Consider the following 43,161-nt stretch of genomic DNA (forward strand, 5'->3'; position numbering starts at 1 on the left):
CCTCCGTCACCCCCGCCATTGCCCTTGGCCCGCTGGACGGCCGCTACCGCGGCGTCACGGCACCGCTGGTGGACTACCTGTCCGAAGCGGCCCTGAACCGCGACCGCACGCACGTCGAGGTGGAGTGGCTGATCCACCTCACCTCCAACTCTGTACTTCCGGGCACCTCCCCGCTGAGCGAAGCGCAGCAGGCACAGCTGCGTGACATTGTCACCGGCTTCGACGGCGGCTCCATCGCGGAGCTGGCCGAGATCGAACAGGTCACCGTCCACGATGTGAAGGCCGTGGAGTACTACATCGGCCGCCGGCTCCCCGCGATCGGCATTGAGAACCTGACCGCGCTGGTGCATTTCGGCTGCACTTCCGAGGACGTGAACAACCTCTCCTACGCCCTGGGCGTCAAGGGCGCGGTGGAGAACGTGTGGCTTCCGGCTGCCCATGACCTGGTGGACAGGATCACCGTCATGGCTGAAGAGACCCGGGCCGTGCCGATGCTCTCACGCACCCACGGCCAGCCGGCCACGCCCACCACCCTCGGCAAGGAACTGGCGGTCACCGCCCACCGCCTCACCCGCCAGCTGCGCCGGATCGAAAAGACCGAGTACCTGGGCAAGATCAACGGCGCCACCGGCACCTACGCAGCCCACTACGCTTCTGTGCCCGCCGCCGATTGGGAGCAGGTGGCCCGCAGCTTCGTGGAGGGTCTGGGCCTGACCTGGAATCCCCTGACCACGCAGATTGAATCCCACGACTGGCAGGCCGAGCTCTACGCGGACATCGCCCGCTTCAACCGGATCCTGCACAACTTCTGCACGGATGTGTGGAGCTACATCTCCATTGGCTACTTCAAGCAGATCCCGGTGGCCGGCGCCACGGGTTCCTCCACCATGCCGCACAAGGTGAACCCGATCCGCTTCGAGAACGCCGAGGCCAATCTGGAGATCTCCAACGGCCTGCTGGACACTCTGGCCTCCACTCTGGTGACGTCCCGCTGGCAGCGCGACCTCACGGATTCCTCCTCCCAGCGCAACATCGGCGTGGCGTTTGGCCACTCCGTGCTGGCCATCTCCAACGTGGCCAAGGGCCTGGAACGGCTGGATGTGGCCGACGACGTCCTCGCTGCCGACCTGGACACCAACTGGGAAGTGCTCGGCGAAGCGATCCAGATGGTGATGCGCGCCGAGGCCATCGCGGGTGCACCCGGCATGGAGAACCCGTATGAGCGCCTCAAGGAACTGACCCGCGGCCACCGCGTGGACGCGGAACGGATGCGCGAATTCGTCACCGGCCTGGGACTGCCGGCCGAGGCCGAGGCCCGTCTCCTGGACCTCACCCCCGGCAAGTACATCGGCATCGCCGATGCCCTGGTGGACCACGTCACCAAGTAGTCCACAGCGTACGACGACGGCGGGAGGCCGGGTTGCAGAACCCGGCCTCCCGCCGTCGTTGTTTAACGGCCCTGAAGCCGTGCACTACCTGTGGTGCCGGATCAGAAAATTCTGACCTATTACGTCCGTCCGCTAACGGACAGGCAAGACGCGATGCTACGTTTGGCCGCAGTGACATTCTTATATTCTCTGTGATCCAGAGTCGATGCAGCAGTTCCCGCGCGCTTCCCTTGGGAGCGGTGGTGGTTCAGTGTGCCCTTCAGGGGGACTCTCTCACGAGTTCCCCTGACACCCGGTCCCTCACCGAACTCATTCAGAGAAGAACACATGCCCTGTATATCGAACGACTCCACAGCGTCCTCCGTACCCGTCCTTGATCGGCAATCCCTGCGCCCTGATTGCGGTAACTGCTTCGCACTTTGCTGCACGGCCCTGGGGTTTTCCCGCAGCTCGGACTTCGCCATCGACAAGCCGGCAGGGACTCCCTGTCAAAACCTGAACTCCGACTTTTCCTGCACCATCCACGACAGCCTGCGTCCGCGGGGCTTCCGTGGATGCACCGTCTTTGACTGCTTCGGTGCCGGCCAGAGTGTCTCCCAGGATCTCTTTCAAGGACTCAGCTGGAAAGCGGATCCGGGAACAGCGAAGGATATGTTTCCGGCGTTCAAAGTTGTCCGGCAACTTCACGAGATGCTCTGGTTCCTGGCAGAAGCCGCCGGCAAAACCTTCGATCCGGACACCTCACAACAGATCAACGAACTCAGAAGGGCGATCGAGGATGCGATGGGAGACCTGCAGCAGGTCCTGGCCCTTGACGTTGGCGCCATGCATGGCCGGGTCCGGTCCGTGTTGATGGAAGTCAGCGAAGAAGTGAGATCCGCATATCTTGCCGCCGGTGATGATCATCTGGATGCTGAGCTTGTCCCGGGAGCGGATCTCATGGGCAGGAAGATGAAATCCCGGTCGCTGTGCGGCGCAGATCTTCGAGGCGCTTATCTCATTGCTGCGGACCTGCGGGGCTGCAACCTTTCAGGCGCTAACCTCCTTGGTGCTGATCTCCGAGACGCCCGTCTTGGAGGGGCCGACCTCTCCAAAACCCTCTACCTAACCCAGGCCCAACTGAACGCCGCCCACGGCGATGCACTCACGCTTCTACCCTCCGAACTCGACTATCCTGCCCACTGGCTCAACAGCTAAGGACGGCAGATAAGTATTCACCGGCAGGCAACTCCACTCGGCAGTTGCCTGCCGGGCAGCACCGGGAACCATCGACGGAAGGAGTTCGGTAGCCGGCAGGCTAACCCGCCAATGTGTTCGCTGAGCCTAAAGCGACACGCGCACCGCACATTCTTATCGGCCGGTTCTCTGCCGCTGCCGCGGCAGGGGCGTCAACATCGCCCAGAATCTTCTTCATAGACGGCTCGTAATAGAAACCCTAAGTCCCTTGATGACCGGCAGGGCGCGAAACTGCCTGCTTGCCCCTCTCGCCACAGCCCAGAGGGGACACCGCGGGCAGATTATCGATAGCGCCAGACTAGGAGGTTGGTAATCCTATGGACGATGCAGATAGATCAGTCCCTTTAGCTGGTCCCCACTGTGGAACCACCTGCGGACAGCGACCGCCGGCTGAGAATCCGGGCCAGTACATGGCCGGCGGCATACATGTTCCGGCGCAACTTTTCCGTATTGCACGTCCAGTTGGTTCACAAGCGTTTGCAAACCCAAGCCCAAGCTCTCAGGGTGGACGACACTGAGCATAACGAGGCAAGAGGAAAATACGTCCATCAAATCGAGTTATGGTTAGCTAATATCGCTGGGCCAAGTCTCAGACAAGGTTTTCGCGTAATCGTGAGATATATATTGAGCAAGCACCACGACTGCTGGCGTCGCTCCGCACGCCGAGTAAGAACCGAATTCTCGAGAGGTCCTCCGAAATGGTAAAACACTTTCTTACCGGCACAGTCACGGTGTCACTGCTGGTACTGACATCAGCCTGTGGAAATCCGCCTGACCCAGCCAATATGCTAAGCACACCTTCGTCGTCAAAAGATTTCAAGGACAAGGGCTACGAAGGCGTAATCGATGACCTAACAAGGGCCGGCTTCACTAATGTAGAGCCGAAGCCATTGGACGACTTGATCACTGGTTGGATAACCAAAGAGGATTCGGTGGAAACGATCTCCATTAACGGGGACTCCCTTTTCACTACAGACGACAGCTTTCCCAAAGATGCGGAAATACTTGTTTCGTATCACTCGTTCAAAGTAGATCCTGATGAGCCTTCGGAGTCTGCGACTGCGGCTGCCTCCGAAACGAGTTCCGTTTCTGCCGAGCCGTCCTCGAGCCAAGACGCAAAAGAAGAATATCTAACAATAGCGAATAACAGAGATCTTGCATCACTTCTATCTACTCGGGATCCCTTCGAGCTGGGCAAAGATTTTGTCGAAAAATATGAGGGCAGAACCATTGAATTCGATGGATATATAGCCCATATGGCGAATCACGGCACATACAAGACAAGATATGACATCTTGATCTATTCCGGTGATTTCAACGATTCTCATGGTCCATCCTTTCAGTTAAACGACGTCAACATAGTCTCTGACCTAAATCTCACCGGCCCAAAGATCCCTGACACTCTCCGTGAAGGCGACAACATCCACATCATTGCGAAAGTCGCCGGCTACAACGCAGGTGGAGACCTACTACTCCTTGACCCGATTACCACCGAAATACGCTGACCGTCTCCTTGACGAGTATCGAAAACGCTTCAAGACGCAGACTGCGAGCTTCGGCCCGCTTCCCGCCAGAATCTGGACCTAGTATTTTGTTGCCTGTGCACAGACACCCCGCAATCGTCGTTCTGTGTGGGCTTCTATGACTGTCCCGTAACCCGATCTATTATCGGGAGGGATGATTGCCTTCGCAGGTGTTCCAGGTGCCAGCCAAGCAACGACGGCGACGGCGGATGTATACAAGCAGTGACTCCCGATGCTTCGTCGAGCGGAATCTGGCGGACACACAACGGGACCATGGGTTTCTCGAACTCGACTCCCATCATGGTCGTTCATGGCGTTCCTGTTGTCAGAGAATCCTCTATTAGCGCCCGACGGGTCTCCGATACTCACTAATGAATGCCCCGAACAAAAGGAGGACGCGCTAGTGGAAGACTTTCCTCCGGCCGCATTCGTACGGCAACGCAGGATGAAGCGTGTTGCGCGATGCTTTTTCGCCGTCGGAGTCTTAACGGTCTCCCTACCCCTGATTGCCGGGCTCTTTAATCAAAATATAGCTTTGCCAATCGGGGTGATTGTTGCAGATCTGATGATGATAGGAGTCGTCATTCAAGCCCGGTCCGACCCGATCTTTGCTCGGAGGTCGGTAGATCAAGAAGATCCCGCATGACGATCACTGGATGCTGGCAGCTATCACCACAATAGGATCGGCTTACAGCTTCCAATTTCTTAGTTGAGAAGAATGATTGCTATAAATGCAAAGGCGATGACGAGCAGTACACCGAAGATTACCCAGGACCGCTTAGGGACAGAAAAATCCGCGAAGGCGCCCTAGCGAATTGCCTTAACTCCGGGGACGATAATGGCTAGACAACTCCCGACTACGAAAACAAGTGCAATCCACGCCAGCCAAACGTCCAATTTCTAAGCCTTTTCTCTAAAAATGATTTCGTAATCATCGAACCATAGGCCGACCCTCCAAGCTATGTGGCGAAATTGTGGTGACAGGCCGTCCGCAAGCCGGTCCCTCAGCGCGATGCGCGGCTACCGCTTCTCCTCCGCAGACATGGCGATGTCGTTGTTGACGCCGCAAACTTGCGCATGCCCCGCCCGCAAGGATGCGGTGAAGTGGGCCGAACGCTACAGCAGGGTGCATGCAATTACACGTCAGCTCTGACGCCGGGGCGTGCATTAATACGAGGTGCTCGTTGAAGAAGGTCCCCGCTGAGAACACAAGCCCCCGGCCTCTTCGACGGGAACTCAGTTGGTATCCCGTTGCGGTCACTGACACGAGCGGAGCAATAGCGCGTGAACGAATACGCCGGGAGCCTCAACCTGTCAACGCACCGCGGTCAATTCATGATTGACGGGCAGGAGGAATTTTTGTTGCAGGAATGTTCATCACAGGACATGGATTCGGGAAACTAATTCGCAATATTCCGCCCGCGGATTCATTCCTGCGGCTCCTCCCGCAGCGTACGACGGTCCGGGGCCGTTATGGTGGGCGCATGACTGGATTCCCTCAGCTGCTCCACACCGTTTTGGACACACACGATGTGCGGGGACTGGCAGAGTTCTACCGCCAGCTCCTCGGGCTGCAGTACCGCACGGGAGATGAACCCTCACAGCAGGGGACGGCCGATGACGTCGATTGGCTCGTGCTCACCGACACGCAGGGCAGCCGCAAACTCGCCTTTCAGCAGGCAGAACATCTTCAGCGGACCACCTGGCCCCGGCCGGATGTGCCGATGCAGATGCACCTGGACCTCACCGTTCCGGACCGTAGGGCACTTGAAGGGCAGCATGCCAGGGCATTGGCTCTGGGAGCTGAACTTCTTTTGGACCGCACAGACAATCCCGATGAGCCGTTATACGTTTACGCTGATCCGGCCGGGCACCCGTTCTGCATCTTCGTGGCCTAACAGGACTCAGGAATCCGCATTTGGGCGGCGGACCGTTCAAAGGCAGACTGGGCTCCATGGAATTCACGGCAAAGATTCAGAGGTACCTTGGCGTGCAGCCGGTAAAGGTCCTCGACCAGTATGAGAAGGCTTCCCGCGCAGCCTATTTGACGTGCGTGAGATGCGGAGCCTTTGTCTCAGCTGAACACCAGATGCTGCACAACAACTGGCACGCGGCCCACGGCGGGTAAGGATTACCCCTACCCGCCGGGGGATCCGGTTCTTAGTCCGCAGCAGCCAGCTGGCCGCAGGCGCCGTCGATTTCCTTGCCGCGGGTGTCCCGCAGCGTGGTGGGGATGCCGGCGTCAATCAGGTGGTTGATGAACTCGCGGGTCACGTGCGGTTCCGGCGAGGTCCAGATGGAACCCGGGGTGGGGTTCAGCGGAATGGGATTCACATGCACCCAGCCGCGGCCGCGGGCATTGAGCTTCTTGGCCAGCAGGTCGGCGCGCCAGGGGTGGTCATTCATGTCCTTGATCAGCGCATATTCGATCGACACGCGGCGGCCCGTGACGCGGTAGTAGTTGTACGCGGCGTCCAGGGCCTCGTCCACCTTCCAGCGGCTGTTGACCGGGATCAGCTCGTCACGCAGCTCATCGTCCGGAGCGTGCAGACTCAGCGCAAACGTGACGGGGATGTTTTCCGCGGCCAGCTTGTTGATGGCCGGAACCAGGCCCACGGTGGAGACCGTGATGTTGCGGGCGCTCATGCCCAGGCCCTCCGGGACCTCGGCGGCCATCCGGTGCACGGCGTTCATCACGCGCTTGTAGTTGGCCAGCGGCTCACCCATGCCCATGAAGACAATGTTGGTGACGCGCTCGGCGTCGTGCCCGCCGTCGCGGCGCTTGCCGCCGAGGCCGCCTTCCTTGATCACGCGGTTGGCCTGGACAATCTGGTCCAGGATTTCCGCGGTGGACATGTTCCGGGTCAGGCCGGCCTGGCCCGTGGCGCAGAACGGGCAGTTCATGCCGCAGCCGCACTGGCTGGATACGCACAGCGTGATCCGGCCGGGGTAACGCATGAGGACCGATTCCACGAGGGAGCCGTCGAAGAGCCGCCACAGGAATTTGATGGTGTCACCGTTGTCCGTGGTCAGGCGTTTGACCTCGGTGAGCAGCGTCGGGAACATTTCCTTCACCAGGTCATCGCGGCGCTCCTTGGGGAGGTCGCTCATGGCTTCGGGGTCCGTGGTGTAGTGCTGGAAATAGTGCACCGAGAGCTGCTTGGCGCGGAACGCCGGAAGGCCCAGCTCCTTGAGCTTGGCCTGGCGCTCGGGCAGGGTCAGATCAGCCAGGTGCACCGGAGGCTGTGACACCCGCGGGGACTTGAACTGAAGCAGCGGGCGGCCGTCGGGTTCCTTGGCCTGTTCCCAGCCCTCGGTGGCGGGCCGCACCTGCGTTTTCCGCGCCTGCAGCTGGGCCTTGGAAGTGCCAACCGGCCTGGACGGGTTTGCGGGGGAAGTATCGAGGGAAGTCATCTCTTCCATTTTTGCATGCATCCGGTTTCTCTGCTTCTCTTAGCCAACTTGCCATGCAGCTGAAACACCGCTGAAACGGCACGCCCCTAGATTGAAGGAAAATCCGTGTTTCGGAGCACCTTCCGCAGGAGGCCCTATGCTTGCCGACCACCCGCCGCACCTCACCATCAGGGAAGTGCCCTGGAGCAATCCTGTGGGCGCCGATCTGCGCGCCGCCCAGCAGGCCGAACTGAACAGCCGCTTTGGAACCTCAACGCCGGAACCGGCGCCGCCCACCGCGGAGGACATGACAGTTTTTCTCGTCGCGTACGAGAAGAGCTCCGGCCAGCCCCTTGGCTGCGGCGGCCTGCGGCGGCTGGATGACTTCACGGCTGAAATCAAACGGATCTATGTTCTTCCCTACGCCCGCGGCTCCGGGATCGCCACTGCCGTGCTGGCAGCGCTGGAATACCGGGCCCGGGCCGCCGGATATGCAGTCATCACTGCCGAATCCGGGTCTGCCCAGCCCGACGGACAGCGTTTCTATCAGCACGGCGGCTACACAGTGGTGCCGAACTTCGGCCCCTACGCCGAGGTGCCGGACTCGGTGTGCTTTGCGAAGACCATCGGCCCCGGCATCCAGACGCAGATGCCTCCGGCTTCCGCTCCCTGGGGCAGACTCGGCTGAAGCACGACCGGCCGGCCGACAGGGCAAGCGTCAGTAGTCGATGCGGTCCTCCGCCGCGGTCCAGGCTTCAAACGGAGCGGTTGCGGGAACATCCTCAACCGCCACCTGCGTCACCTGAAGCGAGCGCTCCTCAACCGGAGTCTCAAAGTACTCGTAGAACACCGCGTCATCGAAGCCGGCGCGGGCCGCGTCATGCCGGTCCGCGGCGAAAACAACCCGGTCCAGCCGTGCCCACAGTGAGGAAGCCAGGCACATGGGGCAGGGTTCACAGCTGGTGTAAAGCACCGCACCGCTGAGGTCATGCGTCCCGGTGCCGGCGCCCGCCGCTCGGATGGCCGTCACTTCGGCGTGCGCGGTGGGATCGTGGTTCGCGGTCACCCGGTTGACGCCCTCAAAAACCGAACCGTCGGCCGTGACGACGACGGCGCCGAACGGGCCGCCGCCGGCGGCAACGTTTTCAGTGGCCAGGTTGATGGCACGGGCAAGATACTCGGCGTCACTGATGGTCATGGACATCTCCTTGAGTGGGGACGGCGGCAACAGCTGCCGGATCTGCCAGGTAGATAGCACCATGCGGTGCCCGCCTTCGGCAGCACAAGGCTAACATCGGGACCCGGCAAACACGCTGCAGCGTGTTACGGCTCTGGACGGGGCAGCGCAGCTGTGACAGCGTTCTTAGTTGGGGGACGGGTTCTTTGGGGGACGGACCGCAGCACCGTCGAAAGGACATGGCCGTGGATCGCATGATTTTCCCCAACCTCCCCGTTGCTGACCTTCGCGCAGCCACTGACTTCTATTTGGGCCTGGGATTCAAGCAGAGCCCTCAATTCAGCAATGAGGGCTGTGCGGCGGTGGTCATTTCAGACACGATTGTCCTCATGCTGCTGCAGCAGGATTTCTTCGCGGGGTTCCTTCCCGAGGGAGACTCCCCGCATCTGCGGGCAGCGGGCAAGGAAGTGCTGAACTGCCTGAGCTGCGGCAGCCGTGAAGAGGTGGACACCTTCCTGGCGAACTGCGCAGAGAACGGCGGAGCCGTGTTTCAACCCGCCCGTGAGCAGATGCCCGGCATGTATTCCGGTGCTGCCACTGACCCGGACGGGCACGTCTGGGAGTTCATGTGGATGGATCCGTCCATCCCCGAATAGAGCCTGGGAGGGCTGCGTTTGTATCCCGTCATCTATCCGCGCCTCCCGGTGAACGATCTGGACCGGTCCACCGGCTTCTACATAGGTTTGGGGTTTTCCCTCAACGAAAAGCTCAGCACCCTTGACCTTTCCGCCGTTGACATCTCCGCCGCCATTGTCCTGCTGCTTCAGCCAAGGCCTGTCACCCAGAAAACCCGGACGGCCCTGGCTTTTCCCACCCGCAGCGAGGTTGATGAGATTCTCGCCGCCTGCGTGCCGGGCGGCGGCAGGGTCATGCGGCGTGCCAAGCTCCGGGACAAGGGTGTCTATCTGGGAACGGCTGCAGATCCGGACGGGCACCTCTGGGATTTCTTTTGCCGCGGCCCCCAGCCGTGGGAGGGTAACCTGTAGCCCCGGGCGGAGGCAGGACCACCCATGAGAAGAACGGCACGCACATGGCTATGTCACCTAAAACGGCCGCGGCAACCGGCTCACCATCCCCGCACGCGGCCGACCGCCAGGATGTCATCCGGGTTTCCGGCGCACGGGAGAACAACCTGCGTCAGGTCAGCGTTGAGATTCCCAAACGCCGTCTCACCGCCTTTACCGGGGTCTCCGGTTCCGGCAAGAGCTCGCTGGTTTTTGGCACCATTGCGGCGGAGTCGCAGCGGCTCATCAACGAAACCTACAGTGCCTTCCTGCAGGGCTTCATGCCCAGCCTGGCCCGGCCCGATGTTGATCTGCTGGAAGGGCTGACCACCGCCATCATCGTGGACCAGGAGCGGATGGGCGCCAATCCGCGCTCCACCGTGGGTACCGCCACGGACGCCAATGCCATGCTCCGGATCATCTTCAGCCGGCTCGGCCAGCCGCAGATCGGCTCCCCCAACGCCTATTCCTTCAATGTCCCCTCTGTGAAGGCCAGCGGAGCCATCACCGTGGAACGCGGCGGCCGGACCAAAGCCGAGAAGGCCACGTTCAACCGGCTCGGCGGCATGTGCCCGCGGTGCGAGGGCATGGGATCCGTGAAGGACTTTGACCTGACCGCGCTCTACGATGACAGCAAATCCCTGAACGAGGGAGCGCTCACCATCCCCGGCTACAGCATGGACGGCTGGTACGGCCGCATCTACAGCAGCACCGGCTTCTTTGATCCGGACAAACCGATTGCCAAGTTCACGAAACGCGAACTGCACGACCTGCTCTACAAGGAACCCACCAAGATCAAGGTGGAGGGCATCAACCTGACCTATGAGGGGTTGATCCCGAAAATCTCCAAGTCCATGCTGTCCAAGGATCCGGAGGCGATGCAGCCGCACATCCGCGCCTTTGTGGACCGTGCCATCACGTTCACCACCTGCCCCGAGTGCGGCGGCACCCGGCTCAGCGCAGAAGCCCGTTCCTCCAAAATCGACGGCAAGAACATCGCCGACGCGTGCGCCCTGCAAATCTCCGACCTGGCGGAATGGATCCGCACCCTCAGGGAACCGTCAGTCGCGCCGCTGCTAACGGGCCTGCAGCACCTGCTGGACTCCTTTGCTGAAATCGGCCTGGGCTACCTCAGCCTGGACCGCCCCTCGGGAACGCTGTCAGGCGGCGAGTCCCAGCGCACTAAGATGATCCGGCACCTCGGCTCCTCGCTGACGGACGTTACCTATGTTTTTGACGAACCCACCATCGGCCTGCACCCGCATGACATCGAGCGGATGAACCGCCTGCTGCTGCAGCTGCGGGACAAGGGCAACACCGTGCTGGTGGTGGAGCACAAACCCGAAACCATCGCCGTCGCGGATCATGTCATTGATCTGGGTCCCGGGGCCGGGAGCGACGGCGGGACAGTGTGCTTCGAGGGCACCGTGGAAGACCTGCGCCGCAGCGGTACGGTCACCGGACAACATCTCGATGACCGGGCCCGGCTGAAGGACAGCGTCCGCACCCCCGACGGCGCACTGGAGGTCCGCGGTGCCGGCACGAACAACCTCCGGGATGTCGACGTCGATATCCCCCTGGGCGTGTTCTGCGTGCTCACCGGGGTGGCCGGCTCAGGCAAGAGTTCGCTCATCTCCGGGTCAGTGGCGCGCAGGGACGGCGTCGTCGTCATAGACCAGGGAGCCATCAAAGGGTCCCGGCGCAGCAACCCCGCCACCTACACGGGGCTGCTGGAACCCATCCGCAAGGCCTTTGCAAAAGCCAACGGCGTCAAACCCGCCCTGTTTAGTTCCAATTCCGCGGGTGCCTGCCCGGTCTGCAACGGGGCCGGCGTGATCTTCACCGATCTGGGAGTGATGGCCACGGTGGAGTCCACGTGTGAAGAATGCGGCGGCAAGCGGTTTCAGGCGGCCGTGCTGGAATACACCCTGGGCGGCAGGAACATTTCCGAAGTGCTTGGCATGTCCGTGACCGACGCCGGGGCCTTCTTCGGCAGCGGCGGCGAAGCCGCAACCCCGGCAGCCCACAGGGTCCTGGTCCGGCTCGCCGACGTCGGCCTGGGCTACCTCCACCTCGGCCAGCCGCTCACCACACTCTCCGGCGGGGAGCGGCAGCGGTTGAAGCTGGCCGCCCAGATGGCGGAAAAGGGCACCGTCTACGTTCTGGACGAGCCCACCACAGGCCTGCACCTGGCGGACGTGGAACAGCTGCTGGGGCTGCTGGACCGGCTCGTTGATTCCGGCAAATCCCTGATAGTCATTGAGCATCACCAGGCGGTGATGGCGCACGCAGACTGGATCATCGATCTGGGTCCGGGCGCCGGGCACGACGGCGGCCGCATAGTCTTCGAGGGCACACCGGCGGACCTGGTGGCCGGCAAATCCACGCTCACCGGTCAGCATTTAGCCGCTTACGTGGGCGCCTGAGCCGGTTTATCCGGCCGGCTGCACGCAGATGGTGTCCATGATGACGGTCACCGCGCCGTCGCCTTCTGTTGCCGTGAGCGTGACCTGGATGCCCCCGGTCTCCTGCAGGGAAGCGGCGTGCGTTCCGCCGCACGGAATGGAAACGGTGCCCTCGGGCAGGTCAACGCTCCAGCGCCGCATATCGGTGAGACCGTCCCCGTCGCACTCGATCCGTACCGCGGCTCCGGTGGCGGTCCAGTCCGCCAGGATGGCATTGATGCCGGCTTCCGCAGCGGGCAGGTCCGCGAGCAGGGCGTCCGGAACAAAGCCCTTGCGGCGCAGTGACTTGCCCAGCCGGTAAACATCGGTGGAGCCGTGCTCGGTGATGGTGGACGTCTCGATGGCCAGGGCGTCAAAGTTCGGGTTGCCGGCGGCATCCGTGAGAACGTCCTTTTTCCAGGCTCCGGCCAGCTGCCGGTTCAGTGCCAGCGATGCCAGATGGCAGGCCGTGTGGCCGGCGGAGAGGGCGCTCCGGTATGCCGCGTCCACCTCGATCCGCACGGAGTCCCCAACATTTACGGCAGCGCCGGCCGGGAGCAGGTGGGCCACGGTGAAGGCCCACCCTTCGGTGCCCTTCTTGACCGGAATGGCCGCGCCCAGGAACAGGCCGGTTCCGTCGGTGGCGGCCACTACGGCGTCGCGGACCTCATGGGAGGTCCCGTCGGCCGTGGTCAGCACAGCACGGTCCGCGCCCTGGTCCGGCCACCCGGCATCCACCGGATGCACGGCGGTGGTGTCCAGCAGGACCACGCGGGCGCCGTCGGCGTCTGCAACGTGCAGGACGGTGCCGGAGGAGTCCACGGCGCCGGAGGGATAGGTGACAGTTGTATCTATGGTAGGCAGGCTCACAGCCCCACCCTACAGAGGAAACTTTGCCGGTTTGAGCGTGACGGCAGTCACTGGATTCTTCATCCCGGCCCACATGGGGGTAGAGTTCTAAGTACGACGCGGGGTGGAGCAGTTCGGTAGCTCGCTGGGCTCATAACCCAGAGGTCGCAAGTTCAAATCTTGCCCCCGCAACCAAGAAGATGGTCCCCACCGGTGAAAACCGGTGGGGACCATTCTGTTTAAGCGGCGGTGGACAGTTGTCCCCGCCACATGTCCTCCGGTAGGTTTCACCACCAAAGAAACTCTACTCAAGGGCGGTGTGTAGTTGGATTCTGAAATAACGCTGCAGGTGGACGGCAGCGAACGGACCCTGACCGTGGACACCCGCACCACAGTGCTGGACGCACTGCGGGACCGGCTCGGAGTGACGTCCCCCAAGAAGGGCTGTGACCACGGGCAGTGCGGTGCCTGCACCGTGCTGCTGGACGGGCGGCGGGCGAATTCCTGCCTGACCCTCGCGGTGGCGCACGACGGCGCTGAAGTCATCACTGCGGAAGGGCTCGCCGATGTGGTTCCGGACGGGCACCTGCATCCGGTGCAGCAGGCTTTCCTGGAACAGGACGGCTTCCAGTGCGGCTACTGCACTCCGGGGCAGATCTGCTCCGCCGCCGGCATGATCGAAGAAGCCGCGGCCGGGCATCCCTCCACCGCAACCGATCCGGCGGCCGAGGGCGGGATCAGCCTCACCGATGATGAGATCCGCGAGCGCATGAGCGGAAACCTGTGCCGCTGCGGCGCGTACGTAAACATTGTGGCGGCAGTGCACCAGGCGGCCGAGACGGCCGCATCCCTGCGCAAGGGGCTGCCCGATCCGGCTGAAGCTGCGGTGCCGGACTCCCCCACCGCAGCCTCAATGCCCGCCCATCCGGAGGACCGGCCATGATCCCCTTCGATTATCGGCGGGCCGAGGACGCCGCGTCCGCCGTTGCCCTGGTTTCAGCCCGTCCCGATGCGGCGTTCCTGGCCGGCGGCACCAACCTTGTGGACCGGATGAAGCTCGGGATTGCTTCACCCACCCTGCTGGTGGACGTCAGCCGGCTGCCGCTGGACACCGTGGATGTGCTCGACGACGGCCGGGTGCGGATCGGCACCAACGTCCGCAACGCTGATCTGGCCGCCAATGCCCACATCCGCCGCCGCTATCCGGCTTTGTCCGCGGCACTGCTCTCCGGCGCCTCCGGGCAGCTGCGGAACCTGGCCACCACCGGCGGCAACCTCCTGCAGCGCACACGCTGCGTGTATTTTCAGGACCCCACTACGCCGTGCAACAAGCGCGAGCCCGGATCCGGCTGCTCCGCCGTCGACGGCTACACCCGCTACCACGCCATCCTCGGCGCATCCGGGGACTGCGTGGCAACACACCCCTCGGACATGGCCGTGGCCCTGGCCGCACTGGACGCCGCCGTGGTGGTCCTCGGCCCGGCCGGCGAACGGGTCATCCCGGTCAGCGACTTCCACCGGCTCCCCGGGAACGAGCCGCACCGGGACACCGTCCTGGAACACGGTGAGCTCATCACCGCCGTCGAACTTCCGCCCGCACCCGCGCGGTCCGCGTACCGGAAGGTGCGGGACCGCGCGTCGTACGCCTTTGCGCTGGTCTCAGTGGCGGCGGCCCTGGAACTGGAGGACGACGCCGCCAACCCGCCGGTAATCCGTGACGTGCGCATCGCCCTGGGCGGGGTGGCGCACAAGCCATGGCGCGCACTGCAGGCTGAAGCCGCGCTGCGCGGAGCGGAGGCCACCGAGGAGAATTTCCGGGCCGCGGCCGATGCAGAGCTGGCGGCCGCTGAACCGCTGCGGGAGAACGGCTTCAAGATTCCAATGGTCCGCAACACGCTGGCCGCGGTGCTCCGGGAGCTGGCCGGGATTCCTGTCCCGGACGCCGGCGCCGCAGGAACGAACCATCCCGAAGGCCATGCCGGTCCCGGGAACACCGGCTGGGAGGAACTGGACTCATGAGCAACCTGCTGCCCGGGAGGGCCATCGGCACGCCGTATGAACGCCTGGACGGTGAACTGAAGGTCAGAGGAACCGCCCCGTACGCGTATGAGCAGCCGGTCCAGAACCCGCTGTATCTCCACCCCGTGCTCTCCACCATTGCCCGGGGCACTGTGAAGCGGGTCGAAAGTGCCGCGGCTGAAGCCGTCAGCGGAGTCTTCACGGTCCTCACGTCGGAGACAACGCCCCGTCTGGAAGACCCGTCCGACCGCGAACTGGCAGTCCTGCAGGACAACAGCATTGGTTACCGTGGTCAGATTGTGGCCGCGGTCCTTGCCGAAACCCCCGAGATTGCCCGGGAAGCCGCTGCGGCCGTCACCGTCACGTACACGGAGGAGCCGTTCTCAGCCCAGCTTCGCGCAGACGGGCCGGAGCTGTATGCGCCGGAGGAACTCAATGCCGGAACCCCTACGGACAGCAGCGAGGGGGACGTGGATACAGCCTTTGCCACTGCCGCGCTGAAGGTTGAACAGACCTATTCCACTCCGGCAGAACACAACAACCCGCTGGAACCGCACGCCACGGTGGCACAGTGGGACGGGTCCGTGCTGACCCTGTGGGACTCCACCCAGGGCGTGCATGCCGTGAAGGGCACGCTGGCGCAGGTGCTCGGGCTGGAGGAAGAGCAGGTTCATGTCATTGCCCCGCACGTGGGCGGCGGGTTCGGCTCCAAGGGGATGCCGCACGTCCATGTGGTGATGGCCGCGCTGGCGGCGCAGGTGACCGGGGGCCGGCCGGTGAAGTTTCCGGTCACCCGCCGGCAGATGTACACGCTGACCAGCCACCGCACCCCCACCCTCCAGCGCATCAGACTCGGCGCCGCCGACGACGGCCGGCTCACCGCCATGTCCCTGGACATCGTGGAACACACCTCCCGGATCAAAGAGTTCGCCGAGCAAACCCCGGCGCCGTTCCGGATGATGTACGCGTCCCCCAACCGGAGCACCACCACCCGGGTGGCACCGCTGGACATACCGGTTCCGTCGTGGATGCGGGCACCCGGTGAGTGTCCGGGCATGTTCGGCCCCGAAGTTGCCATGGATGAACTCGCCGCCGCGGCCGGGCTGGATCCCATTGAGCTGCGGCGCCGGAATGAACCGGGCGTGGACCCGGAGACCGGCAACCCGTGGTCCAGCCGGCATTTGCTGGAGTGCTTTGACCTCGGCGCCGAATGCTTCGGCTGGGACCGGCGGGTGACCCGGCCGCGCTCCGTGCAGGAGGACGGCTGGCTGGTGGGTCTGGGGACGGCCAGTGCCGTCTACCCGTTCATGCGCCAGCCCGCCAATACGGCGCGGATCCGCTATGAGCAGGACGGCATTTACTCGGTGCAGATTGGCGCCGCGGACATTGGCACCGGCGCGTGGACGGCCCTGACGCAGATCGCGGCCGACGCCCTGGAGGCACCGATTGACCGGATCCGGCTGGGGATCGGAGACACGAAGTTCCCGGCAGCGTCGGTGGCGGGCGGATCCTCAGGTACGGCGAGCTGGGGCGGAACGATCATTGCCGCCGCGCGTGCGTTCCGGGCGGACCACGGAGAGCATCCCTCCCCCGGCGCACAGACCGAGGCCAGGGCACCGCAGGACCCCGAGGCGGAGAACCTGGCCCTGTACTCCTTCGGCGCCCATTTCGCTGAAGTCCGAATCTCTGCGGACACCGGGGAAATCCGGGTAGCGCGCATGCTGGGGGTGTTTTCCGCCGGCCGGATTATCAATCCGCGCACGGCACGGTCGCAGTTCCTGGGCGGCATGACCATGGGCCTGGGCATGGCACTGCATGAGCAGAGTGTGCTGGACCCCCGGTTCGGCATCTTCGTGAACCATGACCTGGCCGAGTACCACATTCCCACCAATGCCGATGTGCTGGACATGGAAGCCCTGTGGATTGAAGACCGGGACGAGCACGCCGGCCCGCTGGGCGCCCGCGGCATCGGTGAAATCGGAATTGTGGGCAGCGCTGCCGCCATCGCCAACGCCGCGTACAACGCCTCCGGGATCCGGGTTCGGGATTTGCCGCTGACGCCGGACAAATTCCTGACGTAACCGGGCCGTCACCGAGGGTGCCGGGAAGCGCCGGCACCCTAGACTGGCGGCATGACTGCCGTGCGCCCCGCTTCCTCCATCCTCACGGGCCGGTTTGTCCGGCTAGAACCACTCACGGAGGACCTGCTCCCGGACCTGCACCGTGCCATCGCCGTGCCCGAGGTGTTTGCCGGCGGCTACGGCGGCGGGCCGGCGGGGCTCCACTCGGACCGCGGCGGGTTCATCGGGTGGGCGCGGACATACTACCGGTGGAACGAACTTCCCTTTGCCGTCCGGGAGTTCCGCGACGGCGCCCCCGGTTCAGTGGTGGGCACCAGCACCCTGGCGGATCTGGACCTGCACCAGGAGACGGTGCAGCTGGGCTGGACTGCCTACAGTCCCGCTGTCTGGGGAACTGCAGTCAATGCCGAGACCAAGCTTTTGCTGCTGGAACATGCCTTCAACGCGGGATTTGGCCGGGTCAGCATTCAGGCAGATGCCCTCAACGTCCGCTCCAGGGCTGCCGTCGAAAAGCTCGGCGGAACGTTCGAAGGTATCCTGCGCCGGGAGAAGCTGCGTGCGGACGGCAGCTGGCGGGACACTGCGGTGTACTCGATACTTGCTCCGGAATGGCCTGCAGTGCGGGCCGGTCTGGAGGACAGGATTGACCGTTTCTCCGGCCGGGCTCAGACTCCGGTTTAGGCCCCGCTCAAGCGGACTCCGGGGTATCCGGTCCGGGGCCACCACGGAGGCAGCAGGTACACCAGCGAACCCAGCCAGCCGTCGACGTCGTTGTCCCCGGAGGTTACCCACTGCTCAATCCATGCCGCATAGGCGCCGCCCAGGTACGCAGCCGTTGCTTCAAGATTGGGGGTCGGCACCACGCCATGCGCCTTCCAGACGTGCAGTGACAGGAGAAAGCGCTGGGCCAGCCCGCCGGCCATGACGCCCAGGAAGGTTTCGGTATGGAACAGCGCCCGGTAAACCCGGTCCTCCGCCCTGGTGTGCTGGAGGATCCGGCGCACGGAATCAATGTAGAGCATGTTGATTTCCTCCACCGTCCGCCCCGTGCCGCGCTGATCCACATCCACGGTGCCCAGCCGGTCTACGACGCCGGCATACACCGATGCCGCAAAATCGAAGATATTGCGGTAATGACCGTAAAACGTGGTGCGGTGCACCCCGGCCCGGCGGCACAGTGCCGCCACGCTGATGTCCGCGAGTTCGTGATCACGCAGCAGGTCCCACAAACCGGCTTCCAGGGCTTCCCGGGTGCGGACCGTCCGGGGCTCATCGTGAGAAGAACGCCGCTGGGGCTTGGGGTCTTCCGGTTCAGGCATGGAACTTATCTTCTCAGATACACGGAAGGGCCCCGCCGAAGCGAAGCCCTTCCGTGCCGCGGCGCTGGGGGACGCCGCAAGTCTATGTAGTTGCCGTTAGTGGTTGGCCAGGCCGGCCGTTTCGCCGCCGTCCACCACAAATTCGGCGCCGGTGGAGAAGGAGGAATCGTCACTGGCCAGGAACAGGATCATGTTGGAGACTTCCTCGGCCTCGCCCATGCGGTGCAGCGCAACGTGGTTCATGGGGTTGTCCATGCCTTCGGTCATAGGCGTCTTGATGACGCCGGGGTGCACCGAGTTGACGCGGATGCCGTACTTGCCCAGATCCAGGGCCACCGACTTCGTGAGGCCGCGCACTGCGTACTTGGTGGCCGTGTAGCCGGGAAGCTCCACAAAGCCCTGCAGGCCCGCGGTGGAGGAAATGTTGATGATGGAACCGCCCTTGGACTCCTTCAGCGCCGGGATGGCCGCCTTGATGCCCAGGAACACACCGGTGAGGTTGATGTTGATGATGGCGTTCCACTGATCCAGCGTGAAGTCCTCGATGTGGCCGAAGTTGGCAATGCCGGCGTTGTTGACCAGTACGTCCAGTCCGCCGAACTCGGTGACAGCTGTCTGGACGGCAGCTTCCCAGTCCTCGGGCTTCGTGACATCCAAGTGGACGTATCGGGCATTTTCGCCAAGCTGTTCGGCGGTCTTCTGCCCTTCGTCATCGAGAATGTCGCCGATGACAACCCGGGCACCCTCGTCCACCAGCCGCTTGGCGTGGGCAGCGCCCATGCCCCGTGCACCGCCGCTGACCAACGCCACTTTTCCGCTGACGCGTTCCATTACAAATCTCCTTAGGTGTGAACACGATGTTCTTTGCTATTCAACACCTGTCGAAAAGATTCTATTCCCTCGCAGACACTGATGCAGCACAGGCCGCCCGGGCGGCGTGTCGGCCTAATTTCCGCCTGTTGGATGCGGGTGTGCCCTACCCGGCTTCCGCAGCCGGCCGCAGCCCGTGCCGGGGCGGCAGCGGGATGATCGCCGACGTCCGGTACCGGTATTGCGCATAGTCGGGATACCGGGACCGCGAGATGCTCTCCGTGAACACGGTGGAACCCATGAAGAGCAGGGTGAGCAGTACCGCGCCAACGATCGTCCAGTGCAGCCATATCCCCGTCGCCGCCACGGTGAAGCCGTAGAACAGCCACCACTGCGCCTGCTCAAAGAAGAAGTTCGGATGGCGGGAGTACCGGAAGAGTCCGTTCTGCAGGAAGCCGGGCTTCGGGGTGCGGCCCGCCCTGCGTTCGGCGGCCTTCCACTGCTGGAAATCCCATTGCTGCTGATCGGCCGCGGTTTCACCGGCGAGCGCACCCACGAACAGCACGGCGAGGATCCAGTCCCCGGCGTTGAGCGGAGCCGGGTTCTCATACACGGTCAGGGCCGGCAGGGTCATGAGGAAGATGATGATGTTCTGGTAAATGCTGATGAACGCGAGGTTGAAGACCGCAAACTGCCACGGTTTCATGCGCTGACGCAGGATTGCCCACCGGTAGTCCTCGCCGCCGGGCGCGTAACCGCCCTTGCGCGCAAAATTGAAGGTCAGCCGGGCACCCCACAGCGTCACGAGCACTGCCATGAGCACCGGCCGCCCCTCGAAGCCGGATGCTGCCGCGAAGACCCAGACGTAGACGAGGGGAACCAGGGACCAGATGCGGTCCGTCCAGGAATACTCCCGGGTGATGAGCGAGAGCACCCAGGTGCCTGCACAAGCGGCGCCGAGGATCCAGAGGCAAACCATAACCGGATTCATCTCTGGAGAATACGCGCGGGGACAGCGGCGGGGGAACGGTCGCTGCCCGTTCCCGGTGTGCCGGCAGCCGGTCCCTTCCGGGCCCCGGCAGACGACGGCGGCTGATAGCCTCTGCCCATGACCTCACTTCTGCTGCGGCCCTGGCGGCAGTCCGACGCCGGTGCGCTGGCTGCCGCGTACGGCGGAAGCTCCGATTTGGAGCGGCAGCTGGACCCTGAGGAGGGGACAGTTTCCGGCGCCGAAGGGATCATCCGGGAGGATCTCGGCTGGGATCCGCAGGTCGCCTGCAATCTGGCCGTCGTCGCCGGCGGTACTGCGGTGGGAAACGCAGGCATCAGCCGCATCGATCTCCGGCACGGCACAGCCTGGACCTATTACTGGCTGGCGGCGCCGGCGCGGGGAAACGGTGCCGCGGCCCGCGCTGTGGCAACGCTCGCCCGCTGGGCCGCCGAGGAACTGGAGCTTCACCGGCTGGAGCTCGGACACCGCACCAACAACCCGGCGTCCTGCCGGGTGGCCCGGGCAGCGGGATTTACCGCCGAGGGAATCCAGCGGGACAAGCTGCGCTATGACGGGCAGCGGTTTGACGTGGAGATCCACGCCAGGCTGGCCACCGATCCGGTTCCTGACCTGCAGCTGCTCGAGCTGCACCTGCCGTGAGTACCGAGCAGACCTGCTAGCCTGTCCGGACCGGCGGCCGGGGAACTGCACGGAGCACTGTCCCGCTGCTTACACGCACGTACAGCAGCGAAAGGGCAGCATGCAGAAAGCACTTTTCCGTTTCCCCCGCAGGAACGCCCGGCGGTTCCGCCGCCCCGGGCTCATGGCCGGACTGGCCGCAGTGCTGGCAGTTTCGGTGGCCGCCTGTTCCAGTGCCGGGGCGCAGGAAGAACCCGTGTCCGAAGCCACCGCAACCAATACCGCCTCCGAACCGGCTCCTGTGCCTGCGGGCGCGCTTCCCGATACCCCCGCGGGCCTGCAGGCACAGTGGGTCCTCACCCTCATCAACGCCGGAACACCTGTGGCAACGGACGGCTTCCCTGACAAGTTTGCCGACGTGATCCTCTCCGAACTGTCCGCAGAGCAGCTGGCGGAGGTGCTGGAACAGGTGCGCTCCCAAGGGCCCTGGACACCGATCGCTGTCAACGCGACGGACACCCAGGGCGTCTTCACACTGGAGAGTAAGCCCGATGACCTCACAGACCTGCAGCTCTCGGTCGATGAGGCAGGAATGATCAACGGCATCTTCTTTGGCCCCGGAACCCCGGCCCGCACGCCCGCTGCCAGCTGGGAGGAAGTGAAAACCAGTGCGGCAGCCCTGCCGGACGGCTCCGCGCTGGCGGTGTACCGCGTTGCGGACGGCACTGCGGTCCTGGATATCAATGCGGACACGGCCAAGCCGCTCGGCTCCATCTTCAAGCTCTACGTGCTGGTGGCAGTCACCGACGCGGTGGCTGCAGGCACTCTGTCCTGGGACACCGCCCTGACCGTCACCGATGATCTGCGCAGCCTGCCGTCCGGTGAGCTGCAGGACGCACCGGCCGGGACCACCGTCACCGTTCGGGACGCGGCGCAGAAGATGATCTCCATCAGTGACAACACCGCCACCGACCTGTTGATGGACGCCGTCGGCCGTCCCGCCGTCGAGCAGGCCCTCAGCGACGCCGGACACGCGGATCCGGACCGCAACACCCCGTTCCTAAGCACCCGGGAACTCTTCCGGCTGGGCTGGGGCGTGGCGGATTCCGTGCGGGGGCAGTGGGCGGACGCCGGCGACGACGGCCGCCGGGCGCTGCTGCAGACCCTTCCGGGCGGCGTGCTGGACATTCCTGCCACAGCGGTCAGCACCCCGGTCTGGCAGCAGGATCTGGACTGGTTTGCCACCGCGGAGGATCTGATGCGGGTGCATCTGGCCCTGCAGGAGCGGGCTGCAACCGACGCCGGTGCGTCGCTGCGGGACATCCTCGGCGCCAACAACGGACTCAGCCTGGAAATCGGCGGGGACTGGACCTACATCGGCTTCAAGGGAGGCAGCGCCCCGGGCGTCATGGCCGGATCCTGGTATCTGGAGCGCAGCGACGGGGAACGCTTCGTGGTGGTGCAGCAGGGCGCATCCTCGTCCCCGGCAGAGGTGGCCGATCCCAGAACCTTCTTCGGCCCTGCTCAGGACGCCATAGCCCTGTTGGCCGCGGAAGGGAAGCGATAGCCCGGCTCTTACCCGCCACGCCGGGGCCCGGGGTCGTAAAGAGTGCCGCTGCGGAACCTGTCGCTGAAGTTTCCCAGCGCAAAACTGCACAGCTCCCCGTCGCCGGCCAGCTCCGCCGCCGCCGCCACCTGAAGAGACAGGGACGCACGGTGCAGCTGGGCACGGGCCACCACTTCGGGATCGGCAATCTCGGTCACTGCGGCAGCGCCGAAGGCTCCGAGCAGCGGAGCCAGGTCCATGGCGGGATCGCCGAGGCAGGCGTTGTCGAAGTCCACCAGGCCCGAGACTCCGCTGCCCTCCCACAGCACGTTGTGCAGCCCCAGATCGCCGTGCACGACGGTGGGAGCCACCGCTTCCTCGGCCGCCAGGACATCCGCCACCACCCGCGCGGCCGCCCGTGCTTCCCGCCCCGGCAGGGTCACGGTGATGCCGGCAACCAGGGCAGGCCACTCCCCCGCCCCGCACCATGCCCGGACGGGGCGGAGGCGGCGTCCGGGCAGCGGGATGAGTCCGCCCAGCACCGCCAGGACCTTCGCCAGCGGCTCGCGCACCGCGGTCCATGCCTCCAGCGGGCGGTGGTCGCCGGGAACATAGCTGTTGAGCTGGGCGGACCAGTTTGGGCCGTGGAACGGCGGCCGCAGCATCTCCGGGATCAAAAACGGGAGGCCCGCCGGGGTAAAGGCAGCCAGATTGCCCGCTTCGCCCTCAGTGCTTTGAACGTGCCGCGGCCCGTAGACCACCCGGACAACTGCTGTCTCTCCAAGCACCGCCACATGGTGGAAGGCTCCGCGCCGGAAGTGCACTTCATCCCACGCGAGGTCCGGCCACACCGAGTGCAGCGCTGTCCAGGCTGCGCCGGGGCTGCTGTCTGTTCCGGATCGGCCGGCTTCTGCGCTGTCCATGGAACCGGGACCGTACAGCTAGTCTTCAGCGCCGGTCAGGCTTACTTCAAGGCGGCCGCCGCGGACCCGGGTCCGGAATACCGGCTGCGGTGCAGTGGCCGGGCCATGCACCACCTCCCCGCTTTGAATCGAGAAAACGCTGCCGTGCCAGGGACAAACCACGCACAACTCCCCGCGGGTGTCCTGCAGATGCCCTTCATGCAGCGGTCCGCCCAAATGGGAGCAGGTGTCAGCGAGCACCGAGAAGACGCCGGTTCCGCCGTCGCTCTCCGTGGCCCCACGGTGCAGCACCATCAGGCGAACACCGCCCAGCTGTGCCGGGCGCGGCCTGCCGGTGGGGAATTCGTCCGCCGGTCCCAGGGAATGCCATCCGGCGGGGACTTCCTCAGGGAGGTCGTCATTGCGGTTCACGCCCGCGCCCTGCCGGTAGGAAAGGTGCCCGCCAAGGAAACCCCCGATTCCGGACACCGCGAGCCCGGCGAAGCCAAGCAGCTTTCCGCTGCCGTGGCCGCCGCGGGTTCGGGCCAGCCAGGATGCGGCGTACAGCGCGGTGGCAACCGCGGCGCTGGCCTGGTGCACCACGCCTGTGCGCTGCTGCAGGGTGTCGAGCTGGGAGAAGTCGGTGACCCCGGTCAGGGCGGTGGGCATTGCCGCCAGCACCCCCAGCCCCACCAGTGTCCTGGCCGTCCGGTTGTTGCCGGGCAGCACATCCAGGACCGCAGCGGAAACCCAGGCCCCGAGCGGAACGGTCACCATCAGCGGATGCACCGGGTGTCCCAGCGGAACACCGTGGAGCGCATCGGTGACATTCCCGGACGGCAACATCTTCTTGACCAGCCGGGAGACCGTGCCGGCGGCAGGATCCAACCACGCGGCGCCTTCAAGCTTGTCGACGGTGCTGACCAAAGGCAGACGTGGCATGTCGTTCTCCTCAGACGGGCTGCTGGCTGCTCAACAGCGTAGCCACGCCGCCGGACGGGCACCACAGTATGGTCCTCCCGCAAGCTGCCGGGAACAGAATCCCAACGGCTCGGGGCGATGAACGCGCCATGTTCGGTCCCGGTACCCCTCCCGCGGCCCACGCAACCCGATGAAGATCAGCCGTATGGCAAGCTCGTGGCCATGACTCCGGGGGAAACGACAGCAGAAACCACGTTCCGTGCAGAAATACCCTTGCGGTACCGGGTGATACTGGGCACTTTGGGATTTGTTGCCGTCGCGGGAAGTGCGGTCGCCGCTCTCGAAGGGGGAACGGCGGCGTTGGTGACCGCAGCGTTTATTGCAGTGGTTTTTGTGCCAGTCCTGCTGATGACCGCCAAGGTTTCGCTGAGCGGGCAGGGCATCGGAATCCGGGTGGCCGGGTTTTTCTCCACGGAGGTCCCCTACCGGGAGATCACAGCTGTTACCGCCGGGCCGATGACCGGCCTCCGGGAGGGTATGGGCCTGCGGATCCTCCCGGATGGAACGGGCTATCTGGTGGGCGGACCGTCGGTGCGGATCGAGACCGGGAAGACTGCCGTCCTGGTCTCCTGCAGCCATCCGGAACGGCTCATCGCCGCCGTGTCCCCGCACCTGCCGGGGCCCGGCCCCAACACGGGCCCGGCAGAGCGGGGACAGGACGGAGCCTGCACCGGTAAGTGCAGCGGCCCGGAGCCTAGGCGAGCATGCTCTTGCGGCTGTCTGCGATGGCGCTGTGGCTGGACATGCCGCCGTCCACGGCAAGCAGCTGACCGGTAATGTACCGGGATTCATCCGAGGCCAGAAACACCATGGCGGAAGCAATATCTTCCGGCGCGCCGATGAATGGCAGTGAGTTATGGCCGCGGATCCCTTCAATGACTTCCGTTGACAGGTTGTTCTGCAGCGCCGGAGTCATGATGGCTCCCGGAGCAACGGCATTGCACCGGACGTGCTGCGCACCGTACTGAGTGGCGATGTACTGGGTCAGACGGATAACCGCGGCCTTGGCCGTTCCGTACGCTGCCTGCAGGAAGTCTCCGGAGAGGCCTGCCACGGACGCGGTGTTAATGATCGATCCTCCGCCGGCGGCAATCAGGTGCGGCAGCGCGGCGCGGGAACCCACCACGGTGCTGCGCACATTCAGCGCCATAGTCCGGTCAAATTCATCCATGTCCATGCGGAGCAGGTCCAGGTCCTTGCGGGGATTGCTTCCGCCCACATGGTTGCACATGATGTGCAGCCCGCCGAATTCCGTCACGGCCCCCTCAACCAGTGCGTTCAGTGACTCTTCTTCCATGGCATTGACCGCCAGGCCCAGCGCGCGTCCGCCGGCGGCGGTGATCTGCTCCGCAGCTGCCGCAGCTTTATCCTGCTCAAGGTCACCGATGACAACGGTGGCGCCCTCTGCGGCCATCATGGTTGCCGCCGCAAGCCCAATACCGCTGGCCCCTCCGGTGATGACGGCAATCTTGTTTTCCAAACGGTTCATCGGTTTCTCCTGCGTTCATATTTGGTGCTCCAACGCCGTCACGGCGCCGGGGAAATCAGGGCGTTCACGGCCGGGGCGTACAGGTGCACCAGTAGTGCCGCATCAGCCGTCAGCAGGGCCTCGTCCTCACGGAGGGCCAGCGCATCCAGCAGCCCGAGCATTTGGGCGACAATCAGGTGGCTTCTTACCCGTCGGTGGGATCCGGTCAGCTTGGCAGCCAGCGGCTCAACGAGACCCTGGGTAATGGCGGCGTTCAGATTCAGCCCCACCTTGGGATGCCCGGAAGCGCGCATCAAGACGCCGTATATACGCAGCGCGCGGGTGCCCCGCATATCCGCCGCCACCGTGACCATTTGTGCGGCGAGCTCAGGCAGGGGTGCCTGCAGCGCCTCGTCAAAGGCCCGGTGCATGTGGATGGTAGCCAGAAACAGGTCTTCCTTGCTGCCGAAATAGCGGATCACCAGTGCGGGGTCCGCACCTGCGGCAGTGGCGATGGCACGCACCGAAGTGTTGTCATATCCATGCTCGGCGAAGAGCCGGGCCGCGGCTTCGGCAATGCTCTTCCGGGTGGCGGCTGAAGACGCTGGAGCCGGAGACAAGGAGGCGGATGACTGCCCGGTTGGCTGCATGATGTGCTTTCTGCCGTGAATGGATGTCAACACTGTTGACGCCTCAACGCTATGCCCGTTCTGTCAGGGTGTCAACACTGTTGACGAACGCGGTGGACCTCTGGATGACCGGCGTCCCTAAAAGACCAGTGCCGCCCTTTCCCAGCGGGAAGAGCACCACGGGCTAACGAAAGGTGCCGCCCTTCTCCGGTGGGGGGAAGGGCGGCACCTTTCGATTTAGCTCGATTTAGCCGGTTTGTCAGCGCGTTGAGACACCGTTATTGGCGTCACGCGCACCGTGCACACCAGCATCCGCGGACGCAGTGCCCGCGGCGCCGGATTCGCCGTCGGCCGTGGCATCAGCGTGCGGGTGGCGGCGCTCCAGGGAGGCGCCCTCGACGTCGACATCGGGCAGGATCTTGTCCAGCCACTTCGGCAACCACCAGGCCTTGTCGCCGGCCAGGTGCATCAGGGCCGGAATCAGCAGCATCCGCACCACGAAGGCGTCCACGAGGACACCGAAGGCCAGCGCGAAGCCGATGGGCCGGATCATGGTGCTGTGCGAGAAGATGAACCCGCCGAACACGGAGACCATGATGATTGCAGCCGCTGTAACTACGGACCGTCCGTTGCGGAAACCCTGCATCACGGCCACGCGTGCCGGCGAACCATGGACAAAGGCTTCCCGCATGCCGGACCCCAGGAACAGCATGTAGTCCATGGCCAGGCCGAACAGGATGCCCACCAGGATGGTCGGCAGGAAGTTCAGGACCGGGCCGGGGGTCTCCACGCCGAAGATGCCGGACAGCCAGCCCCACTGGTAGATGGCCACGACGCCGCCGATGGCAGCGAAGTAGGAGAGGATGAAGCCCAGCGTCGCAATCACCGGAACAAAGATGGACCGGAAGACCAGAATCAGGATCAGCAGGGACAGACCCACCACAACGCCCAGGTAGATGGGCAGCGCTTCGGAGAGCTTCTCGGAAATGTCGATGTTGCCGCTGGCGGTACCTGCCACACCCAGTTCCACGTCACCGTTGTCTGTGGTGACCGGGGACAGGTCGCGCAGCGTGTGCACCAGTTCCTGGGTGGACTCGCTGGTGGGGCCCTCCTCCGGAATGACCTGGAACGCGGTGACGGCGCGGTCTTCGGAGGAGCCGATGGGGGCTACGGCCGCCACATTGTCCTGGTCGAACAGCGTCCGGGCGATCTCGCCCTGCGCCACGAGGGCTTCTTCCTCGCTGGGGTTGCCGGGCAGGTCCGCGACCACCAGCAGTGAACCGTTCTGGCCCTCGCCGAACTTCTGCGAGACGGCCTCGTAGGCCCGGTACTGGGTAGTGTCATGCGCTTCGGAGGATCCGTCGGGCAGGTTGGTGCGCAGGTCCAGCGCCGGAATGGCGATGACCAGCAGCGCAGCGATGGATGCCACCACGGTAAGCGCAGCGCGCATGGTGGACATCTGCTTCACCGGGATGGATTCCGGCTTGCCGGCTGCAGCGGAGGTCCCGTGGTCCTTGTCGCGGGCCGCCCGCTCCTTGCGGCTGAGGATCTTCATGCCGGCCAGCTTGAGCAGCGCCGGTGTCAGCGTCACCGCAATCATGACGGCGATGGCCACGCAGGCTGCACCCACTGTGCCCATCAGGCCAAGGAACGGGATGCCGGTGATATTCAGTGCCAGCAGCGCGATGAAAACCGTAGCGCCGGCGAACACCACGGCGTTGCCGGAGGTGCCGTTTGCCAGGGCGATGGATTCCTCCAGGCCGTAGCCGGCCTTCAGCTGGCGGCGGTGCCGGTTGACGATGAACAGGGCGTAGTCGATGCCCACGGCCAGGCCGAGCATCACGCCCAAGATGGGGGTAACGGAGGCCATTTCCACGATGCCGGAGAAAGCCAGGGCGCCCGCGGCGCCGATGCCCACACCGATGATCGCGGTCACCAGCGGCAGGCCGGCGCCGATGAAGGTGCCGAGCATGACCACCAGCACGACGGCGGCAACCGCAAGGCCCACCACCTCGCCGATTCCCAGGATGCTGGGGACACCGGCGGAAACTTCGGCGGAGAAGTCCACCTTGACGCCGTCGACCGGCTGATCGTCAAAGGTTGCCACCAGGGCGTCCTTGGTTTCCTGTTCAACCTCCATCTGGGTTTCACTGAAGACCACGTTGACCACTGCCGCACTGCCGTCCTCGGACACGGTACGGATTTCGGTGGCCATCTCCAGCAGGGCAGCGCCCTGTTCGGCCTGCACGGCACCGGCTTCCAGCTCGGCGCTCTGCGCATCGAGTTCGGCCCGGCTGGCGTCCAGTGCGGCCTGCTGCGCATCCAGTTCGGCAAGCATTGGCGCCGGGGCGCCGGCTGCTTCGGCCTGCTCCCGCGCGGCGTCCAGCTGGGCCTGCCCGGCCTCCAGCTGAGCCCGGCCGTCCTCGATCTGGGCGCGGCCGGCGTCGATCTGGGCCTGGCCGTCCTGAAGCTGCTTAGCCTGGGCTGCTCGCTCCGCCTCGGTGGCGAACGGGTCTACGACGGTTTCCACGCCGTCCACGTCAGCGGCCTCGGCTACCAGCGCGGAGATGTCCTCGCGCTGGGCATCGGTGAACGCTGAACCGTCCTCGGTCTGGACCACCACGGAGCCGGAACCGCCGGAAGCTTCCGGAAGTTTTTCGCGCAGGTGGTCAGTGACCTGAGTGGTGGGGGTGTTCGGAATCGAGAAGCCGGTGGCAAGCGTGCCGCCGAAGAGGGCAAAAGCCGCTCCGGCAAGCACCAGCACTCCGATCCATGCCGCGAGCACGGTTTTTGCGCGGCGGGCGGCCGCGGCTCCGAGGCGGAAGAGGAATTCAGCCATTTGAGGGTCTGTCCTTATATGGGAATGGGTGGGAACTACGGGTGGAGTGATTGAGGGGAGGCATGGTCGCAGACATAGCCTGACCGCACCTTTTCAAGGAGCGCATTGAGCAGATCGGACCAGACGCGGCGCGCTTCGGGGGTGTCAACGGCACCCGTGGCGCAGTGCCAGTGGTGGTAGAGCACGCCCAGCCCGCTGGTCAGTGACCCAATGAGCAGGTCCACTCCGAGCCGGTCCGCGTCCGGATATCGACTGAGCATCGCACCGGACAGCCGGTCATTCAGCTCGGTGAACGCGCGCAGGGCGATGGGATGGGCCTGCGCCTGGCGCGGCGTGGAGTCCGGAACTGCGCCCGGACCAAGCAGGCGGGTGAGATACGCCATGGGAGCCACCAGATCGGCGGCACGGAAGGCTTCGGCGATCTCGGCGAACATGCCGGGACGGGCCGCGTCATCCGGTGATACGGCGGTGAGGCTTTCCACTGCGGAACTGAGAACGCCGCTGCACACCTCGGACACGATGTCACGGATGGAGGAGAAGTGGTTGAACACGGTCCGGCGGGAAACGTCCGCCCGCTGCGCCAACTCATCGACCGTGAAATCCGTGGTTTCACCCTCGTGCATCAGCGCCGCCGCAGCCGCTATGATCGCCTGCCGGTGGCGGTCCTTGAGCGCTTGGCGGCGGTCTTCTGCGGGCACGGAAGTCTGCACGCTTCATACACTACGTGCAACGATGCACCAAGTGCAATCTGCCTCGGATGCTGCCGGCGGGACCGTCATTCGACGCTGTTGATGACCCCGGCGACCCTGTCGAGGGCGGACCGGGCCTCCGGAGTGAAGGTGGCGGCCACGTAGACGTGGAATCCGGCGGGGGCAACCTCCAACTCCACCGGCAATGACGCCGCCGCTGCTTTGAGGGCAAAGCGCTTCGCGTCCGGCAACAGCAAATCCCGTCCCCCCTGGAACAGATGCACCGGGGCCAGCCCTGCCAGGGTGCCGCTGATCGGGCTGACCTGCCAGGAGTCCAGCGGAAGGCCGCGGGCCCACAGGCGTGCGCAGTACACCAGTCCGGGAACATCCAGCATGGGATCCTGCCGTTCCAGCGCGGCTATGCCCGGGTTGGACATGGTGCAGTCAACCCAGGGGGCAAACAAAAACAGGGACCGGGGCTGGCTTTGGCCCCGGTCCCGCCGGTCCATCACGTGCGCCAGGGCAAGGCCGCCGCCGGCTGAATCACCCGCCACAAAGACACGGCCGCCTGGTGCCCGGCGGGCAACGGCCTGGTGCACGGCATCGACGAACGGCAGGGCCTCTGCCACCGAGTGCCACGGCGCCAGTCCGTACAGCGGCACCGTGACGGTGGCGCCGGTACGGCGGATGAGGGCCGAGATGATCCACCAGTGTGCCTCCCGCAGCGGGAAGACGTAAGCACCGCCGTGGAGGTAGATCAGCTCCCGTCCCGACGGTTTCCCGGGGGTCAGCGTAATCACCGGGAAGCCGGCCACGGTTTCTTCGTGCACCCGGCACAGGCGGCGAAGGGAAAGCGGAGCGGAATGCCGGCGGCGCCGTGCAGCAGTGCGCCGGACGGTCTCCGGTGTCCGGAAAGCCCTCGGCAGTGCCCGCAGGGCCAGCCCGGCCAGCGTCATGGAAAGCGACATGGACACACTCCGGTTTTACGTGCATGGTCTGAGTTGATTCAGCCTAGGGCACCGCCGCCGCATTTGGTGTGCGGTGCCGAAAGTGTGCCGGCGCCGCGGTTTAAGACGACGTGCGAGACGGCGGCTCGACTTCCGCTTCGTGACCAATACCTGCGCCGGGGGTACGCAATATGCAAGGGTGGAAGGTACTGAAAAACTCGTCCTTTTGACTTCACGATCGATCCATCGGCAGGAGAACACCATGAGCAACCAGGAACAGCCCGCCAATTTCGGAGCCGACGCCACCGAGAACAATCTCGCCGGCACCCCGGACGAGTTCAATGACGCGGTGACGGCCCAGCTCCTCGACGAGGTCAAAGCCGAGAAGCAGGAAACGCCGCGGGGAGGCACGGAGAATTCCGGCGGCGGGCAGGCGCAGGAGCGGGAAGAACGCGACGATCAGCCGGCCCTGGAAGTGGACGGGGACAGCCCGGCTTCCGAGGCGAAGCCGGCCTCCTAGTCCCGGGCCGGCAAACCAAACAGGACTGAATTAGGCGTCTGAACACGATGACCTCACCACAGCACGGCGCCCTTTCGGCGGACCGGTGAAATCGGACAGCTTTCCGCCGTGGATGCGCCGGACAGGGATTGAAGTTGCCGGCTGGCTGCTGGTCGCCTTTGGGCTCATCGCCCTGGTGCTGCCCGGCCCCGGGCTCTTGGGCCTGGTCGCCGGACTGGCCGTCCTGTCGCTGAGATACCGCTGGGCCAACCGCCTTCTGCGCCCCGTCAAAGCCAAGGCATATAAAGCAGCGGAACAGGGCGTGCAGACCTGGCTGAGGATCAGCGCCAGCATCGCCGGCGCTCTCCTGGTCATGGCTGCCGGTGTTGTCTGGGGAGTGTGGGCCAGGGCGCCGCACTGGTGGCCCTACAGCCAGGACCTGTGGCTGCCCGGCGGCTGGGGAACCGGAACGGGCCTGATCCTTTCAGGGCTTATCGCACTGGTACTGATTGCCTACAGCTACCATCGGTTCCGCAGGACGGGCTCTTCCCGGCAGGCAAGACCCAAAGATCTCAAGTAGAACCCGGAAACGCCTGATCCGGCCGCGGCCGGGAGCTCCTCCCGGGACTGTCAGGCACACATGACACACCGGCACAGAAGCGGGTCCGCACCGCCGCCTCCCGCGGACATTTCCCCCGCACCGCTGAGACTCGTTGATTCAAAGAGCTGGTCCAGGAATTCACCCACCAGCCCCGCGGCACAGCATGCGGACTGGCCCAAGACTGACGGCAGCGGATACATCCGGTGCATATCGAGGTCTTCCACGTGGGTGCCAAGGTCTGCCGCCAGCACTTTCAGCAGCCTGTCCTCGACGCCAGGGCTCATGGTCCGCCGCTTGGAAATCCGGTCAATCCTGGGCCCAAGTCCGTCAGCTGCGGCAGACAGGTCCAGAGGCAGACGCAGTACGTACTCCATGGCGAGCAGGTCCACTTCGTGGAGCGCGGGACCGTCAGTCCAGGCCACGTCGATGGTGGCAACGTCATAGGCCACCAGAGGGAGGACCCGGAACTCCACTCCGCTGAAGGCACCAGCCAAAAAGCTGCTGAGCCTATCGGAAACCTGCATTGCCCACCGATGGTCTTCCATGCGCCTTTTGCCGATCCGTAATTGTTGGCTGATGCACCCGCGTGCCGTGGCTGCATCAGCCTTGCCGGCGAATTGTCGTTGTCGGCAACGTATTGGATTGTAAGGCCCGGCAACCTTCCGCACCAGAGAGATCGGCGAGCCTGGGGACTGGCCGTTCAGTGCCCGTCCCGACTCGCAGTATCGTGTTCCGCCGGACCGGTCTCCTGCGGTTCTTGTACCCCTTTTTTCTGTAGGTGCAACTAGTTTCTCGGTTTTGGAGATGATTTGAAAAAGTCTCTGGTGGTTACGGCGTGGCTGCTGGAAGGATGTGAGCCTGACGGCATCACATCATCATCCCGCCGGCAGGACTCCAAAATCCGTATCAAGCACCCGTCCAGTCTCCACCTTTGGACCGGCACAGCACATGAAATGTTTTGATTCACGGCACAGGCGCCGCATCCCGCCTGAAGGCGACCCTCACCCAACAGTGGTTCAGCAACGTCACCACTGTGTCCGAACCGCCGCCCGATCAGGCCCCCGGGCCGGACGGCAAGCGGTTCTCATTCTCTTTCTCCAAGGCCGGAAAGTCATCTTCGGCATGACACAAACGGGAGGACCTCCAATGAGCCAGTTAGCAGCAGCAACACAGCAGGTTAAGCCGCTGACCAACGGAGCCGAGTGGTGGTCACTGACCATCCAGCCTAAAGATACGGATTTGTGCGACGCCGTTCTGGGCGACGTCGTGATTCCGCTGGCAGCTCAGGGCAGGTCCTGGGGGGCCCAGCGTTGGTTCCATACCCGGTGCATGGATCCGGCCCATCCCTTCATCCAGGTCCGCATCCTCGGTGCTCCAAGGGTCCTGGACCGGCTGGAATCCCTGATGCGTGCGCTGGTTGACCAGGCCGGCCCCCGTCTCGGGGAGCTGCAGACTTCTGAATACCGGGAGGATGCCATACCTACCCGGTGGGACTACGGGCCCGTTTCTCCCCGGGCTGAGTCCGATCTGGCGAAGTACGGCGGAGCTGAAGGACTGGCCCTGGCGGAAGAAGTCTTCGAACTGTCCTCTGATCTGGCGGCTTGGGCTACATCCCGCTTTCCGAAGGTGAACAGCCGGTCTTCCCTGGCCGCCCTGCTGCTCTTCGACGCCAGCTACGCCATGATGCGCGGACCGCGCTCCCCGGTTTGGGCGGACCGCCGGGCCATCTCGTGGGACTACTACTGGGACTGCCATCTGCGCAGCTGCACCGCTGGATCCGGCCCCCAGGCCGCCCATATGCGCAACGCCCTGACGTCCCAGCTGGCGCCGCGGATCCTTCCGGCCCACCGTCTGATGGCCGCAACAGCCTCGGAACCGGCCGTGGACAACTGGCGCAAGCGCTGGTCCCGGGCCATCGACACCTATCTGTACCGGGCGGACAAGGTCAGGGCGAGCCGCAGCGCCCAGCAATTGACCCTGTACCAAAGCCGTCTCATGCTAAACCGGCTGGGCATTTCAGTCCGCGACGAGGCCGGCCTGGGACTGTACGCACGGTCCTGGAGCAAGGAACGCGAGGCCGACTTCCTGAGGATGGCGCCCTAGGGACACGCCCGCGGCACCTGCCGCCGGTGCGGCACTTTCAGCATCTTCACAGGTCGATTGGTAATACTAATAGGGCAACGCGAGGGGCGCTTCCGGAAGTGAGACCACCGGGAGCGCCCCGCCTTTTAACCGGTGAATCACCGTTCCTGCCCGTTTTCCCCGCCCCTGTTCCAAGTGACAAACTAGAGAGGGAACAACCGCGTGCCCGGACGGCACGCACGACGGTAAACGGGAATCTGAAAGGACGCCGCGGGCATGCACTTATCCTGCACCTGCATTCACCATCCCCATCCGGTGACCGGCCGGCTGGAGATCGAGGTTTACGATCCCTTCTGCACGCAGCGGGTGCACCGCATCTCGGGCTCCACCAAGTACGAGCCCGGCTACGTCTTCCGACGTTAACCGCTCATGCACCGGTAACCGTTCATGCGCCGCCGGGCCGGGCGTCCGGCGACATGTCCGCGTCAACCGGCTCGGCTGGCTGCGGCTGCGGTCCCTGAACTTCCTCCACTCCGGACGCAGCCGGCACCTCGCCCGACACCGCGGCGTTGGCCGGAGTCAGTGACTGGTCCCGCAGATACCGCAGCACCACAATGCCGACGGCGGTGGCCGGGACCGCAAGGAATGCGCCGACAATGCCAAACAGCGTGCTTCCGACGGTGACCGCGCCCAGCACTACGGCGGGATGCAGTTTCAGGGTCTTGCCGACAAGGAACGGCTGCAGGATGTTGGACTCCAGCTGCTGCACCACCAGCACCAGGCCAAGGACTACCAGCGCTGTCACCCATCCATGCGCCACCAGAGTGACCATGGTGGCCAGGACGCCGGTGGCCACCGCTCCGACTATGGGAATGAAGCTGGCAAAGAAGATCAGCACCATCAGGGCAAGGGCCAGCGGGACGTCCAGGAGCCAGAGGCCGAGGCCAATGAAGACGGCATCCGCCAGAGCCACGGTTGCCTGGGCAAAGATGTACGCGGAGAGGGTTTTCCAGGTCTCTTCGGATACCCGGACCGCGTGCACAAAGGACCGGTTGTTGGTCCAGCGGCTGGCCCAGGGCAGGAATTTGTCTCCGTCCTTCAGGCAGAAGAACGTAAACACCAGAGTCAGCAGGAACACTACGGTGACTGACGTGACGGTGCCCAGGCCGGCGGTAATGCCGGAAATGATGTCGCTGCTGTGTTCCCGCAGCTGGGCCAGACCGGCGTCGAGCAGTTCATTGAAGTCAATTGTCTGGACTGCAAAGGGCAGCCCGGCCACGAAATCACTGAGATCCTGCAGATTCTCCCCTGCCCGCCGGACCAGTTCCCTGGAGCCGGAGGAAATGGATGGAAGCACCAGAAAGGCCACGGCGGCGACCGCAGCCAGCAGGGCCAGCAGGGAGAGCAGCGCGGCGATTCCCTTGGGCAGCGCCTTGCGCAGGACCCGGTTCACCGGCCACAGGATCGAGGACAGCAGCAGGGCCAGCAGGCCCGGAAGGGCGATGGACCACAGCGACCGGATACCGAACCACACCACCACCAGACCGGCCAGGACGATCAGTCCCCGCGCAACCCAGACCGAAGATGCGGCGAGACCCCGGGCAAAGGTGCCGCGGGGCTTCAACCCGCCGCTGCCGGATTCCGCTCCGGCCGATGACGCTTCGACAGAGGATGTGCGGGGCGGTGAAGCTGGAGAATCGGCAGTAGTCACCATTCCATCTTGCCTCACCCTGCAGGGGAATTTATTCCGTCAGCTGCGGCTGGGTTTCGATGAAGACCCAGTCCCGCTCCCCCAGAATCGGCTCAATCACCGGGCCGCCGGCTTCGGCGATGCGGTCCTGCACTTTGCTCGGGAGTCCTTCGTCACGAAGGTTCTCCTGCAGCCAGGTTTTGGCCGAACCGTCTAGATACGGCCACCAGCGCTCGATCTGGATCGGTTGCATTACTGCCCCCTTAAATTCGCGGTGAAACAACGGTGCCACCGCGGTCCGGACCGCGCAAGGGGGATTACCTAAGTGGCCGCAGCCGGGGGTGACCGGCCGCCGCGGCGTCACGCTAGGGCAGGGTGCCGATGCTTTCGATCGACTCGCGGGCCTGTTCCGCCAGGGTTGCCGGGATGGGCGCACTCTTGGCTGCGTCCTCCGAGGCGGCCTGTCCTTCGTCGCTGACGACGTACAGCCCGAAGGCCTTGACCAGTTCCACGGTGTTCGGATCCGCATAGCCGCTGCAGAAGATCTGGTAGGAGACAAGGACCAGCGGATAGGCGCCGGGGACCGTAGTGGTGCGGTCAAGGTGGAGGGCAATGTCATGGGGTCCGCGGTCCGGAACGCGGCTTGCCTGCTCGACGGCGATAGACGCACCCTCGGCGCTGATCGGGACGTATTCCTCCCCGACCAGCAGATTGACGGTCCCCATGGAGTCGTCGATGACGGAATCGTCTGCGTAGGTCACGGCGCCCTCGGTGCGGGTCACTGTGCTCACCACGCCCGAGTTTCCCTGCGCGTTTTCACCGCCCAAACCCCCCGGCCAGGACCCCGAAGGGCTGTCCGGCCAGGCATCGGGAGCCGCGTCATGCAGATATTCGGTGAAGTTTTCGGTGGTGCCGGAGTCATCGGCGCGGCTGACGGCGGTCACGGGGAGGTCCGGGAGGTCAACCCCGGGGTTCTGCCCGGCAATGGCGGGATCATTCCACCGGACAATTTCGCCGCGGAAGATCCCCGCGATGGTCGCTGCGTCCATGTTGAGGGAATCGATGCCCGGGAGATTAAAGGCCACGGCAATCGGGGAAATGTAGGCCGGAATGTCCAGGGCGCCTCCCGGGCCGCAGACTTCGCGGGCCTGGTCCATTTCCTCATCCTGCAGATAGGCGTCAGAACCGGCAAAATCCACGGCCCCGGCCAGGAGTGCGCTGCGGCCGGCGCCGGAGCCGTCCGGGGAATACTGCAGCTGAACCTTCGGGTGCAGGAGGCCGAAGCCGCCAATCCAGGCATCCATGGCCGGTCCCTGGGCACTGGACCCGGAGCCGGAAAGAATCCCGGAGAGAGTGGAGGTGCTGTTTTCCGCTGCTTCGCGCTGCGCGTCGCCCAGGGGATAGTCCGAACCGCAGGCGGACAACGCCAGGGCGGCGGCGGCAACCACGGCAAAAGTGCGGGCGGGACGGGAATTCGGCACGGGGGGTGTCCTTCCGGGGACTGTGACGGAGGGCTGGTGAGGCTGCCCGGCGAAGCTCCCGGAGGAAAGTCCGGGCGCCTCTTCAAGGCTAGCGGCCGTTCCCGCTCCTTTGCCAACCGAAAGCCCTTCCGGCCCTTGGCCGCCTGCACCGCCGGTGTAACGATGGAGAGACCGCGACGGCTGTCCCTCTTTGTTTCCGGACGGAAACCCTGAAGCCGGCTCTCAGCCGTCACCGGCCAAGGAGGAGTCAAAGTGCTCGTTACCGCAGCCGTCTTTGCCGTCATTGCCGCCGCCGTCCATTTGTACATCTTTGTGCTGGAATCCCTGCGCTGGACGGCGCCGGCAACCATGGCTGTCTTCAGGATCTCCACCCCGCAGGAAGCTGCCTACACCCAGGGACTGGCGTACAACCAGGGCTTCTACAACCTCTTCCTGGCCGTGGGAGTGATTCTCGGCGTGGTCCTCCTCGGGGCCGGCAGCAGGGTTGCCGGCCTCACCCTGATGAGTTTCGCCGCTGCGTCCATGGTGCTGGCCGCTCTGGTCCTGGTGTTCAGCAACCGCCGGATGATCCGTCCGGCGCTTATCCAGGGCGGACCGGCTCTGATCTGTCTTGCGTTCACGCTGCTTGGAGCCTGACGGCAGCGGCAGTACTCAGCTGCGGGCGGTCCCGTACGCGGCGCCGGTCCACAGATGGAAGAGTGCGTACGCGCGCCAGGGCCGCCACGGTTCGGACAGGGCGGCCGCCGCCCGGGCCGTCGTCACGCCCAGGGCACGCTTGAGCACCAGATCATCGGCCGGATAGGCATCCCGGTCCCCGAAGACCCGCACCGCCAGATAATCCGCCGTCCAGGGACCAATTCCGGGCAGTGCCAGTAGTGCGGCCCGGGTTGGCCCCGGGTCTGCTTCAGCGCTGATGTCCAGCCCGGAGGCCGCGGCTGCCGCCAGCGCAGCAACGGTGCGTGCCCGGGAATGTGTCAGTCCCACGGCTGACTGCAGTTCCGGCGGCGGCACCGCCGCCAGTTGCTCCGGCGCGGGGAAGGCGCGCAGCCCGTCCCTCCCGGCGTCTCCGAACGAGGCCGCAAGCCGGGCACCGAAAGTACGGGCGGCGGCCAGCGAAACCTGTTGGCCCAGCACCGTCTGGACAGCGGTTTCAAACCCGTCCACCGACCCCGGCACGCGCAGGCCCGGGCAGGCGGCAACGAGCGGAGCCAGCAGATCGAAATCGGAGAGAAACGGATCAACCACGGCGGGGTCGGCGTCCAAATCCAGCCAGCGACGCACGCTTGCCAGCACAGCGGCTTCTTCCTGCACCAGCATTGCCGCCGGAGTCTCCGGAGCCAGGGAGAGTTCCACCTCCACGGCGTCCGGCCGCCCAAACCGGACGCGGACCAGCGCCGGGCCGGATGCAGCGGGTATCAGGCGCTCCACCCGGGCTCCGCCGTCGTCATACTCGGCCCGCTCCAGGCCGGGCACCGCATGGGCAGCTAGGGCACGGAACAGCGGCTGCCAGGCGAACGGCTCGGCGCAGCGCAGATCGTGGCAGACCCCAGGGCCCCCAGGGCCCCCAGGGCCAAGGCCGGCAGGCACTAGGACAAACCGGTCATGCGCAGGGTGATGTTGATGCGTCCCCGGGACAGTCCCGACGCAGGATCCGCCGTCCCGGGAAGTGTCTTAGGTACGCCGTGGTACGCAAAACGGGAGGGTCCGCCAAACACGAAAAGATCCCCTGAACCAAGTTCAATGTCCGTGTACGGTTTGGTCCGGGTGGAAGTATTCCCGAAGCGGAATATGCAGGTCTCGCCGATGCTGAGGGACACCACGGGGGCAGCGGATTTTTCGTCTTTGTCCTGATGCATGCCCATGTGTGCGCCGTGGGCGTAGTAGTTGATGAGTGCCGTGTCGGGGGTGTAATCCTCGGGTTTCCACAGCTCCGGGGCATATCCGGCAGAGCCGGGCGTGCCGTAGGCCTCGGCCAGCGCACGCCGGCCCATCTTAATCAGCCAGTCAGGCAGCTCAGCAACCCGTCCGCCGCCGGCGTCCCCGGCGGTGCGGGTGTACTTGTACGGCTGCCAGTGCCAGCCCAGACACACCGTCTGCACTGACATGGGATGCCCGCCGGGAAGGACGGCGGCACGCATCGGCACCGGGCCAACGGCCCATTGCCGGCAGGCCTCGACAATCCCGCGCTGCGCCGTCAGGTCCAGCCAACCGGGCACGTGAACGGCGCCGGGCCCCAGTTCGGCGCGGTCGCGGGGAAAGAGTGTTCCGGTCATGCGGCTGCCTCCAGATTCAGCAGAAGTTTTTTGGCTTCAGGGCCGCCGCGGTAGCCGCCGGTACTGCCGTCCGAGCGCACCACACGGTGACACGGGACCACCACGGGCAGCGGGTTCAGGGCACAGGCTGTGCCGGCGGCGCGGACCGCTCCGGGACTGCCCGCCAGTGCTGCCACGGCGGAGTATGTTGCCGTGGAGCCGTAGCCGATATCCGGCAGATGCTCGACGACGGAGCGCCGAAATCCTGCGGTCAGCCGCAGGTCCAGGGGCAGGTCGAAGGCCCGCCGGGTGCCGGCAAAGTACTCACCAATTTGGGCTGCGGCAGGCTGAAGCAACTCCGGCGCGGCGAGGATCCGCGGGCTGATGCGTTGGGCCAGCAGCGCCAGCACGGCATCGTGGCCTTCACAGGCGAAGGCCACGCGCACCAGGCCTGCGGGCGTGGCGGCCAGGAGCAGTTTCCCCACCGGTGCGTCGATCACGGTGTAGGCGACGTCGAGCAGCCCTGCCTCTGACGCGGAGGCGGCAAGACGCCTGTGCAGCCGGGACAGGGCAGCGGCTTCAGCGGCGTCCGGAGCGGACGCCGCCGACAGTCCGGGCGGCAGCAGTTCTTCCAGCGGCAGGCTCATCGGGAGTCCTCCAGATTCAGGGCACGCAGTTTTTTCATGCCGTCCGCCGCGGACCGCCGGCAGGCGGCTTCGGATCCGCCCAGCAGTACTGCCACTTCGGCATAAGGCAGTCCGGCCAGGTGGTGATAGGCGAGCGCCTCGCGCTGGCGCTGCGGGAGGGTTTTCATGGCTGCCCACAGCGGATCGTCATCCTCGGGGCCCCGCTCGTGACTTCCGGGATCGCCGCCGGCGCGGTTTACCGGGCCTGACCGGAAAGCTGCCTCAGGCAGTTCCGCCACGGGCACCGGCCGCCGCGCAGCGGAACGGTGAACGTCTATTGCCTTGTGTTTGGCAATAGTCACCAGCCACGCCTGGATGTTGGCACCCGGCGCGAGGCCGGGATACGCGCGCAGCGCCGCAAGGAAGGTCTCAGACCAGGCATCCTCGGCGTCCTGCGGGCCCAGCACGGCGCGGCAGATCCGCAGCACGGCCGGACCGTGCTCCCTGACGATGGCTTCGAACGGTTTCACTTCCACACCCGGTAGACGTTTCCGGGAGGGCTTATGTGAGCCGGCATCGGCCGTCGCTCCTCTCTTTTCTATGCACCGGGTTCAGAACAGAACATCCGGGACCCGCCGGGGATCTTCCAGGCCAAGCAGGAACTGCTTGCGCTCCAACCCGCCGGCATACCCGGTCAGCGCACCGGCTGCACCCAGCACCCGGTGGCAGGGAATGATGACGGATACGGGGTTTCGTGCGTTTGCTGAACCGACCGCCTGCGCCAGGAACCGGTCACCCAGTTCGCGGGCCAGCTCGCCGTAGGACCGCGTTTCCCCGAACGGGATCTGCCGCAGCAGCGCCCAGACCCGCTGCCGGAACGGATTGCCGGCCGGGGCCAGCGGCAGGTCGAATTCCCGCCGGCTGCCGGCAAAGTATTCGCCGAGCTGGTCCCGGGTCCGGGCCAGGACGACGGTGTTGGCACAGCCTCCGCCGTCGTGCCCGGTTTGCGCGCCGGAGTCCGGGGCGGTGACGGCAGCCGGCAACTCAAGGGGCACGGCGGCACCCAGAGCTTCCGGCGCCGGTCCGCGCTTATGGTTCTCCATATACACCGCAGTGAGGGCACCGCCGTCGGCCACCAGGGTCAGGAGCCCGATGGGTGAAGGGATGACGGCATGCACGGCACTCATCAGCCGAGCGTAGCGCTTCAGTCGCCCAGCTGACCGCTGAGCCGGGAACGGATGGCGGTGGAGGACTCGTTCAAGCCGGTGACGCGGACTGTCTTGCCCCGGCTCCGGTACTTTTCGGTGATGGCGTCCAGCGCGGCAACCGTCGACGCGTCCCACACATGGGAGGCACTGAGGTCAATCAGCACCTCCTGCGGATCCAGGGCGTATTCGAACTGGGTGTAGAGGTCATTGGAGGAAGCAAAGAACAACTCGCCGCGCACCGTATAGGTGACCGTGCCGCCGTCGTCCGGCACCGTGCGCTCCACGGTGACGAAGTGCGCCACGCGGCGAGCAAACAGCACCATCGCGGCGAGGGTTCCCGCACCGACGCCGATCGCCAGGTTGTCAGTGAACACCGTGGCCGCAACGGTGATCAGCATGACTGCTGTTTCGGACTTGGGCATGCGGCGCAGGGTGGAGGGCCGGATGCTGTGCCAGTCGAAGGCGGCCCAGGCGACGAAAATCATCACGGCCACGAGCGCCGCCATTGGAATCAGCGCCACGATGTCACCGAGCACCACCACCAGGATGAGCAGGAACACGCCGGCCAGGAAGGTGGAAATCCGGGTGCGGGCCCCGGAGGCCTTGACGTTCATCATGGTTTGTCCGACGACGGCGCAGCCGCCCATGCCGCCGAAGAAGCCGGTGACGATGTTCGCGATGCCCTGCCCGGCGGCCTCCCGCGGTTTGGAAGACCGGGTGTCGGTGATGTCATCGACCAGCTTGGCGGTCAGGAGCGATTCCAGCAGGCCCACAAAGGCCACGGCCACGGCGTACGGAGCGATGATCTGCAGCGTTTCGAGGGTCAGCGGGACATCGGGAAACAGCAGGGCGGGCAGGCTGTCGGGCAGCGCACCCTTGTCCCCCACCGTGGGAATCTGCCAGCCGGCGGCGACGGCGGCAACGGTCAGCACCACAATCGCCGCGAGCGGTGCCGGGACCGCCGTCGTCAGCCGGGGCAGGCCAAAAACAATTCCCAGTCCGACGGCGACAACCGGGTAAACCAGCCAGGGCACCCCGATCAGCTCGGGCAGCTGGGAGGAGAAGACCAGGATGGCCAGGGCGTTGACGAAGCCCACCATTACGGAGCGCGGGATGAAGCGCATGAGCTTGGCGACGCCGGCGAGCGCGAGCAGGATCTGCAGGACACCGGCCAGAATCACCGTTGGCACCAGGTATTCAACCCCGTAGGCGGCCACCACCGGGGCAATGACCAGGGCAACGGCGCCGGTGGCCGCGGAGATCATGGCCGGGCGGCCGCCCACGAAAGCGATGGTGACGGCCATGGTGAAGGACGCGAAGAGACCCGTCCGCGGATCCACACCGGCAATCACGGAGAACGCAATTGCTTCCGGGATCAGTGCCAGGGCCACCACCAGTCCGGCGAGGACCTCGGTCTTCAGCAGCCGCGGCGAGCGCAGAGTGGACAGGACCGTCTGCCGGACGGCCGGGGCAGATGCACTTGGTGTCATAGCGGGCAAGGCTGTTCCGTTCGAATGTGCTGGAGGGATCCGGTGGCCGGGACGGGGTGTGCGGGGCCGCGCATCGAATCCGGTTCCAGATTACCGCTGCGCGGGTACCCTCCGGGCCAGGTCATACAACTGCTGCAGCGCCGCAGCCTCGGTCTTCTCCAGCACTTCCGCCGGATCGCCGTCAAACAAGTGTTCTGTGTGGCCCGTTGTTCCGTGCAGGCTCCAGCCAATGAAAACAGTTCCGGCGGGTTTTCCTTCCAGCGGACCCGGCCCGCCCGCCCCGGTGGTGGAGACCGCC

At 65.0% G+C, this 43,161-nt stretch carries 44 protein-coding genes and 1 tRNA gene; 21 read left to right on the forward strand and 24 right to left on the reverse strand.

The genetic code is table 11. The features are described from left to right. Nucleotides 1-17: 17 nt before the first annotated feature. The 5 genes from purB to QMA10_RS02050 all read left to right on the forward strand — a co-directional run bounded on the left by purB (nucleotide 18) and on the right by QMA10_RS02050 (nucleotide 6,275). Entirely contained in the window at nucleotides 18-1,388 is a 1,371-nt protein-coding gene (gene purB / locus QMA10_RS02030; RefSeq protein WP_290165755.1) for an adenylosuccinate lyase, read from the forward strand. A 690-nt stretch (nucleotides 1,389-2,078) separates the two neighbouring features. Beyond that, entirely contained in the window at nucleotides 2,079-2,585 is a 507-nt protein-coding gene (locus QMA10_RS17640) for a pentapeptide repeat-containing protein (protein ID WP_356833362.1), read from the forward strand. 824 nt (nucleotides 2,586-3,409) lie between these two features. Further along, on the forward strand, nucleotides 3,410-4,129 hold the full coding sequence (locus QMA10_RS02040; RefSeq protein ID WP_290165675.1) for a DUF4839 domain-containing protein: 720 nt from the start codon (nucleotides 3,410-3,412) through the stop codon (nucleotides 4,127-4,129). 1,502 nt (nucleotides 4,130-5,631) lie between these two features. After that, the gene (locus QMA10_RS02045) at nucleotides 5,632-6,045 is read left to right on the forward strand and encodes a VOC family protein (RefSeq protein WP_290165677.1); all 414 of its coding nucleotides are present in this window, start codon (nucleotides 5,632-5,634) and stop codon (nucleotides 6,043-6,045) included. A gap of 56 nt (nucleotides 6,046-6,101) precedes the next feature. Then, nucleotides 6,102-6,275: a hypothetical protein gene (locus tag QMA10_RS02050; protein WP_290165680.1), complete on the forward strand. Its 174-nt coding sequence runs from the start codon at nucleotides 6,102-6,104 to the stop codon at nucleotides 6,273-6,275. 32 nt (nucleotides 6,276-6,307) lie between these two features. Here the strand turns inward: QMA10_RS02050 and rlmN are convergent, their stop codons facing one another. Next, a complete protein-coding gene (gene rlmN / locus QMA10_RS02055; protein ID WP_290165682.1) occupies nucleotides 6,308-7,561 on the reverse strand; it encodes a 23S rRNA (adenine(2503)-C(2))-methyltransferase RlmN in 1,254 nt (417 codons plus the stop codon). Nucleotides 7,562-7,697: 136 nt separating this feature from the next. Between rlmN and QMA10_RS02060 the strand changes: the two genes are divergently transcribed. Next, entirely contained in the window at nucleotides 7,698-8,228 is a 531-nt protein-coding gene (locus tag QMA10_RS02060; RefSeq protein WP_290165684.1) for a GNAT family N-acetyltransferase, read from the forward strand. Between the two features lie 30 nt (nucleotides 8,229-8,258). Here the strand turns inward: QMA10_RS02060 and QMA10_RS02065 are convergent, their stop codons facing one another. Then, complete coding sequence (locus tag QMA10_RS02065) at nucleotides 8,259-8,744, reverse strand: nucleoside deaminase (protein WP_290165757.1); 486 nt, start codon at nucleotides 8,742-8,744, stop codon at nucleotides 8,259-8,261. A 227-nt stretch (nucleotides 8,745-8,971) separates the two neighbouring features. Here QMA10_RS02065 and QMA10_RS02070 point away from each other — a divergent pair, with 227 nt between their 5' ends. From QMA10_RS02070 to QMA10_RS02080, 3 genes are read left to right on the forward strand one after another with little or no spacing between them, the layout of a single operon-like run. After that, nucleotides 8,972-9,373 (forward strand): VOC family protein, encoded by a 402-nt coding sequence (locus QMA10_RS02070; RefSeq protein WP_290165759.1) that lies wholly within the window; start codon nucleotides 8,972-8,974, stop codon nucleotides 9,371-9,373. Nucleotides 9,374-9,391: 18 nt separating this feature from the next. Next, a complete protein-coding gene (locus tag QMA10_RS02075) occupies nucleotides 9,392-9,763 on the forward strand; it encodes a VOC family protein (RefSeq protein ID WP_290165686.1) in 372 nt (123 codons plus the stop codon). A gap of 50 nt (nucleotides 9,764-9,813) precedes the next feature. After that, entirely contained in the window at nucleotides 9,814-12,207 is a 2,394-nt protein-coding gene (locus QMA10_RS02080; RefSeq protein WP_290165688.1) for an excinuclease ABC subunit UvrA, read from the forward strand. A gap of 6 nt (nucleotides 12,208-12,213) precedes the next feature. On the opposite strand, the gene QMA10_RS02085 is transcribed toward QMA10_RS02080, so the two are convergent. Then, nucleotides 12,214-13,095: a metal-dependent hydrolase gene (locus tag QMA10_RS02085; RefSeq protein ID WP_290165689.1), complete on the reverse strand. Its 882-nt coding sequence runs from the start codon at nucleotides 13,093-13,095 to the stop codon at nucleotides 12,214-12,216. A gap of 97 nt (nucleotides 13,096-13,192) precedes the next feature. On the opposite strand from QMA10_RS02085, the gene QMA10_RS02090 reads away from it, so the two are divergent. From QMA10_RS02090 to QMA10_RS02110, 5 genes are all read left to right on the forward strand, one after another. Then, nucleotides 13,193-13,269: transfer RNA gene (locus tag QMA10_RS02090), tRNA-Met, on the forward strand. A gap of 130 nt (nucleotides 13,270-13,399) precedes the next feature. Further along, nucleotides 13,400-14,017: a (2Fe-2S)-binding protein gene (locus tag QMA10_RS02095; RefSeq protein WP_290165691.1), complete on the forward strand. Its 618-nt coding sequence runs from the start codon at nucleotides 13,400-13,402 to the stop codon at nucleotides 14,015-14,017. After that, a complete protein-coding gene (locus QMA10_RS02100; RefSeq protein WP_290165692.1) occupies nucleotides 14,014-15,093 on the forward strand; it encodes a xanthine dehydrogenase family protein subunit M in 1,080 nt (359 codons plus the stop codon). The genes QMA10_RS02095 and QMA10_RS02100 overlap by 4 nt, the downstream gene beginning before the upstream one ends. Then, nucleotides 15,090-17,174, forward strand: coding sequence for a xanthine dehydrogenase family protein molybdopterin-binding subunit (locus QMA10_RS02105; protein ID WP_290165693.1), 2,085 nt, complete (start codon nucleotides 15,090-15,092; stop codon nucleotides 17,172-17,174). The genes QMA10_RS02100 and QMA10_RS02105 overlap by 4 nt, the downstream gene beginning before the upstream one ends. Nucleotides 17,175-17,225: 51 nt before the next feature. Continuing rightward, a complete protein-coding gene (locus QMA10_RS02110) occupies nucleotides 17,226-17,855 on the forward strand; it encodes a GNAT family protein (RefSeq protein WP_290165694.1) in 630 nt (209 codons plus the stop codon). Here QMA10_RS02110 and QMA10_RS02115 read toward each other — a convergent pair. The 3 genes from QMA10_RS02115 to QMA10_RS02125 all read right to left on the reverse strand — a co-directional run bounded on the left by QMA10_RS02115 (nucleotide 17,852) and on the right by QMA10_RS02125 (nucleotide 20,294). Next, nucleotides 17,852-18,493 carry a TetR/AcrR family transcriptional regulator gene (locus tag QMA10_RS02115; RefSeq protein WP_290165695.1) on the reverse strand — a complete coding sequence of 214 codons (642 nt, stop codon included), beginning with the start codon at nucleotides 18,491-18,493 and terminating at the stop codon, nucleotides 17,852-17,854. The genes QMA10_RS02110 and QMA10_RS02115 overlap by 4 nt on opposite strands. A gap of 96 nt (nucleotides 18,494-18,589) precedes the next feature. After that, nucleotides 18,590-19,324 carry a glucose 1-dehydrogenase gene (locus QMA10_RS02120; RefSeq protein WP_290165696.1) on the reverse strand — a complete coding sequence of 245 codons (735 nt, stop codon included), beginning with the start codon at nucleotides 19,322-19,324 and terminating at the stop codon, nucleotides 18,590-18,592. Between the two features lie 145 nt (nucleotides 19,325-19,469). Next, nucleotides 19,470-20,294, reverse strand: a complete 825-nt coding sequence (locus tag QMA10_RS02125; protein ID WP_290165698.1) for a DUF1295 domain-containing protein — start codon at nucleotides 20,292-20,294, stop codon at nucleotides 19,470-19,472. A gap of 117 nt (nucleotides 20,295-20,411) precedes the next feature. On the opposite strand from QMA10_RS02125, the gene QMA10_RS02130 reads away from it, so the two are divergent. Next, nucleotides 20,412-20,954 carry a GNAT family protein gene (locus QMA10_RS02130; protein ID WP_290165700.1) on the forward strand — a complete coding sequence of 181 codons (543 nt, stop codon included), beginning with the start codon at nucleotides 20,412-20,414 and terminating at the stop codon, nucleotides 20,952-20,954. Nucleotides 20,955-21,054: 100 nt separating this feature from the next. Continuing rightward, nucleotides 21,055-22,500: a serine hydrolase gene (locus QMA10_RS02135; RefSeq protein ID WP_290165702.1), complete on the forward strand. Its 1,446-nt coding sequence runs from the start codon at nucleotides 21,055-21,057 to the stop codon at nucleotides 22,498-22,500. An 8-nt stretch (nucleotides 22,501-22,508) separates the two neighbouring features. On the opposite strand, the gene QMA10_RS02140 is transcribed toward QMA10_RS02135, so the two are convergent. The 7 genes from QMA10_RS02140 to QMA10_RS02170 form a co-directional block, all read right to left on the reverse strand. Beyond that, on the reverse strand, nucleotides 22,509-23,402 hold the full coding sequence (locus QMA10_RS02140) for an aminoglycoside phosphotransferase family protein (RefSeq protein ID WP_290165704.1): 894 nt from the start codon (nucleotides 23,400-23,402) through the stop codon (nucleotides 22,509-22,511). 18 nt (nucleotides 23,403-23,420) lie between these two features. Continuing rightward, complete coding sequence (locus QMA10_RS02145; RefSeq protein ID WP_290165706.1) at nucleotides 23,421-24,323, reverse strand: Rieske 2Fe-2S domain-containing protein; 903 nt, start codon at nucleotides 24,321-24,323, stop codon at nucleotides 23,421-23,423. Between the two features lie 733 nt (nucleotides 24,324-25,056). Next, entirely contained in the window at nucleotides 25,057-25,851 is a 795-nt protein-coding gene (locus QMA10_RS02150; protein ID WP_290165708.1) for an SDR family NAD(P)-dependent oxidoreductase, read from the reverse strand. 38 nt (nucleotides 25,852-25,889) lie between these two features. Continuing rightward, nucleotides 25,890-26,480, reverse strand: coding sequence for a TetR/AcrR family transcriptional regulator (locus tag QMA10_RS02155; protein WP_290165710.1), 591 nt, complete (start codon nucleotides 26,478-26,480; stop codon nucleotides 25,890-25,892). Nucleotides 26,481-26,718: 238 nt separating this feature from the next. Continuing rightward, a complete protein-coding gene (locus QMA10_RS02160) occupies nucleotides 26,719-29,298 on the reverse strand; it encodes an MMPL family transporter (RefSeq protein WP_290165711.1) in 2,580 nt (859 codons plus the stop codon). 35 nt (nucleotides 29,299-29,333) lie between these two features. Beyond that, entirely contained in the window at nucleotides 29,334-30,008 is a 675-nt protein-coding gene (locus tag QMA10_RS02165; protein WP_290165712.1) for a TetR/AcrR family transcriptional regulator, read from the reverse strand. A 65-nt stretch (nucleotides 30,009-30,073) separates the two neighbouring features. Next, nucleotides 30,074-30,955, reverse strand: coding sequence for an alpha/beta hydrolase (locus QMA10_RS02170; RefSeq protein WP_290165713.1), 882 nt, complete (start codon nucleotides 30,953-30,955; stop codon nucleotides 30,074-30,076). 241 nt (nucleotides 30,956-31,196) lie between these two features. Here QMA10_RS02170 and QMA10_RS02175 point away from each other — a divergent pair, with 241 nt between their 5' ends. Both QMA10_RS02175 and QMA10_RS02180 read left to right on the forward strand, forming a co-directional pair. Beyond that, the gene (locus tag QMA10_RS02175; RefSeq protein WP_290165715.1) at nucleotides 31,197-31,454 is read left to right on the forward strand and encodes a hypothetical protein; all 258 of its coding nucleotides are present in this window, start codon (nucleotides 31,197-31,199) and stop codon (nucleotides 31,452-31,454) included. Between the two features lie 85 nt (nucleotides 31,455-31,539). Continuing rightward, nucleotides 31,540-32,013: a PGPGW domain-containing protein gene (locus QMA10_RS02180; RefSeq protein WP_290165716.1), complete on the forward strand. Its 474-nt coding sequence runs from the start codon at nucleotides 31,540-31,542 to the stop codon at nucleotides 32,011-32,013. A 50-nt stretch (nucleotides 32,014-32,063) separates the two neighbouring features. On the opposite strand, the gene QMA10_RS02185 is transcribed toward QMA10_RS02180, so the two are convergent. Continuing rightward, nucleotides 32,064-32,558 carry a hypothetical protein gene (locus tag QMA10_RS02185; protein WP_290165718.1) on the reverse strand — a complete coding sequence of 165 codons (495 nt, stop codon included), beginning with the start codon at nucleotides 32,556-32,558 and terminating at the stop codon, nucleotides 32,064-32,066. Nucleotides 32,559-33,180: 622 nt separating this feature from the next. Here QMA10_RS02185 and QMA10_RS02190 point away from each other — a divergent pair. Both QMA10_RS02190 and QMA10_RS02195 read left to right on the forward strand, forming a co-directional pair. Continuing rightward, nucleotides 33,181-34,137, forward strand: coding sequence for a lantibiotic dehydratase C-terminal domain-containing protein (locus QMA10_RS02190; protein WP_290165720.1), 957 nt, complete (start codon nucleotides 33,181-33,183; stop codon nucleotides 34,135-34,137). Nucleotides 34,138-34,392: 255 nt separating this feature from the next. Then, on the forward strand, nucleotides 34,393-34,539 hold the full coding sequence (locus QMA10_RS02195) for a hypothetical protein (protein WP_290165722.1): 147 nt from the start codon (nucleotides 34,393-34,395) through the stop codon (nucleotides 34,537-34,539). 22 nt (nucleotides 34,540-34,561) lie between these two features. Here QMA10_RS02195 and QMA10_RS02200 read toward each other — a convergent pair whose 3' ends face one another. The 3 genes from QMA10_RS02200 to pstS all read right to left on the reverse strand — a co-directional run bounded on the left by QMA10_RS02200 (nucleotide 34,562) and on the right by pstS (nucleotide 37,287). Beyond that, a complete protein-coding gene (locus QMA10_RS02200; RefSeq protein ID WP_290165724.1) occupies nucleotides 34,562-35,827 on the reverse strand; it encodes an AI-2E family transporter in 1,266 nt (421 codons plus the stop codon). 31 nt (nucleotides 35,828-35,858) lie between these two features. Next, complete coding sequence (locus QMA10_RS02205; protein ID WP_290165726.1) at nucleotides 35,859-36,059, reverse strand: hypothetical protein; 201 nt, start codon at nucleotides 36,057-36,059, stop codon at nucleotides 35,859-35,861. Nucleotides 36,060-36,171: 112 nt separating this feature from the next. Beyond that, complete coding sequence (pstS, locus tag QMA10_RS02210) at nucleotides 36,172-37,287, reverse strand: phosphate ABC transporter substrate-binding protein PstS (RefSeq protein WP_290165729.1); 1,116 nt, start codon at nucleotides 37,285-37,287, stop codon at nucleotides 36,172-36,174. Between the two features lie 252 nt (nucleotides 37,288-37,539). Between pstS and QMA10_RS02215 the strand changes: the two genes are divergently transcribed. Then, complete coding sequence (locus tag QMA10_RS02215; protein WP_290165731.1) at nucleotides 37,540-37,923, forward strand: DUF1304 domain-containing protein; 384 nt, start codon at nucleotides 37,540-37,542, stop codon at nucleotides 37,921-37,923. Nucleotides 37,924-37,938: 15 nt separating this feature from the next. Here the strand turns inward: QMA10_RS02215 and QMA10_RS02220 are convergent, their stop codons facing one another. The 7 genes from QMA10_RS02220 to QMA10_RS02250 form a co-directional block, all read right to left on the reverse strand. Next, nucleotides 37,939-38,874 (reverse strand): AlkA N-terminal domain-containing protein, encoded by a 936-nt coding sequence (locus QMA10_RS02220; protein ID WP_290165734.1) that lies wholly within the window; start codon nucleotides 38,872-38,874, stop codon nucleotides 37,939-37,941. Further along, the gene (locus QMA10_RS02225; protein WP_290165736.1) at nucleotides 38,874-39,560 is read right to left on the reverse strand and encodes an alpha-ketoglutarate-dependent dioxygenase AlkB; all 687 of its coding nucleotides are present in this window, start codon (nucleotides 39,558-39,560) and stop codon (nucleotides 38,874-38,876) included. Before QMA10_RS02225 ends, QMA10_RS02220 begins: the two co-directional genes overlap by 1 nt. Beyond that, entirely contained in the window at nucleotides 39,557-40,186 is a 630-nt protein-coding gene (locus QMA10_RS02230) for a methylated-DNA--[protein]-cysteine S-methyltransferase (protein WP_290165738.1), read from the reverse strand. Before QMA10_RS02230 ends, QMA10_RS02225 begins: the two co-directional genes overlap by 4 nt. After that, nucleotides 40,183-40,695, reverse strand: coding sequence for an RNA polymerase sigma factor (locus QMA10_RS02235; RefSeq protein ID WP_356833392.1), 513 nt, complete (start codon nucleotides 40,693-40,695; stop codon nucleotides 40,183-40,185). Before QMA10_RS02235 ends, QMA10_RS02230 begins: the two co-directional genes overlap by 4 nt. An 81-nt stretch (nucleotides 40,696-40,776) precedes the next feature. Beyond that, on the reverse strand, nucleotides 40,777-41,352 hold the full coding sequence (locus QMA10_RS02240) for a methylated-DNA--[protein]-cysteine S-methyltransferase (protein ID WP_290165740.1): 576 nt from the start codon (nucleotides 41,350-41,352) through the stop codon (nucleotides 40,777-40,779). Between the two features lie 17 nt (nucleotides 41,353-41,369). Next, nucleotides 41,370-42,863 carry a SulP family inorganic anion transporter gene (locus QMA10_RS02245; RefSeq protein ID WP_290165741.1) on the reverse strand — a complete coding sequence of 498 codons (1,494 nt, stop codon included), beginning with the start codon at nucleotides 42,861-42,863 and terminating at the stop codon, nucleotides 41,370-41,372. 90 nt (nucleotides 42,864-42,953) lie between these two features. Further along, nucleotides 42,954-43,161 (reverse strand): CinA family protein (locus tag QMA10_RS02250; RefSeq protein WP_290165742.1); only part of this gene is annotated, 208 nt, incomplete at its 5' end.

Origin of the sequence: Arthrobacter sp. APC 3897, assembly GCF_030407495.1 — a bacterium.
Classification (GTDB): Bacteria; Actinomycetota; Actinomycetes; order Actinomycetales; family Micrococcaceae; genus Arthrobacter_B.

Excerpts from the sequence above, each read along its gene's own strand:
- QMA10_RS02105 (WP_290165693.1), top strand. The coding sequence starts at position 15,090 with ATGAGCAACCTGCTGCCCGGGAGGGCCATCGGCACGCCGTATGAACGC.
- QMA10_RS02040 (WP_290165675.1), top strand. The coding sequence starts at position 3,410 with ATGCTAAGCACACCTTCGTCGTCAAAAGATTTCAAGGACAAGGGCTAC.
- QMA10_RS02135 (WP_290165702.1), top strand. The coding sequence starts at position 21,055 with ATGCAGAAAGCACTTTTCCGTTTCCCCCGCAGGAACGCCCGGCGGTTC.
- QMA10_RS02070 (WP_290165759.1), top strand. The coding sequence starts at position 8,972 with ATGATTTTCCCCAACCTCCCCGTTGCTGACCTTCGCGCAGCCACTGAC.
- QMA10_RS02175 (WP_290165715.1), top strand. The coding sequence starts at position 31,197 with ATGAGCAACCAGGAACAGCCCGCCAATTTCGGAGCCGACGCCACCGAG.
- QMA10_RS02045 (WP_290165677.1), top strand. The coding sequence starts at position 5,632 with ATGACTGGATTCCCTCAGCTGCTCCACACCGTTTTGGACACACACGAT.
- QMA10_RS02145 (WP_290165706.1), bottom strand. The coding sequence starts at position 24,323 with ATGCCACGTCTGCCTTTGGTCAGCACCGTCGACAAGCTTGAAGGCGCC.
- QMA10_RS02240 (WP_290165740.1), bottom strand. The coding sequence starts at position 41,352 with ATGAGTGCCGTGCATGCCGTCATCCCTTCACCCATCGGGCTCCTGACC.
- QMA10_RS02195 (WP_290165722.1), top strand. The coding sequence starts at position 34,393 with ATGCACTTATCCTGCACCTGCATTCACCATCCCCATCCGGTGACCGGC.
- QMA10_RS02225 (WP_290165736.1), bottom strand. The coding sequence starts at position 39,560 with ATGACCGGAACACTCTTTCCCCGCGACCGCGCCGAACTGGGGCCCGGC.
- QMA10_RS02130 (WP_290165700.1), top strand. The coding sequence starts at position 20,412 with ATGACCTCACTTCTGCTGCGGCCCTGGCGGCAGTCCGACGCCGGTGCG.
- QMA10_RS02155 (WP_290165710.1), bottom strand. The coding sequence starts at position 26,480 with ATGCAGCCAACCGGGCAGTCATCCGCCTCCTTGTCTCCGGCTCCAGCG.
- QMA10_RS02115 (WP_290165695.1), bottom strand. The coding sequence starts at position 18,493 with ATGCCTGAACCGGAAGACCCCAAGCCCCAGCGGCGTTCTTCTCACGAT.
- QMA10_RS02245 (WP_290165741.1), bottom strand. The coding sequence starts at position 42,863 with ATGACACCAAGTGCATCTGCCCCGGCCGTCCGGCAGACGGTCCTGTCC.
- QMA10_RS02050 (WP_290165680.1), top strand. The coding sequence starts at position 6,102 with ATGGAATTCACGGCAAAGATTCAGAGGTACCTTGGCGTGCAGCCGGTA.
- QMA10_RS02060 (WP_290165684.1), top strand. The coding sequence starts at position 7,698 with ATGCTTGCCGACCACCCGCCGCACCTCACCATCAGGGAAGTGCCCTGG.
- QMA10_RS02160 (WP_290165711.1), bottom strand. The coding sequence starts at position 29,298 with ATGGCTGAATTCCTCTTCCGCCTCGGAGCCGCGGCCGCCCGCCGCGCA.
- QMA10_RS02140 (WP_290165704.1), bottom strand. The coding sequence starts at position 23,402 with ATGGACAGCGCAGAAGCCGGCCGATCCGGAACAGACAGCAGCCCCGGC.
- QMA10_RS02185 (WP_290165718.1), bottom strand. The coding sequence starts at position 32,558 with ATGCAGGTTTCCGATAGGCTCAGCAGCTTTTTGGCTGGTGCCTTCAGC.
- QMA10_RS02230 (WP_290165738.1), bottom strand. The coding sequence starts at position 40,186 with ATGAGCCTGCCGCTGGAAGAACTGCTGCCGCCCGGACTGTCGGCGGCG.
- QMA10_RS02080 (WP_290165688.1), top strand. The coding sequence starts at position 9,814 with ATGTCACCTAAAACGGCCGCGGCAACCGGCTCACCATCCCCGCACGCG.
- QMA10_RS02190 (WP_290165720.1), top strand. The coding sequence starts at position 33,181 with ATGAGCCAGTTAGCAGCAGCAACACAGCAGGTTAAGCCGCTGACCAAC.
- QMA10_RS02125 (WP_290165698.1), bottom strand. The coding sequence starts at position 20,294 with ATGAATCCGGTTATGGTTTGCCTCTGGATCCTCGGCGCCGCTTGTGCA.
- QMA10_RS02150 (WP_290165708.1), bottom strand. The coding sequence starts at position 25,851 with ATGAACCGTTTGGAAAACAAGATTGCCGTCATCACCGGAGGGGCCAGC.
- QMA10_RS17640 (WP_356833362.1), top strand. The coding sequence starts at position 2,079 with ATGCTCTGGTTCCTGGCAGAAGCCGCCGGCAAAACCTTCGATCCGGAC.
- QMA10_RS02170 (WP_290165713.1), bottom strand. The coding sequence starts at position 30,955 with ATGTCGCTTTCCATGACGCTGGCCGGGCTGGCCCTGCGGGCACTGCCG.
- QMA10_RS02100 (WP_290165692.1), top strand. The coding sequence starts at position 14,014 with ATGATCCCCTTCGATTATCGGCGGGCCGAGGACGCCGCGTCCGCCGTT.
- QMA10_RS02065 (WP_290165757.1), bottom strand. The coding sequence starts at position 8,744 with ATGTCCATGACCATCAGTGACGCCGAGTATCTTGCCCGTGCCATCAAC.
- QMA10_RS02120 (WP_290165696.1), bottom strand. The coding sequence starts at position 19,324 with ATGGAACGCGTCAGCGGAAAAGTGGCGTTGGTCAGCGGCGGTGCACGG.
- QMA10_RS02110 (WP_290165694.1), top strand. The coding sequence starts at position 17,226 with ATGACTGCCGTGCGCCCCGCTTCCTCCATCCTCACGGGCCGGTTTGTC.
- rlmN (WP_290165682.1), bottom strand. The coding sequence starts at position 7,561 with ATGACTTCCCTCGATACTTCCCCCGCAAACCCGTCCAGGCCGGTTGGC.
- QMA10_RS02205 (WP_290165726.1), bottom strand. The coding sequence starts at position 36,059 with ATGCAACCGATCCAGATCGAGCGCTGGTGGCCGTATCTAGACGGTTCG.